The organism is Streptomyces sp. NPDC033845 (assembly GCF_055576225.1).
This window is the reverse complement of the sequence record NZ_JBVIRI010000020.1, coordinates 56,660-111,510: the sequence shown is the minus strand read 5'-3', so window position 1 is coordinate 111,510 and position 54,851 is coordinate 56,660. Positions and strand designations below refer to the sequence as shown.

Annotated in this window: 39 protein-coding genes, 1 pseudogene and 1 riboswitch (1 of these 41 cut by a window edge); of the genes and pseudogenes, 23 read left to right on the top strand and 17 right to left on the bottom strand. The window is 74.2% G+C overall.

The window, feature by feature from the left end:
- Nucleotides 1–144: 144 nt before the first annotated feature.
- The gene (locus ACZ50K_RS30965; RefSeq protein WP_468909104.1) at nt 145–1,485 is read right to left on the bottom strand and encodes a cation:proton antiporter; all 1,341 of its coding nucleotides are present in this window, start codon (nt 1,483–1,485) and stop codon (nt 145–147) included.
- A 225-nt stretch (nt 1,486–1,710) separates the two neighbouring features.
- Here ACZ50K_RS30965 and ACZ50K_RS30960 point away from each other — a divergent pair, with 225 nt between their 5' ends.
- From ACZ50K_RS30960 to ACZ50K_RS30910, 11 genes are all read left to right on the top strand, one after another.
- Nucleotides 1,711–2,859, top strand: a complete 1,149-nt coding sequence (locus ACZ50K_RS30960) for an alpha/beta fold hydrolase (RefSeq protein WP_468909102.1) — start codon at nt 1,711–1,713, stop codon at nt 2,857–2,859.
- Nucleotides 2,856–4,019, top strand: coding sequence for an effector-associated domain 2-containing protein (locus tag ACZ50K_RS30955; RefSeq protein ID WP_468909099.1), 1,164 nt, complete (start codon nt 2,856–2,858; stop codon nt 4,017–4,019). The genes ACZ50K_RS30960 and ACZ50K_RS30955 overlap by 4 nt, the downstream gene beginning before the upstream one ends.
- Before the next feature lie 131 nt (nt 4,020–4,150).
- Nucleotides 4,151–4,366: a hypothetical protein gene (locus ACZ50K_RS30950; RefSeq protein WP_468909097.1), complete on the top strand. Its 216-nt coding sequence runs from the start codon at nt 4,151–4,153 to the stop codon at nt 4,364–4,366.
- A gap of 1 nt (nt 4,367) precedes the next feature.
- Nucleotides 4,368–6,200, top strand: a complete 1,833-nt coding sequence (locus tag ACZ50K_RS30945) for an aKG-HExxH-type peptide beta-hydroxylase (protein WP_468909095.1) — start codon at nt 4,368–4,370, stop codon at nt 6,198–6,200.
- Between the two features lie 90 nt (nt 6,201–6,290).
- Nucleotides 6,291–7,106: a hypothetical protein gene (locus ACZ50K_RS30940; protein WP_468909093.1), complete on the top strand. Its 816-nt coding sequence runs from the start codon at nt 6,291–6,293 to the stop codon at nt 7,104–7,106.
- A gap of 78 nt (nt 7,107–7,184) precedes the next feature.
- Nucleotides 7,185–9,485 carry an immune inhibitor A domain-containing protein gene (locus ACZ50K_RS30935; RefSeq protein ID WP_468909090.1) on the top strand — a complete coding sequence of 767 codons (2,301 nt, stop codon included), beginning with the start codon at nt 7,185–7,187 and terminating at the stop codon, nt 9,483–9,485.
- A gap of 156 nt (nt 9,486–9,641) precedes the next feature.
- The gene (locus ACZ50K_RS30930) at nt 9,642–10,952 is read left to right on the top strand and encodes a hypothetical protein (protein ID WP_468909088.1); all 1,311 of its coding nucleotides are present in this window, start codon (nt 9,642–9,644) and stop codon (nt 10,950–10,952) included.
- Between the two features lie 112 nt (nt 10,953–11,064).
- Nucleotides 11,065–11,535 carry a hypothetical protein gene (locus tag ACZ50K_RS30925; RefSeq protein ID WP_468909086.1) on the top strand — a complete coding sequence of 157 codons (471 nt, stop codon included), beginning with the start codon at nt 11,065–11,067 and terminating at the stop codon, nt 11,533–11,535.
- Between the two features lie 117 nt (nt 11,536–11,652).
- Entirely contained in the window at nt 11,653–12,945 is a 1,293-nt protein-coding gene (gene cbiE / locus ACZ50K_RS30920; RefSeq protein ID WP_468909083.1) for a precorrin-6y C5,15-methyltransferase (decarboxylating) subunit CbiE, read from the top strand.
- 1 nt (nt 12,946) lies between these two features.
- Nucleotides 12,947–13,696, top strand: a complete 750-nt coding sequence (gene cobM / locus ACZ50K_RS30915) for a precorrin-4 C(11)-methyltransferase (protein WP_468909081.1) — start codon at nt 12,947–12,949, stop codon at nt 13,694–13,696.
- Nucleotides 13,686–14,522, top strand: a complete 837-nt coding sequence (locus ACZ50K_RS30910; RefSeq protein ID WP_468909079.1) for a cobalt-precorrin-6A reductase — start codon at nt 13,686–13,688, stop codon at nt 14,520–14,522. Before cobM ends, ACZ50K_RS30910 begins: the two co-directional genes overlap by 11 nt.
- Here ACZ50K_RS30910 and ACZ50K_RS30905 read toward each other — a convergent pair.
- From ACZ50K_RS30905 to ACZ50K_RS30895, 3 genes are read right to left on the bottom strand one after another with little or no spacing between them, the layout of a single operon-like run.
- Nucleotides 14,507–16,015, bottom strand: coding sequence for a precorrin-2 C(20)-methyltransferase (locus tag ACZ50K_RS30905; protein ID WP_468909077.1), 1,509 nt, complete (start codon nt 16,013–16,015; stop codon nt 14,507–14,509). The two genes, ACZ50K_RS30910 and ACZ50K_RS30905, sit on opposite strands and share 16 nt — an antisense overlap.
- On the bottom strand, nt 16,012–16,644 hold the full coding sequence (locus ACZ50K_RS30900; RefSeq protein WP_468909075.1) for a precorrin-8X methylmutase: 633 nt from the start codon (nt 16,642–16,644) through the stop codon (nt 16,012–16,014). The genes ACZ50K_RS30905 and ACZ50K_RS30900 overlap by 4 nt, the downstream gene beginning before the upstream one ends.
- Before the next feature lie 48 nt (nt 16,645–16,692).
- Nucleotides 16,693–18,627, bottom strand: a complete 1,935-nt coding sequence (locus ACZ50K_RS30895; RefSeq protein ID WP_468909111.1) for a nitrite reductase — start codon at nt 18,625–18,627, stop codon at nt 16,693–16,695.
- Nucleotides 18,628–18,760: 133 nt separating this feature from the next.
- Nucleotides 18,761–18,869, top strand: a riboswitch (cobalamin riboswitch).
- A gap of 53 nt (nt 18,870–18,922) precedes the next feature.
- Here ACZ50K_RS30895 and cobN point away from each other — a divergent pair.
- The 4 genes from cobN (at nt 18,923) to ACZ50K_RS30875 (ending at nt 24,053) form a co-directional block, all read left to right on the top strand.
- Nucleotides 18,923–22,549 carry a cobaltochelatase subunit CobN gene (gene cobN, locus ACZ50K_RS30890; protein ID WP_468909073.1) on the top strand — a complete coding sequence of 1,209 codons (3,627 nt, stop codon included), beginning with the start codon at nt 18,923–18,925 and terminating at the stop codon, nt 22,547–22,549.
- 18 nt (nt 22,550–22,567) lie between these two features.
- On the top strand, nt 22,568–23,041 hold the full coding sequence (locus ACZ50K_RS30885; RefSeq protein WP_468909071.1) for a hemerythrin domain-containing protein: 474 nt from the start codon (nt 22,568–22,570) through the stop codon (nt 23,039–23,041).
- Nucleotides 23,042–23,106: 65 nt separating this feature from the next.
- Entirely contained in the window at nt 23,107–23,472 is a 366-nt protein-coding gene (locus ACZ50K_RS30880) for a DUF1304 domain-containing protein (RefSeq protein WP_468909068.1), read from the top strand.
- Entirely contained in the window at nt 23,469–24,053 is a 585-nt protein-coding gene (locus ACZ50K_RS30875) for a TetR/AcrR family transcriptional regulator (protein ID WP_468909066.1), read from the top strand. The genes ACZ50K_RS30880 and ACZ50K_RS30875 overlap by 4 nt, the downstream gene beginning before the upstream one ends.
- Nucleotides 24,054–24,080: 27 nt before the next feature.
- Here ACZ50K_RS30875 and nadE read toward each other — a convergent pair whose 3' ends face one another.
- Nucleotides 24,081–24,911, bottom strand: coding sequence for an ammonia-dependent NAD(+) synthetase (nadE, locus tag ACZ50K_RS30870; protein WP_468909064.1), 831 nt, complete (start codon nt 24,909–24,911; stop codon nt 24,081–24,083).
- Nucleotides 24,912–25,168: 257 nt separating this feature from the next.
- On the opposite strand from nadE, the gene ACZ50K_RS30865 reads away from it, so the two are divergent.
- Together ACZ50K_RS30865 and ACZ50K_RS30860 are read left to right on the top strand one after the other, a co-directional pair.
- The gene (locus ACZ50K_RS30865) at nt 25,169–27,388 is read left to right on the top strand and encodes a terpene synthase family protein (RefSeq protein ID WP_468909062.1); all 2,220 of its coding nucleotides are present in this window, start codon (nt 25,169–25,171) and stop codon (nt 27,386–27,388) included.
- Between the two features lie 117 nt (nt 27,389–27,505).
- Nucleotides 27,506–28,102 carry a DUF6232 family protein gene (locus ACZ50K_RS30860; RefSeq protein ID WP_468909061.1) on the top strand — a complete coding sequence of 199 codons (597 nt, stop codon included), beginning with the start codon at nt 27,506–27,508 and terminating at the stop codon, nt 28,100–28,102.
- Between the two features lie 57 nt (nt 28,103–28,159).
- On the opposite strand, the gene ACZ50K_RS30855 is transcribed toward ACZ50K_RS30860, so the two are convergent.
- The 5 genes from ACZ50K_RS30855 to ACZ50K_RS30835 form a co-directional block, all read right to left on the bottom strand.
- On the bottom strand, nt 28,160–29,311 hold the full coding sequence (locus ACZ50K_RS30855; RefSeq protein ID WP_468909058.1) for an XdhC family protein: 1,152 nt from the start codon (nt 29,309–29,311) through the stop codon (nt 28,160–28,162).
- An 82-nt stretch (nt 29,312–29,393) separates the two neighbouring features.
- The gene (locus ACZ50K_RS30850) at nt 29,394–30,857 is read right to left on the bottom strand and encodes an NCS2 family permease (protein WP_468909055.1); all 1,464 of its coding nucleotides are present in this window, start codon (nt 30,855–30,857) and stop codon (nt 29,394–29,396) included.
- Between the two features lie 268 nt (nt 30,858–31,125).
- Nucleotides 31,126–33,522, bottom strand: a complete 2,397-nt coding sequence (gene pucD / locus ACZ50K_RS30845; protein ID WP_468909053.1) for a xanthine dehydrogenase subunit D — start codon at nt 33,520–33,522, stop codon at nt 31,126–31,128.
- Between the two features lie 2 nt (nt 33,523–33,524).
- Nucleotides 33,525–34,130 carry a (2Fe-2S)-binding protein gene (locus ACZ50K_RS30840; RefSeq protein WP_468909050.1) on the bottom strand — a complete coding sequence of 202 codons (606 nt, stop codon included), beginning with the start codon at nt 34,128–34,130 and terminating at the stop codon, nt 33,525–33,527.
- A 2-nt stretch (nt 34,131–34,132) separates the two neighbouring features.
- A complete protein-coding gene (locus ACZ50K_RS30835; RefSeq protein WP_468909048.1) occupies nt 34,133–35,026 on the bottom strand; it encodes an FAD binding domain-containing protein in 894 nt (297 codons plus the stop codon).
- 253 nt (nt 35,027–35,279) lie between these two features.
- Here ACZ50K_RS30835 and ACZ50K_RS30830 point away from each other — a divergent pair, with 253 nt between their 5' ends.
- Together ACZ50K_RS30830 and ACZ50K_RS30825 are read left to right on the top strand one after the other, a co-directional pair.
- Complete coding sequence (locus ACZ50K_RS30830) at nt 35,280–36,953, top strand: PucR family transcriptional regulator (protein ID WP_468909045.1); 1,674 nt, start codon at nt 35,280–35,282, stop codon at nt 36,951–36,953.
- A gap of 202 nt (nt 36,954–37,155) precedes the next feature.
- The gene (locus ACZ50K_RS30825) at nt 37,156–37,950 is read left to right on the top strand and encodes a hypothetical protein (protein ID WP_468909043.1); all 795 of its coding nucleotides are present in this window, start codon (nt 37,156–37,158) and stop codon (nt 37,948–37,950) included.
- 69 nt (nt 37,951–38,019) lie between these two features.
- Here ACZ50K_RS30825 and ACZ50K_RS30820 read toward each other — a convergent pair whose 3' ends face one another.
- Nucleotides 38,020–38,835, bottom strand: coding sequence for a GntR family transcriptional regulator (locus ACZ50K_RS30820; protein ID WP_468909040.1), 816 nt, complete (start codon nt 38,833–38,835; stop codon nt 38,020–38,022).
- Nucleotides 38,836–38,918: 83 nt separating this feature from the next.
- Here ACZ50K_RS30820 and ACZ50K_RS30815 point away from each other — a divergent pair, with 83 nt between their 5' ends.
- On the top strand, nt 38,919–39,737 hold the full coding sequence (locus tag ACZ50K_RS30815; RefSeq protein ID WP_468909038.1) for an iron-sulfur protein: 819 nt from the start codon (nt 38,919–38,921) through the stop codon (nt 39,735–39,737).
- Between the two features lie 230 nt (nt 39,738–39,967).
- A complete protein-coding gene (locus ACZ50K_RS30810) occupies nt 39,968–41,023 on the top strand; it encodes a DUF2637 domain-containing protein (protein WP_468909035.1) in 1,056 nt (351 codons plus the stop codon).
- Here ACZ50K_RS30810 and ACZ50K_RS30805 read toward each other — a convergent pair.
- The 4 genes and pseudogenes from ACZ50K_RS30805 to ACZ50K_RS30790 all read right to left on the bottom strand — a co-directional run bounded on the left by ACZ50K_RS30805 (nt 40,995) and on the right by ACZ50K_RS30790 (nt 50,369).
- Nucleotides 40,995–41,372, bottom strand: coding sequence for an ATP-binding protein (locus tag ACZ50K_RS30805; protein WP_468909108.1), 378 nt, complete (start codon nt 41,370–41,372; stop codon nt 40,995–40,997). The two genes, ACZ50K_RS30810 and ACZ50K_RS30805, sit on opposite strands and share 29 nt — an antisense overlap.
- A gap of 131 nt (nt 41,373–41,503) precedes the next feature.
- Nucleotides 41,504–43,246 (bottom strand): pyruvate dehydrogenase, encoded by a 1,743-nt coding sequence (locus ACZ50K_RS30800; protein WP_468909032.1) that lies wholly within the window; start codon nt 43,244–43,246, stop codon nt 41,504–41,506.
- Nucleotides 43,247–43,313: 67 nt separating this feature from the next.
- Nucleotides 43,314–44,099, bottom strand: a pseudogene (locus ACZ50K_RS30795) (protein phosphatase 2C domain-containing protein); the annotation flags it as partial.
- A gap of 2,502 nt (nt 44,100–46,601) precedes the next feature.
- Nucleotides 46,602–50,369: a S8 family peptidase gene (locus ACZ50K_RS30790; protein WP_468909029.1), complete on the bottom strand. Its 3,768-nt coding sequence runs from the start codon at nt 50,367–50,369 to the stop codon at nt 46,602–46,604.
- Between the two features lie 235 nt (nt 50,370–50,604).
- Here ACZ50K_RS30790 and ACZ50K_RS30785 point away from each other — a divergent pair, with 235 nt between their 5' ends.
- On the top strand, nt 50,605–51,582 hold the full coding sequence (locus tag ACZ50K_RS30785; protein ID WP_468909026.1) for a helix-turn-helix domain-containing protein: 978 nt from the start codon (nt 50,605–50,607) through the stop codon (nt 51,580–51,582).
- 173 nt (nt 51,583–51,755) lie between these two features.
- Nucleotides 51,756–53,114 carry a DUF2252 domain-containing protein gene (locus ACZ50K_RS30780; RefSeq protein WP_468909023.1) on the top strand — a complete coding sequence of 453 codons (1,359 nt, stop codon included), beginning with the start codon at nt 51,756–51,758 and terminating at the stop codon, nt 53,112–53,114.
- An 82-nt stretch (nt 53,115–53,196) separates the two neighbouring features.
- On the opposite strand, the gene rsgA is transcribed toward ACZ50K_RS30780, so the two are convergent.
- Both rsgA and ACZ50K_RS30770 read right to left on the bottom strand, forming a co-directional pair.
- Complete coding sequence (gene rsgA / locus ACZ50K_RS30775; protein WP_468909020.1) at nt 53,197–54,297, bottom strand: ribosome small subunit-dependent GTPase A; 1,101 nt, start codon at nt 54,295–54,297, stop codon at nt 53,197–53,199.
- A 296-nt stretch (nt 54,298–54,593) separates the two neighbouring features.
- Nucleotides 54,594–54,851: the 3' end of a YihY/virulence factor BrkB family protein gene (locus ACZ50K_RS30770; RefSeq protein WP_468909017.1), read on the bottom strand. It continues 870 nt past the right edge of the window; 258 of the gene's 1,128 nt are visible here — the last part of the coding sequence; the start codon falls outside the window, past its right edge — the gene reads right to left on this strand; its stop codon occupies nt 54,594–54,596.

The window sequence follows — 54,851 nt, the reverse complement described above, 5'->3', positions numbered from 1 at the left end:
CGACTGGATCGACTGGTACAACTACCACCGACCCCACACCGGCATCCACGGCCAAACACCCGCCAGCCGCGTCACCAACCTGCCCGGACAACACATCTAGGGGCCAGGCCGTGTCCGCCGCGGCGGCTGCCCGCCGGGGGACCGCTAGAGCGGCTGTCCGGCGGACGGGAGCGGGCTGCCCGTGGGGTCGGCGGGGCCGGCGGCCGGGGGGATGCCCGCCCCGTGGCCGCCGGTGGGCGGGCGGCGGCGCTCCTCCCGCTCCCGGAGCCGGCCGACCGCGACCAGCAGCGGCTGGGTGAGCACCGTGGTGATCAGGGCCATCAGCACCAGCGCGGTGTACAGCCGGCCGCTCAGCAGACCGGCCTGGAGTCCCGCGTTCAGCACGATCAGCTCGGTCAGGCCGCGGGTGTTGAGCAGTACGCCGACGGTCCGGGCGTCGTGCCGGTCCAGGCCGGAGAGCCGGGCCGCGGCCGTACCGCTGACCACCTTCACGGCGACGGCGAGCAGGGTCAGGGCGACCACGGCGGCGATCCCGGTGGAGTCCAGCCCGCCGATCTCCACGCTCCGGCCGGAGATCACGAAGAAGAACGGCAGCAGGAGCAGTCCGATGTCGTGCAGCGGCCGGAGCAGGTCCGGGTCGAGGGTGCCGCCGCCCTCCCGGGGGGTGACCACTCCGGCGAGCAGCGCGCCGAAGATCACGTGCAGGCCGAGGGACTGGGTGACCCAGGCGGCGGCGAAGGCGAAGCCCACCAGGACGGCCAGCCGGACCGAGGGGTCGACCTGCTGGCGCCACAGCAGCCGGCGGAGCAGGGGCCGGGCGCAGACCAGCATGGTGACCGTGAAGACGACCACCAGCAGCAGGCGCAGCTGCCAGGACATGCCGTCGTGGCCGTCGGACTGGAGCAGGGTGCCGACCAGGACGGTCCAGCCGAGCACGTCGATCAGTCCGGCCGCGGAGACGGCGACGATTCCGGGGACGGTCCCGGCCAGTCCGGTCTCCCGCACTATGGCGGTGAGCACCGGGACGGCGGTGATGGACAGGGCGACGCCGAAGAACAGCACCGAGGAGGCGTTCATCTGCTCGGGTGCGCCGAGTTCGGCCAGTTGTTCGTGGAAGATCAGGGCCGTTCCGCAGCCGACCGCCATGGGGAGCAGGAATGCCGAGAGGGAGACGCTGACCACGGTGCGGGCCCGGCCCTTGAGAATTCCCAGATCGAGCTCGTAGCCGATCCCGAACAGGAAAAGGACGAGGGCGATCTGGGAAAGGCCGCTGAGAACCGGTGTGAGTTGTTCCGGAAAGAGGGTGCGGGCGAGTCCGGGGGAGATTTCCGCGAGGACCGTGGGCCCGAGGGCGATTCCGGCGACCAGTTGTCCGATGATCGCGGGCTGCCGGAGCCTGCGGGCGAGCCAGCCCGCCGAATGCGCGATGATCAGGATCAGGGCGGTGGCACCGACGAGGTGGGTGATCATCACTTCGGAATTCACGCGGTCCCCCTGTGACGACTCCGGTGCCGGGCCCGGGCCACGGCAGGTGCACGACCAAGAACAAGAACGGTTGCGCACCCGGATCAAGGGGCACTGCTCCAGCATACTGCTAAATTGACGGGCCGATATATGACGTGATCGCATCAGGTGTCACGGGGGCGGGGCCGGATGACCACTGCATTGTTCCTGCACGGCACGGGCGTACGAGAGCCCGGATTATCGGAGTTGTCCGCACGATTCGCCGCGGGGCTGCGCGGCCACGCCCCCGGGGTCGAGGTGGCGGCCTTTCCCTGGGGCACCCGGTTCGGGGCCCGGCTCGGGGCCGGCGGGCTGTCCGTGCCGTACGAGGGCGGGCGCGGCCGGGGCGGTCCCGGCGAGGGGCCGGAGCCTGCCGAGGGCACCGAGCCCTGGGCCGTGCTGTACCGGGACCCGTGGTCGGAGCTGGCCCTGGCGGCCGGGGGCCCGCGGACCGGGCCGGGAGCCGAGCTGGCGCCGGGGGCGGTGCTGCCCGCCGAGCGGCCCCGGCGGATGCTCGGGGCGCTGACCGCGCCCGGCGGGGAGCCGGCGGCCGGGCTCGGGCGGATCGCGGAGGCGGCCGGTCTGCCGCCGGCCGGCCTCGTGGGGGCGGTCGTCGCGCTCGCCCGGAGCGGACTGCTCGGCCCGGCCTCGGCCGCCGTCCCCGAGGACCCCGTACTGGCCCGGCTGCTGGCCCGCGCGCTGGTGGCCGACGCGGTGGCCGGGATGCTCGCGGAGGACTCGCCGGTGATTCCGGACGGTGCCGCCCGGGACGGGGCGGTGGACGCGCTGGCCGGTCTGATGGGGGCCCCGCCCACCGGGTCGGAGCGGGGGATCGGCGCGCTGCTGGCCCGCCCGGCCCTGCGGATCGCGACCGGGCAGGCGGTCCGGCGGCGGCGGGCCCTCACCGAGGCCGCCCATCCGGCGGCGGCCGACATCATGCTGTACCTGGCGCGGGGCGGCCCGCTGCGCCGGGCCCTGCGCGAGCGGATAGCGGAGCTGGCCCCGCCGGTGGTGCTGGTCGGCCACAGCCTCGGCGGGATCATCGCCCTGGACACCCTGCTGTCCGGACCGCTGCCGCAGGTGTCCCTGCTGGTGACCGTGGGGTCCCAGGGGCCGTTCCTGTACGAGAGCGGGGCGCTGCCCCATCTCGCGCATCCGGAGCCGCTGCCCGCCCATGTGCCGGAGTGGCTGAATCTCTACGATCCCCGGGATCTGCTCGGCTATGTCGGCGGTCCGCTGTTCCCGGGCCGGGTGACGGACGTGGAGGTGGACAACCGGCAGCCGTTCCCGGCCTCGCACAGCGCCTACTGGACCAACCCGGCGGTCTACCGGGCCGTGGCGGAGCGGCTGCCGTGACCGGGCCCTTCGCCGCCGGGCGGACCTTCGCCCTGGTGGTGGGCATCGAGCGGTACGCCGCCGGGCCCGCCTGGGACCTGCCGGGCCCGGCCCGGGACGCCCTGCGGTTCCGCGACTGGCTGCTGGGCCAGGGGGTGCCGGAGGAGCAGGTGCTGCTCTGTCTGGACCCGCTCACCGATCCGGGGGTCCCGCATCTCCCGGCCGACCACGACACCCTGCGCCGCCTGATCGTGTCCCGACTCCCGTCCCTTCGGGGGGAGATGCTGTGGGTGTGGTGGGGCGGGCACGGGGTGCTGGACCAGGAGGAGCGGCTGCGGCTGTTCTGCGCGGACGCCGGCACCGCCGACAAGCGGAACCTCGATCTGGAGTCGGTCCGCAGGACCCTGGCCAGCGACGCGCTGCCCGGGTTCGCCCGGCAGACCTGGATCGTGGACGCCTGCCAGACCTTCGTGGAGCAGCTGGGGTTCCACCACAGCCTGCCCTCCGAGACGCTGCCGGCCGGACAGCGGGTGCAGGCGCACCAGCAGGCCCTGCTGCTGGGCGCCACCCGTGGTCAGCGGGCCGCCAACGACCCGGTGCGGCGGACCGGTCTCTTCTCCGACGCGGTGCTGGAGGTGCTGGAGGGACGCGAGGGGCCGGCGGGACTGGCGGGGGATCCGGCGGAGGCCGGTCCCTGGCCCGACCCCGAGCAGCTCTTCGCCCGGGTCCGGGACCGGATCAGTGCTCTCCGGACGGAGCGGCGCACCGAACAGCTGCCGGTGCTCTCGCTGTACAGCGGCCAGCGCACCGAACGGCAGGCCGCACCGCCCGCCGCCACGGCCACGGCCACCACCGCCCCCACCGCCGCACCCACGTCCGTACCCCCGACCCGGCCCCCGCTGGAACGGCTGCTCAACGCCCTCCTCGCGTATCCGATGATGGCGGACCCGGACGAGCGGCAGACCCTGGTGGGCGAGCTCGGCACGCCCAGCGTGCTGCGGATGCGCCGCAACTCCAAGCCCCGCACCGACCTCATCGGCATCATCCGCACCCTGAGCGGCCAGCCCGGTGAGCTGTGGCTGCTCTACGACGCGGTGACCCTGCTCGACGAGGACGAGGCCCGGGCGGCGGTGCTGGAAGCGGCCCTCCGGGCGGTCGCCGGACCCCGGTTCACCGGATAGCGGATAATCAACTGGCTTGATCACGTGGGCTTTCCGAGAAGGCCCCGGTTCGTCATCATGGTAGGACTCCGCCATCGCGACGGGACACCTGATCAGGGCGCGTGAACGGGGAACACGAAGGGGGATGCACGTTGCTTGAGCCGGCCAACGCGGACCGACCCGGTTGTTCGGTCCGCCCCGAGCACGTCGAATCCGATCTGGTGGACCTGACCGGAGTGAGCATCGCCGCCCTGCGCGGCATCACCGCCCCCCTGCGCAGCGAGCGGATCCTGGTGGAGGCCAGACGAGCCCACAGCACCGCGATGGGCGGGGGGAACCCGTCGGGTGGCGGCAGCGGGACGGCTTGACATGACCCCGCCGAAGTCGGGTGGGCGGCTCCGTATGCCCAGCGCCTGGTTCGACGAACTCGCCTCCGGCGGAGGCTCGGCGGAAGCGGTCGGATTCCTGGTACGGGCCGAACGCGGCCGCCGGCTGATGCTGCTGGCCGAACTGCTGGACCGGCTGGAGGACCACCCCCCGGCCCTGGGCCCGCTGGGCTCCGCCGCCACCGCCTGGCAGCTGATCGCCGAGGCCGCCGAAGCCCGCCCGGAGGCCGCCGAGGACCTGCTGATGAGCCCTCAGATGGGCTGCTGGACCTCGCACATGCTGCGCCGGCTGCACGGAACGGCGGACGGACCGCCGCTGTGGACGGACGCCGGACACCTCTTCGCCCTCGGCCTGGCCGCCCGCCTCCGGGCCGGCCTGGACGCCGAGGTCCGGGTGCCGCTGCGGGACGGCGGACTGGTGCTGCCCACCCTGGGCCTGGCCCACTTCCACGAAGCCCCCGCCCCGGCCCGCGGTCCCGCCCCGGTGGAGTTCAGCTCGGCCACCGCCCGCTTACGGGACGGCACCCTCCGGCTGACCGCCACCCTCCCCGGCCCCGACGGCACCCCCCGCCCCCGCACGCTGGAGGTCCGTCCCGGGGATCCCGCCGCACAGCCCCACTGGACCCCGGCCCGGACCTTCACCGGCACCCCCACCTGGCTGGACGACCTCGACCCCTACCGCGAGCCGGGCGAACCGGTCCCGCCCCGCCCGCTCGGCCCCCTCGAAACGGCCCACTGGCAGCGGCTGTTCACCGAGGCCACCGCCCTCCTGGGCACGACCGCGAACGCCGGCCCCGGCACCGATGTCGACCCCGGCACCGGCGCCGACACCGGCGGTCCGGGGCGGCTGCGGCCACCGGAGGTCCGCCGGATCGTCCCCTGGAGCGGGGAGCACTCGGCACGGGCCGCCGAGGACTCCGCCATGCTGAGCGCGACCACCCCGGACGCCTTCGGCTCCATGCTGGTCACCCGCCCCGAGGACGGGCTCGCCCTCGCCGAGGCCATGGTCCACGAGTTCCAGCACAGCAAACTCGGCGCCCTGCTGCACCTGTTCCCGCTGCTCGAAGACGACGGCGCCGAGATCCACTACGCCCCCTGGCGCCCCGACCCCCGGCACACCACCGGTCTGCTGCACGGCGCGTACGCCTTCACCGGGGTCGCCGGATTCTGGCGGGACCGGCTGGCCGACCGGACCGCCGATCCCGATCTGGCGGCCTTCCGGTTCGCGCTGCGCCGCCTCCAGACCCGGCTGGCCGTACGCACCCTGCTGACCCGGGCCGAGCTCACCGGCCCGGGGGCCCGGCTGCTGCACGGGCTGGCCGCCACCCTGGACCGGTGGCTCCGCGAACGGCTCGCCCCCGGCCCGACCCTGCGGGCCCGTACGGCCGCCGCCGGGCACCGCGTCGAGTGGCGGCTGCGCAACCTGCGCTGCGCCGAGCCCGAACGGGCCCTGCTGGCCGCCGCCTTCCGCTCGGACTCCGCTCCCCCGCCGGCCTCCGCCCACCCCTCGGTGCCCGCCCCCGGCCCGGCCCGCTGGAGCGATCCGCGCGCCGACCTGCTCGCCGACCCGCCCCGCTCCCCCGGCACCGCCGACGGCCATCTCGCCGCCGGGGACCCCGCCACCGCCCTGGCCCTCTACGCCCGGACCCTCGGCGGCAGCCCCGGCGACCCGCACGCGCTGACCGGATGGCTGCTGGCCCGCGCCCGGCTCTCCCCCGGCCGGCACCGGCTCCCGTACCGGCCGGAGCGCCTGCTGGCACTGGCCCCGGCCGGCCCGGAGGAGCTGGCCCGGGCCGCCGACTGGCTCGCCCGCTGACGCGAACTTTGCCCGTCTTCAAGCGTGTTGGGCACTCCTGAGGGGTAGTCACCGCAACGACGGGGGTCGGGGCGGGACCGTGGGGGGACCATGCGGGCATCGCGGAACGGACATGTCGTCAAGGCGCTCGGTCTACTGCTGACCGGCGTCCTGCTGGCGGCCTGCGGCGGCGGAAGCGGAGACGGGGGCGACGAGAGGGCGGCCGGACCCGCCTCCTCGCAGTCGACCGGCCCGGATCCCGCGGAGTCCGGACCGGGGACCGGGGCCACCGAGCCCCCGGCCGCCGGGCCGACCACGGCGGAACCGCCGACCCCGCCGGCCCCCTCGCCCAGCCCCTCACCGGGTTTCGGCGCGCGGGACTTCACCCGCGGTGCCTGCGTCGGCAGGGACCCCTCCGCCACCGGTTCCGGCGGCTACCAGGAGGTCCCCTGCGCCGACTCCTCCGCGGTGGCCAAGGTGGTGTACCGGGCGAAGGAGTTCGACACGGTCAAGGGAACGCACTGCGACCCCTCCGCCGCGGACGCCGACGTGCTGATCCATCTGACCCGGGACAACCCCGAGAGCTACGAGGAGGAGTTCGCCGAGGTCTGCCTGCGGAACCTGGCCGCCCCCCATCCGGGCGCCCCCGGAGCCGGTGGCGGTCCCAACATCGTCAAGGGCGACTGCCTGCTGGAACGGGAGTACCGGGACCCGAAGAGCATCACCAAACGGGTCAAGGGGGCCTTCGAGACCCCCTGCGCCGGCACCGGCGACGACCGGCCCCAGTACAAGGTGATCGCGGTCGCGACGAAGAGCCTGATCGCCGCCAGGGGGACGAAGCCCGAGAAGTGCCCCGCCGGCACGGAGTACGAGTTCTCGGTGGAGCGGGAGTTCTTCGGGCTCAAGTACTGCGCGGTGACTCTCTGAGGAGAACCTCTGGCCATCACCTGTGACATGTGAAATATTACCTGCGCTCCGGTCCAACTCACCGAGAGGTCCACGACCTTGCGCAGACTCGCTGCGGTGGGTGCGGCGATATCCCTCGCCCTGCTCGCCGCCCCCGCCCTCGCCGCCACGCCCGCACCCGGCCCCGCGGCGCCCTCCCCGGGCGCTCCGGCGGCCGAGCGCTACGCCCCCGCCCCGCCGCCCGCACCGCTGGAGCTCCAGCGGCAGGCCCTGCGCCGGCAGGCGCTGGAAGGGGTGGCGGCCGGCGCCACCCGGGCGGAGGCGGACGGCACGCTCCCCCGCCAGGTCAAGGTGGGCAAGCGGTACGTGGAACTCGCCCAGGAACGCAAGGACAAGGTCTTCGTGATCCTGGCCGAGTTCGGCGACCAGGTGGAGCCCCGGTACGGGGGCACGGCCGGCCCCCGCCACAACACCATCGGCAAGCCCTCCCGCGAGGACAACCACACCCTCTGGCGGAAGGACTTCGACCGCTCCTACTACCAGCGGCAGTTCTTCGGCACCGACCCCGGCGCGGCCACCCTGCGGAACTACTACCGGCTCCAGTCCTCCGGGCGCTACGACATGGAGGGCCATGTCACCGACTGGGTGCGGCTGCCCTTCAACGAGGCCCGCTACGGCACGGACCAGTGCACCGAGTCCGGCCAGTGCCGGACCAACTGGGACATGATCCGGGACGCCACCAACGCCTGGTACCACGCGGAGCGCGGCAAGGGGCGCACCCCGGCGCAGATCAGGGCGCAGCTCGCCGAGTACGACGTCTGGGACCGCTACGACGCCGACCGGGACGGGAACTTCGACGAGCCGGACGGCTATCTGGACCATCTGATGGTGGTGCACGCCGGCAAGGACCAGACCTGGGGCGGCGGCGCCCAGGGCACCGACGCGGTCTGGGCGCACCGCTGGTTCGCGTACTGGAACCAGGCGGGGACGGCCGGGCCCGAGGGGAACAAGGCGGGCGGCACCCCGGTCGGCGAGTCCGGGATCTGGGCCGGGGACTATCTGACGGCCGGCGAGAACAGCGGGATCGGGCTGTTCGCGCACGAGTTCGGACACGATCTGGGTCTGCCGGACCTGTACAGCTCGGACGGGGACAACAGCGTCAACTACTGGTCGCTGATGTCGGCCGGCTCGTACCTGGGCAAGGGGCGGAACACCACCGGGGACTTCCCCGGCGATCTGGACCCGTGGTCCAAGCTGCAGTTGGGCTGGCTGGAGTACACCGAGGCCGACGCGGGCCGGAAGACCCGGGCGGTGCTGGGCGTCTCCGGATACAACACGGAGGATCCGCAGGCGCTGCTGGTGCACCTGCCGCCCTCGGTGACCCGCACCGAGCTGACCGATCCGTTCGAGGGCGGCAGCCAGTGGTGGAGCGGCACCGGTGACTTCATGGACAACACCCTGTCCCGGACGGTGGATCTGTCCGGGGTGGCGGCCGGCGGGCCGGCCCGGCTGGACGCCCGGGTCTGGTTCGACATCGAGCAGGACTTCGACTTCCTGACCGTGGAGGCTTCCGTCGACGGCGGGGCGAACTGGGCGGCGCTGCCCGGTACGGCCGGCGGGGCGCCGATCCCGGCGAAGGGGATCAGCGGCAGTTCGGCGGGCTGGACGGAGCTGTCCGTACCGCTGGACGCGTTCGCCGGACGGTCGGTGCAGCTGCGGCTGCGGGTCACCTCCGACAGCAACACCCACGGCCGCGGGGTCACCTTCGACGACCTGCGGATCACGGCCGGGCCGGAGGGCCGGGAGCTGCTGCGGGACGGCGCCGAGCAGGGCGCGAACGGCTGGACGGCCGTCAAGTGGTCCCGTACGCAGGGCCGTACCGGTGTCGCCGAGCATCCGCGGGCGTATCTGGTGGAGAACCGGCGGTACACCGGTTACGGCAGCTATCTGCGGACCGGCCCGTACAACTTCGGGTTCGGGACCGACCGGGTGGAGTTCTACCCGTACCAGCAGGGAGTGCTGGTGTGGCTGTGGGACACCGCGTACAGCGACAACACCACCAAGGCGCACCCGGGTTCGGGGATGCTGCTGCCGGTGGACGCCCGGCCGGAGCCGCTGCGGTACGCGGACGGGAGCCTGCTGAACGCCCGGGCGCAGACCTTCGACGCGACGTTCTCGCTGCGGGCCAGTGACGAGATCGTGCTGCACAAGGCGGGGGTGCCGGTGCTGATACCGGCGCGGGCCGCGGTGCCGGTGTTCGACGACCGGACCGGCTCCTACTGGAATCCGGAACTGCCGCAGGTGGGCGTGAAGGTGCCGGACACCGGCACCCGGATCGCGGTGGTGAAGGAGGCGGCCGGCGGTGCGCTGACCACCGTGCAGGTCAGTCCCTCACGCTGACCGGCCGCCGGTGCGGGTGGGCCGTCCCGTCCCAGGGCGGCCCACCCGCGTCCGATCGCCGATTTTGCCTGCGCTTCAACTCACGTTCGCTTCGCGTTCGATTCATGTGATGATCTCCAGGTGCGGGACCCAGAGGGGGTCCCCGGGGGAGACAACATGGCCATCACGGACGCCAACGGCGTCGACCTGTCCGGCGTCACCGGCAAGCTCGTCCAGAGCGTGGACCTGGTGAAGAACCCGGCGCCGCAGGCGCTGGCGACGGACACCGTCAACGGACACCTCTTCGTCCTCCAGGTGGAGAGCTCGGCCACGGCCGCGGCCGGCCACCTCTATCTGAACCGCATCAACCGGCGGACCGGCGCGGTCACCGGCTCCATGCAGCTCAAGGGGTTCGGCCACGGCCTGGCCCTGGGCGCCCAGCCGGTCGGCGCCGACACCTACCTGTGGACCGAGGTCGGTCCGCTCACCACCGGCACCTTCGCCTTCGGCACCAACGTCACCCGGTTCAAGTTCGTCGACGGCCAGGTCCTCGACGCGGCGGCCGTCCCGCAGTCCCGGAAGTTCGCCCCGGCGGGCAGCACCGGCGGCACCGGCCCCTCGACGGACCCGGTGAACGGCCTGCTCACCATCATGTACTCCAAGGCGGGCAAGCGGCACTTCACCCGCTACGGCACCGCGGCGGCCGCGGCCGGGGACTGGACCGAGGTGGGCACCACCTTCGTCATGCCGAGCAGCGAGGACCTCACTCCCGCGGTGCCCTCGCCGTTCCCGCTGGAGCCCAAGCTCACCCACCAGGGGTTCACCGTCCTCGGCGACGTCCTCTACACCTACCAGTGGGCGCAGTTCGACACGAGCCAGCCGAACGTCCCGAGCGAGTTCCCGGGCATCACCTTCCTGTCCTCCTACGACTGGACGACCGGGCAGCGCATCGACCGGCAGATCGTCACGGCCGCCGACGGGCTGAAGCGGCGCGAACCGGAGGGCCTGGGCATCGAGACCGACCCGGCGACCGGGGAGAACCGCCTGCTGTTCGGGTTCAGCGACACCGTGGCCGGCACCACCGGTTCCCGGAACGTCACGGTGGGCTGGTACCCGACCCGGCCGGCCGTCGAGGGGGTCAAGGTGCTGTCGGACTGGGAGGACCTGGTCCTGGCGCCCGGGGTCACCGCGGACCCGGAGCCCCCGCGCGGCCGGCTGGTCGCCCTGGCCGGGACCACCTACCTCCAGCTGCGCGGCACCGCCGCCATCTCGCCCGGGCTGACCGCGGACGGCCGGTTCGCCACGCTCCCGCACCGGCTGCGTCCCAGCCGGACCCTGCGCGACAACGCCCCGCGCAACATCGACTCCGGCCGGTGCGTCTGCCGGGTCGAGACGGCCGCGCACGGGGAGCTGTGGGCGTTCGGCGCCTACCCGGACAACACCATCGACTGGGTCGGCCTCGACGGCGTCTCCATCGCATGGCGCTGACCCCGGCCCCCGCCGAAGCCCTTCCTACCGGCCCGAACGGTCCTACCGGTCCTACCGGTCCGACCGCAGCACGCCCGACTTCCCGCCCCGCCCGATCCGGAGGATCGACCCCGTGACCCAGCACACCACCAGCCGCCGCACCCTGCTCGCCGCCGCCCTCGCGGCCCCGGCCGCCGCCGTCGCCGTACCGCTGGCCGCCGCCTCCCCGGCCGCCGCCGCGGCTCCGGCGGACGGCTGTCAGACCGTCGTCGACTGGACCGACGTCGCCCTGGCCGCCGGCATCACCGCCGAGGCCGGCTCCCCGCTCCAGGCCCGGATCATCCGGATCGCCGGGACCGAGTTCCTCCAGCTGCGCGGCACCCTGCTGTGCGACCTGTCGGCCGACACCCCCCTCGGGACGCTGCCCGCCGCGGTCCGGCCGCCCAAGCGGACCCGCGGCACCAGCCCCCGCAACAACAGCCAGGGCATCAACTCCTGCCGGATCGAGCTCAACACCGAGGGACAGATCAAGGTGTTCGGCCCGCTCCCGACCAACAAGATCACCTGGATCCAGCTGGACGACTTCTCCGCCGTCATCCGCTGACACCCGGACCCCGGACCCCGGACCCCGGGGCCGCCCCGGCGGGGCGGCCCCGGCGGTGCCGGGTAGAGTGCGGAGCCATTCCCTTACCCCCTCCGCACCGCCCCGAGGAACCGCGCAGTGAGCTCCGCAGCACCCCCCATCCCCGTGACGGTCGTCGGTATCGGAGCGGACGGCTGGGCCGGGCTCACCGAGCCCGCCCGGGCCGCGCTCGCCGAAGCCGAGGTCCTGATCGGCGGGGCCCGCCAGCTCCGCCTGCTGCCCGCCCCCGCCTGCGAGGGCCTGCGGGTGTCCTGGCCCAGCCCGCTGCGGCCGGCGGTCCCCCGGCTGCTGGCCGAGCACGCCGGCCGCCGGATCGCCGTCCTCGCCAGCGGGGACCCGATGTTCCACGGGATCGGGCGGGCCCTCGCCGAGGAGCTGGGCCCGGACCGGCTCCGGTTCCACCCGCACCCCTCCTCGGTCTCCCTCGCCTGCGCCCGGCTGGGCTGGCCGGTGGAGGACACCGAGGTGGTGACCGTGGTGGGCCGTCCGGTGGACCGGCTGGCGGCCGCCCTGCACGAGGGCCGGCGGGTGCTGGTGCTCAGCGAGGGCGCCGCCAGCCCGTCCCGGATCGCCGCCCTGCTCGTCGAGCGGGGGTTCGGCCCCAGTCGGCTGCGCGTGCTGGAACAGCTGGGCTCCGCCGAGGAGCGGACGTACGGGGGCACCGCCGCCGGCTGGGACCACGAGCCCGGCGCCGCCCTGAACGTGGTCGCCGTGGACTGCCGACGGGATCCGGCCGCGCTGCGGCTGGGCGCCGTCCCCGGCCTGCCCGACACGGCCTACGAGCACGACGGGCAGCTGACCAAACGGCACGTCCGGGCCGCCACCCTGGCGGCGCTGGCCCCCGCCCCCGGCGAACTGCTGTGGGACGTGGGCGGCGGATCCGGCTCCATCGGCATCGAATGGACCCGCAGCCACCCCTCCTGCCGGGCGGTCGCCGTGGAGCGCTCCGCCGAGCGGGCCGGCCGGATCGTCCGGAACGCCGCCGCGCTCGGTGTCCCCGCCCCGGCCCTGACGGTGGTCACCGGTGCGGCCCCCGGCGCCCTCGCCGGACTCCCGGTCCCCGACGCGGTGTTCATCGGCGGCGGACTGACCGCCCCCGGACTGCTGGACGCGGTCTGGACGGCCCTGCCGGCCGGCGGCCGGCTCGTCGCCAACACCGTCACCCTGGAGTCCGAGGCCCTGCTCGGCAGCTGGCACCGGTCGCACGGCGGGGACCTGGTCAAACTGGCGGTCTCGCACGCCGTGCCGGTGGGCGGGTTCACCGGCTGGCGCCAGTCGATGCCGGTCACCCAGTGGTCGGTGACCAAACCGGCCCCCGCCGCCCCGGCCGGCCCCCCGGCCGCCACCGCCCCGGAAGGAATCGAGAGCTGACATGACCGTGTACTTCATCGGAGCGGGCCCCGGCGCCGCCGACCTGATCACGGTCCGCGGGGCCCGCCGGCTGGCCGCCAGCCCGGTCTGCCTCTACGCGGGCAGCCTGGTGCCCCGCGAGCTGCTGGCCGAGTGCCCGGAGGGCGCCCGCCTGGTCGACACCTCCCGGCTCGACCTGGACCAGATCCTCGCCGAACTGGTCGCCGCCCACGCAGCCGGACTGGACGTGGCCCGCCTGCACTCCGGGGACCCGTCCGTGTTCAGCGCGGTCGCCGAGCAGATGCGGCGGCTGGACGCGGCCGGGATCCCCTACGAAGTGGTGCCCGGGGTACCGGCGTTCGCGGCGGCCGCCGCCGCGCTCAAGCGGGAACTGACCGTCCCCACCGTCGGCCAGACCGTGATCCTCACCCGGATCGCCCAGCAGGCCACCCCGATGCCGGAGGGCGAGGACCTGGCCACCCTGGGCCGCAGCCGGGCCCTGCTGGTCCTGCACCTCGCCACCCGGTACGCGGACCGGGTGGTGGCCGAACTCCTCCCCCACTACGGGGCCGACTGCCCGGCCGCCGTGGTGGCGATGGCCTCCCGGCCGGACGAACTGGTGCTGCGCGGCACCCTGGCCGACATCGCCGGCCAGGTGAAGGAGGCCGGACTGGTCCGCACCGCGGTCATCATGGTGGGCCGGACCCTGGGCGCCGAACAGTTCCGGGACAGCCACCTGTACTCGCCGGAGCGCGACCGGCATGCCTGCTGAGCCCGGGCCGCCCGGCCCGGGCGGCCCGGCGCACGTGCTGGTCCTCGGCGGCACCACCGAGGCCCGCGGCCTGGCCGAGGCCCTGGCCGCCGGTCGCGGCACCGGCCCGGGCGCGGGCCCGGTGCGGGTGACCACCTCGCTGGCCGGGCGGGTGGCCGACCCGGTGCTGCCGCCCGGGGAGACCCGGATCGGCGGGTTCGGCGGGGCCGAGGGCCTCGCCGCCTGGATCCGGGAGCACCGGGTGACCCGGCTGGTCGACGCCACCCACCCGTTCGCGGAACGGATGAGCTTCCACGCGGCCGCCGCGGCCGCCGCCACCGGGGTGCCCCTGCTGGCCCTGCGCCGCCCGGCCTGGAGCCCCGTACCGGGGGACCGCTGGCACCGGGTCCCCTCCCTCGCGGCCGCCGCCCGGCTGCTGCCGGGGCTCGGCTCGCGGGTGTTCCTCACCACCGGCCGGACCGGACTGGCCGCCTTCGCCGGCCTGGACGGACCCCGGTTCGTGGTCCGCTCGGTGGACGCACCCGTACCCCCGCTGCCGGCCCGCACCGAAATCCTCCTGGACCGGGGCCCGTTCACCCTGGAAGGGGAACGGGAGCTGCTGCGCGCGCACCGGATCGACCTGCTGGTCACCAAGGACAGCGGCGGCTCCGCCACCGCGCCCAAACTGACCGCGGCCCGGGAGGCCGGCATCCCCGTACTGATCGTGGACCGGCCGCCGGTCCCGGCCGGGGTGCCGCTCGCGGAGACCGTCGCCGAGGCCCTCGCCCTGCTGGCGGGGGCGGCTCCGGACGCGGGGGCACCCCTCGGCGGTCAGTCCTCCGGATAGCGCCTGGGGGTCCAGGCGATCCGGCTGCCGTCGCCCCGTTCGGTGACCCGGGTCTGCGAGGAGCCGACCAGCAGGATCGTCCGCATGTCCACCTCGGACGGCTCCAGCGTCCCCAGCGTGAGCACCCGCACCGACTGCTCCGGTCCGCCCACGTCCCGGGCCACCACCACCGGGGTGTCGGCCCCGCGCAGTTCGGCCAGCAGGTCCCGGGCCTTCGCCACCTGCCAGGTCCGGCTGCGGGAACCGGGGTTGTAGAGGGCCAGCACCAGATCGGCGGCCGAGGCGGCCCGCAGCCGCTCCGCGATGACCTCCCAGGGCTTGAGCCGGTCCGAGAGGGAGAGGGTGGCGTAGTCGTGGCCCAGCGGGGCACCGGCCGCGGCGGCCGCCGCGTTCGCGGCGGTGACCCCCGGCAGCACCCGTACCGGCACGTCCCGGTAGTCCTCCTGGGAGGCCACCTCCAGGACGGCGGTGGCCATCGCGAACACCCCCGGATCGCCGCCGGACACCACGGCGACCCGCTGCCCGCGGCGGGCCAGGTCCAGGGCGAACTCGGCGCGTTCGGACTCGACCTTGTTGTCGGAGCCGTGCCGGACCTGGCCGGGCCGGACCGGCAGCCGGTCCAGATAGGTGGTGTAGCCGACCAGGGTGTCCGCGTCGGCCAGCGCCCGCTTGGTCTCCGGGGTCAGCCACAGCGGTCCGGCCGGTCCGGTGCCGACCACGGCGACCTCGCCGGGGCCCTGCGGGCGGCCGCCCGGGTTGCCGATCCGGCTGGGGACCACGGCCACCGCGAAGTACGGCACCGAGTCCGGGTCGGTGTCGGCCAGCACACCGGTGCGCTCGCCGGCCATGGTGGCCCGCTCCACATAGCGGGCCTCGGGCAGCCGGCCGGAGGCCTCCATGGCCCGCCGGACGGCCGGGAAGGTGCGGCCGAGCTTCATCACCACGGCCGAGTCGGTGGCCGCGAGCCGGGCGGTGAGCTCCTCCTCCGGGAGGGTGCCCGGCAGGATGGTCAGCACCTCCTCGCCCTCCACCAGCGGGGTCTGCAGCCGGGCCGCGGCGGCGCTCACCGAGGTCACCCCGGGGATCACCTCGGTCCGGTAGCGGTCGGCGAGCCGCTTGTGCATGTGCATGTACGAGCCGTAGAACAGCGGGTCGCCCTCGGCCAGCACGGCCACGGTCCGGCCGGCGTCCAGATGCGCGGCCAGCCGGGCGGCGGAGGCCTCGTAGAACTCCTCCATGGCGCCCTGGTAGCCGCCCGGGTGGTCGGTGGTCTCGGTGGTGACCGGGTAGACCAGGGGTTCCTCGATGTGGTCGGCGCGCAGATGGCCGGCGGCGATCGAGCGGGCGATGGAACGGCCGTGGCGGGCACTGTGGTACGCCACCACATCGGCCTCGGCGATCACCTGGACGGCGCGCAGGGTCATCAGGTTCGGGTCACCGGGGCCGAGCCCGACCCCGTACAGCCGGCCGGGGGTGAGGTCTGCGGTGCTCATTCTTCCTCGCTCGCGATCGCGTTGACGGCCGCGGCCGCGATGGCGCTGCCGCCGCGCCGGCCCCGGACGATCAAGTGGTCCAGGGCGGAGGGGTGTTCGGCGAGCGCGTCCTTGGACTCGGCGGCCCCGATGAACCCGACCGGCACGCCGATCACGGCGGCGGGGCGGGGGGCGCCCTCCTCGATCATCTCCAGCAGCCGGAACAGGGCGGTGGGCGCGTTCCCCACGGCCACCACGGAACCCTCCAACAGGCCCCGGTCACGCCAGAGTTCGAGGGCGGCGGCGCTGCGGGTGGTGCCCATCTTGGCGGCGAGTCCCGGGACGGCCGGATCGGAGAGGGTGCACAGCACCTCGTTGTCGGCGGGCAGCCGCTTGCGGGTGACCCCGCTGGCGACCATCTGCACGTCGCAGAGGATCGGGGCCCCGGCCCGCAGGGCGGCGCGGGCCCGCAGCACGACCTCGTCCGTGTAGCCGAGGTCCCGGGGCAGGTCGGTCATCCCACAGGCGTGGATCATGCGGACGGCGACCTGGGCGACCGAGGCGGGCAGCCCGGAGAGGTCCGCCTCGGCGCGGATCGTGGCAAAGGACTGCCGGTATATCGCGGCGCCGTCCTTCTCGTACTCGAACACTCTGTACTCGCTACTCGCTCAGCTGATGTGGACGGGGGTCAGGGGGTGTTACGGGGACTGCGGGTTCGGCGGGCCCTGGGCCGGGGCCGGGTCGGGCCATGGTCCGGGCGCGGGGACGGCGGTGCCGGGCTGGCCGGCGGGGGCCGGGGCGGCAGTGGGCCCGTGCCCGGGATCGGGCTCCGGCTCGGGCCCGTGCCCGGGCCCGGGGCAGACGCCGACGGCGGCCACGGCCGAAGGCCCGGTACTGGGCGCGGCGCCCACGGCAGGGACAGGGCCGGCCCCGGACTCCAGGCCGACGGCGGCGGGCCCCAGGTCCGGTCCGGGGGCCCGGACGGACGCGAGGAGGGCCGCGAGGTCGGCGGCCGGGACACCGGACCGGGCGAGGCCTCCGGGCGCGGTGACGGCGTAGCCGTCGGGGGCCGCGGTCAGATCCACCCAGGCGGTCCCGCGCGGATGCCCGCACCGGCGCTCGCACCCGGAGAGGTGCACGGGCAGCGGTTCCGCCCCTGCGGAGGCGGCCGGGGCGGCGGTGTCTTCGGCGGCGGCGGGGGTGCCGGTGCTTTCGGCGGCGGCCGGGGCGGCGGTCCCGGCGGCGGGCAGTGGGGCGCGGGCGGCGGCGTTCCGGCCGGGCGGCCGGACACCGGCCTCGCCCCCGGACGGCCCGACCGCCGCCGTGGCGGCGGCGGCCCCGAGGACAGCGGCCTGGGAGGTGGTTGCGGGAACGGCGGCGGCCGGGACGGCGGTCAGGGCGTCGGTGCGGACGTCGGCGTGGGACTTGGCGCAGCCGGGGCGGCCGACGCAGGCGGTGACGCGTTCCCGGGGGTCGCCGGGCGCGGTGATCAGCCCGGCTCCGGCCAGGGTGTCGCGGGCCCCGGCGGCGGCTTCGGGGGTGAGCCCGGACAGCACCAGCCGGCGCCACGGGGTGGTCCGCAGCGGTTCGGCCGGGCCGGCCGACCGGGCCAGCGCGGCCAGGGTGCGGAGCTGCCCGGCGCCGAGCCGGCCCAGCGGGACCCCGGCCACCAGGGCGGCCCGGCCGCCGGGTCCGCGGACCAGGCCCGGCCGGGGTCCGGTGGCGGACGGCCGGCCGGTGGGGGTGGTGCCGCCCTGGACCGGGCGCACCGCGGGCACGCCTTCGGCGGTGAGCAGGGCGGCGAGCGGGTCGGCGGCCAGCGCGTGCTCCGGGGGGAGTTCGCGGATCTGCCAGGCCCGGGTCCCGGCCGCCCGCGCGGCCGCCAGGAAGGCCCGGGCCACCAGCAGCGCGGCCCGCGGCGCGTCGGCCCACCCGACCTCCACCCCGCAGCCGCCGGCCCCGCCCACCAGCACCCGGGCCCGCGCCCCGGCAGGGGCGTCGGCGCCCGTACCGGGCCGTGCGCCCGGACCGGCACCCGGAGCCGCGCCCCGGCCCGCGCCCCGGCCCGGCCCGGCGGCGACGGCCGGAGCCGGGGCGGGGGCCGGGGCGGGCAGCAGCAGGATGTCCGGGGCCAGGGCGGCCACGTCGGTGCGGCCGTCGTCGCAGGCGAAGAGGAAGCGGCCGGACAGGGCGGCGGCCCAGTCGGCGGCGCAGAGCAGCCGGTCGAGGGCGCCGATCCAGGGGCGGACGTCGGGGCGTCCCGAGCGGTCCAGCCCGGACAGCGGGGAGGCCACCACATTGCGCACCCGCTCATGCGAGGGGGCGGGCAACAGCCCTGCCCCCGCGAGGAGTTCGCCGAGTTCGCCGCCGCAGCCGGCGCCCAGGCCGCGGAGCTGGACATTGCCGCGCGAGGTGAGGTCGAGGTGCCCGTCGCCGAGCCGGTCCGCCGCGTCCGCCAGCACCTCGGCGGCGGCCGGTCCGAGGATCCCGCCGGGCAGCCGGACCCGCGCCAGATACCCGTCGTCCGCCGCGTGCAGCCGCAGCGCACCCGGGCAGGCGTCGCCGCGGTCCCGCTGGACGGGCTCGTCCCGGGGCGGCGCGGCGTACTCGGAGGGCGGCATGGCGGCGAGCATACCCACCGCCCCGCGGCGGCTCCCTCCCCCCGCCGCCCGGGCGGCAGGTTCGCGGCCCCCTCCAGGAGCCCCCCTCCCGGAGTCACCCGGTCGGCCCCTAGGATGGCTGGTCAGCGGGCCGATCGGCCCGTCATCGCCGAGGACGGCGACATGGGAGGAAGCCCGGTGCGATTCCGGCGCGGTCCCGCCACTGTGAGTCCGGTGGCAGCCGGTGACGGCTGCGCCGGGTGAGTCAGGAACTCCCGCCGTCCGCACTGCCCGGGGCGCGGAAACCCCGAGGAAGGCCTGCCGCCGCATGATCCTGCTGTTGTCGACCTCCGACACCGATCTGCTCAGCGCCCGTGCCGCCGCGGACGGACCGGTCCCGTACCGGTTCGCGAACCCCTCCCGGCTCCCCCTCGACGATCTGCCCGCGCTGCTCGACGGCGTCGAGCTGGTCGTGGTCCGGCTGCTCGGCGGGCTGCGCGCCTGGCAGGACGGCCTGGACCTGCTGCTGGCCGCCGGCCAGAGCCGTCCGGTGGTCGTGCTGACCGGTGAACAGGCCCCGGACGCCCAGCTGATGGAAGCCTCGACGGTGCCGATCGGCATCGCCGCCGAGGCGCACGCCTATCTGGCGCACGGCGGCCCCGCCAACCTGGAGCAGCTGGCCCGGTTCCTCTCCGACACCGTGCTGCTCACCGGTCACGGCTTCGAGCCGCCGGCCACCGCCCCGACCTGGGGGCACCTGGAGCGGAACCCGGTCCGCCCGTACGGTCCGAAGATCGCGGTGCTCTACTACCGCGCCCACCAGATGAGCGGCAACACGGCCTTCGTGCACGCCCTGTGCGACGCGGTGGTGGAGGCCGGCGGCACGCCGATCCCGCTGTTCGTGTCCTCGCTGCGCACCCCCGAGCCGGAGCTGCTGCGGGAGCTCGAAGGCGCCGACGCCATCGTGACCACGGTGCTGGCGGCCGGCGGCACCCGCCCGGCCGAGGCCTCGGCGGGCGGGGACGACGAGTCCTGGGACGCGGGGGCGCTCGCCGCGCTCGACGTGCCGATCCTCCAGGCGCTGTGCCTGACCTCCTCCCGGGCCGCCTGGGAGGAGAGCGACGAGGGCCTGACCCCGCTGGACTCCGCCGGGCAGGTCGCGGTGCCGGAGTTCGACGGCCGGCTGATCACGGTGCCGTTCTCCTTCAAGGAGATCGACGCGGACGGGCTGCCCGCCTATGTCGCGGACCCCGAGCGGGCCGCCCGGGTGGCCGGGACCGCCGTCCGGCACGCCCGGCTGCGGCACACCCCGAACGCCGAGAAGAAGATCGCCCTGGTGCTGTCGGCCTACCCGACGAAGCACTCCCGGATCGGCAACGCGGTCGGTCTGGACACCCCGGCCTCGGCGGTGGCCCTGCTGCGCCGGCTGATCGAGGAGGGCTACGACTTCGGCCCCGCCGAGGAGATCCCCGGCCTGGTGTCGGGCGACGGCGACGAGCTGATCCGCGCCCTGATCGAGGCCGGCGGCCACGACCAGGAGTGGCTGACCGAGGAGCAGCTGGCCCGCAACCCGGTCCGGATCCCGGCCGCGGACTACCGCCGCTGGTACGGGCGGCTGCCCGCCGACCTCCGCGAGGGCGTGGAGCGGCACTGGGGTCCGGCGCCGGGCGAGATGTTCCTGGACCGGTCCCGGGTGGGTGACGGCGGCGACCCGGACGGGGACATCGTGCTGGCGGCGCTGCGCCGCGGGAACCTGCTGATCCTGATCCAGCCGCCGCGCGGCTTCGGGGAGAACCCGATCGCGATCTACCACGACCCGGACCTGCCGCCCTCGCACCACTACCTGGCCGCCTACCGGTGGATCCAGGCCTCCGCCGAGGACGCCGGTTTCGGCGCCGACGCGATGATCCACCTGGGCAAGCACGGCAACCTGGAGTGGCTGCCCGGCAAGAACGCCGGCCTGTCGGCGTCCTGCGCCCCGGACGCGGCGCTCGGCGACCTGCCGCTGGTGTACCCGTTCCTGGTGAACGACCCGGGCGAGGGCACCCAGGCCAAGCGCCGGGTGCACGCCACCCTGGTGGACCACCTGGTGCCGCCGATGGCGCGGGCCGACTCGTACGGGGACATCGCGCGGCTGGAGCAGCACCTCGACGAGTACGCGCAGATCTCCTCGATGGACCCGGCGAAGCTGCCGGCGATCCGGGCGCAGATCTGGACGCTGATCCAGGCGGCGAAGCTGCACCACGACCTGGGGCTGGAGGAGCGCCCGGACGACGACGGGTTCGACGACTTCCTGCTGCACGTCGACGGCTGGCTGTGCGAGGTCAAGGACGCGCAGATCCGGGACGGCCTGCATGTGCTGGGCGGTGCCCCGGCCGGTCCGGAGCGGGTGAACCTGGTGCTGGCGATCCTGCGGGCCCGTCAGATCTGGGGCGGGGCCACGGCCCTGCCGGGTCTGCGCGAGGCGCTCGGCCTGGACGAGTCGGCGGCCACCCGCACCACCGCGGACGCGGCGGAGGAGCGGGCCCGGGAGCTGGTCCAGGCGATGGAGGACGCCGGCTGGGACCCGGCCGCGGTGGCCGGTGTCGCCGAGGGGCACGGGTCGGCGGTCGCGGACGTGCTGGAGTTCGCGGCCCGTGAGGTGGTGCCGCGGCTGGCCGCGACCACCGACGAGCTGACGCATGCGGTGCACGCCCTGAACGGCGGTTTCGTGCCGGCCGGGCCGTCCGGTTCGCCGCTGCGCGGGCTGGTCAACGTGCTGCCGACGGGCCGCAACTTCTATTCGGTGGACCCCAAGGCGGTGCCCTCGCGGCTGGCCTGGGAGACCGGCCAGGCGCTCGCCGAGTCGCTGCTGACCCGCTACCGCACCGACAACGGCGACTGGCCGGCCTCGGTCGGGCTGTCCCTGTGGGGGACCAGCGCGATGCGCACGGCGGGCGACGACATCGCCGAGGCGATGGCCCTGCTGGGCGTCCGCCCGGTGTGGGACGAGGCCTCCCGCCGGGTGACCGGTCTGGAGCCGATCCCGCTCGACGAGCTGGGCCGGCCCCGCATCGACGTGACCCTGCGCATCTCGGGCTTCTTCCGGGACGCGTTCCCGCACGTGATCGGGCTGCTGGACGACGCGGTGCGGCTGGCGGCCTCGCTGGAGGAGCCGGCCGAGGACAACTTCGTCCGGGCGCACGCCCAGGCCGATCTGGCCGAGCACGGGGACGAGCGGCGGGCCACCACCCGGATCTTCGGCTCCCGGCCGGGGACCTACGGGGCGGGCATCCTGCAGCTGATCGACAGCCGGGACTGGCGGACCGACGCCGACCTCGCCGAGGTGTACACGGTGTGGGGCGGGTACGCGTACGGCCGCGGGCTGGACGGCCGGTCGGCCCGCGCGGAGATGGAGACGGCGTACAAGCGGATCACGGTGGCGGCGAAGAACACCGACACCCGTGAGCACGACATCGCGGACTCCGACGACTACTTCCAGTACCACGGCGGCATGGTGGCGACGGTGCGGGCGCTGCGGGGCACCGCCCCGGAGGCGTACATCGGGGACTCCACCCGGCCGGAGACGGTCCGCACCCGGACCCTGGTCGAGGAGACCTCGCGGGTGTTCCGGGCCCGGGTGGTCAACCCGAAGTGGATCGAGGCGATGCGCCGCCACGGCTACAAGGGCGCCTTCGAGCTGGCGGCGACGGTGGACTACCTGTTCGGCTACGACGCCACCACGGGCGTGGTCGCGGACTGGATGTACGACAAGCTGACCGAGACGTACGTGCTGGACCCGGAGAACCAGGCCTTCCTGCGCGAGGCCAACCCGTGGGCGCTGCACGGCATCGCGGAGCGGCTGCTGGAGGCGGAGTCCCGCGGCCTGTGGGAGAAGCCGGACCCACAGGTGCTGGAGTCCCTGCGGCAGGTCTATCTGGACACGGAGGGCCGCCTGGAGGGCGAGGCGGACTAGCGGCTCCACACTGGCGGCATGTGCCACTACTGCGGATGCCGCCAGATCCCGCTGATCAGGGAGTTCATCGCCGAGCACGAGGCGGTGACCGATGCGGCGGGCGATGCCCTGCGGGCCCTGGACCGGAGCGATCCGGCCGGGGCCCGCGTTTTCGTGGACCGGATGCGGTCCGAGCTGCTGTCCCACTGGCGGGGGGAGGAGGACGGGCTGTTCCTGGTGATGGGCGGGGACCCGGAGTACGCGGAGTACATCGCGGCGCTGGTCGCCGAGCACCGGGAGCTGGCGGCGTTCCTGGAGCGGGTGGACCCGGCGGATCCGGCGGACGCGGCGGAGCTGCGGGAGGCGGTCGCGGAACTGCACCGGCACATCGCCAAGGAGGAGGACGGGCTGTTCCCGGCCTCGCTGACGGCGCTGGCCGGGGACGAGTGGGACCGGTCGATCGAGGCGTGGCGGGCGGCCCATCCGGGCCGGGTGCCGGGTCCCGCCGGTTGACTTCCTGGACAGGTGTCCAGCTATTCTGAACACCTGTCCATCTTCCCTGAGACGAGGGTGCCCCCATGCACACCGCCGCACAGATCCTGGTCGGCCTGGTGGCCGCGCTGCACGTCTACATCCTGGTGCTGGAGATGTTCCTGTGGGAGCGCGCCCCGGGCCGGTCCCTCTCCGGGTTCGACGCGGGGATGGCGAAGGCCACCGCGCCGCTCGCCGCCAACCAGGGCCTCTACAACGGTTTCCTCGCGGCCGGCCTGCTCTGGGGCCTGATCGCCGACGACCCCACCGGCTACCGGGTGCGGATCTTCTTCCTGGGCTGCGTGGTGGTCGCCGGGGTGTACGGCGGGATCACCGCCAACCGCCGGATCCTGCTCGCCCAGGCCCTGCCCGGGGCACTGGCCCTGGCGGCGGTGCTGGCGGCCGGCCGGTGACGGCCCCGGCACCGCGGCCGCCCGGACCCGAGGACCCGCGGACGGCCCGGACCCGGGAGGCGCTGCGCCGGGCCCTGCTCGCGGAATGCGCCGAACGGCCCCTGGCGTCGGTCTCGGTGGCGGCCCTGGCCCGCCGGGCGGGAGTCGGCCGGGCCACCTTCTACGTCCACTACCCCGGGCTGGAGGCCCTGGCCGTGGACGCCTGCGCCGAAGTCGTCCGGGAGGCGGTGGACGCCCTGCACGCCTGGCGCGGCCTGCCCGACCCGGCGGCCCCGCCCGCCGCGCTCACCGCGTTCTTCGAGGGGCTCGCCCCGCACGCCGGGCTCTACCGGGAGCTGCTGCCCCCCGGCGGCGGCGGACCGCTCGGCCTGGTCCTCCACCGCGACCTGCGGGAACGCAGCGTCACCGAACGCCGGCTGGCCGGCGCCCCGGAACCCGAGCTGGTCGGCTCGGCGGTGGCCGCCGCCTTCGCCGGACTGCTGGCCGACTGGCTGCACGGGCTGGTGGAGGGCGGCCCGGACCGGATCGCCGGCCAGGTGTGGCGGCTGCTGATCTCCCTCCACCGCACCCCGCTGGCCTGAACCGCCGGGCCGGGCGCGGCCGGGGTGCTACGGGGCGATCGGCAGCTGCCGCTTGTGGGCGGTGGCCCGGTAGCGGCGGGCGATGGTCTCGAAGGCCCGCGCGTCCACCGGCTTGCCCTCCAGGAAGTCGTCGATGTCGTCGTAGGTGACGCCCAGCGCGTCCTCGTCGGCCTTGCCCGGGTCCAGGGTCTCCAGGTCGGCGGTCGGCACCTTCCAGACCAGCTCGGCCGGCGCCCCCAGGGCGTCCGCCACCGCGCGCACCCGGCGCTTGGTCAGCCCGGTGAGCGGCACCAGGTCGGCGGCCCCGTCACCGAACTTGGTGAAGAACCCGGAGACCGCCTCGGCCGCGTGGTCGGTGCCGACCACCAGCCCGTCGGCCGCCCCGGCCACCGCGTACTGGGCGATCATGCGCTGCCGGGCCTTGATGTTGCCCTGCACGAAGTCCTGGTGGTGGGCGTCCTTGAAGGTCACACCGGCGGCCAGCGCCGCCTCCAGCGCCGCGTCGCTGGCGGGCCGGACGTCCACCGTCAGCACCCGGTCCGCCCGGATGAAGGACAGCGCCAGCTGCGCGTCGTGCTCGTCGGCCTGGATCCCGTACGGCAGCCGCATCGCGAGGAACTCGGCCTGCCCGCCGGCCTCCCGGACCCGCTCCACGGCCAGCTGGCACAGCCGGCCGGCGGTGGTGGAGTCCACTCCCCCGCTGATCCCCAGCACCAGCGACCGCAGCCCGGCCGAGGTGATCCGCTCGGCGAGGAAGGCCACCCGGCGCTCGATCTCCAGCGCGGCGTCGAAGGTCTCGGCGACCTCCAGTTCCCGGGCGATCTGCTGCTGCAGGGCGATGGACGCCGGCTCGCTCACGGCTGCTCCTTCAGGTACGGGTGCGGGGTGCGCGAGGGGCCGCGCTGTCCCGCCCACCCTAATCCAGCCACTCCCGCACCCGGCCCGGCCGCCGCCTTATCCGGCCGCGCCGCAGCCCGCCGGGAAACCGCCCGACCATCACCTGAAGAAGTGAACTCCCCCTTACCGCAAGGGAATCGGGGGTAGTGCCCTGCTGATCTCATGCGGGGGCCCGCCGACCGGGCCCCCGCACCGACAGCAGAAAGGCCCGGCCCACCGTGACGCAGCCGTTCCAATTGCCGGATTTCTACGTGCCCTATCCGGCACGACTGAACCCCCACCTGGAGCCCGCCCGGATCCACACCAAGGCGTGGGCCCGCGAGCTCGGGATGCTGGAGGGATCGGGCGTCTGGGACGAGAGCGACCTCGACGCGCACGACTACGCCCTGCTCTGCTCCTACACCCACCCCGACTGCGACGGCGACGCCCTGGACCTGGTCACCGACTGGTACGTGTGGGTGTTCTTCTTCGACGACCACTTCCTGGAGATGTTCAAACGCTCCCAGGACCGGGAGGGCGCCCGGGACTACCTGGAGCGGCTCGCCGCCTTCATGCCCATGGACCTGGCGGACGGGTTCCCCGAGGCCACCAACCCGGTCGAGGCGGGACTGGCCGACCTGTGGGCCCGGACCGTGCCGGCCATGTCCCTGGACTGGCGGGAACGGTTCTCCGAGAGCACCCGCAACCTCCTCAACGAGTCCATGTGGGAGCTCGCCAACATCAACATCGGGCGGATCGCCAACCCGCTCGAATACATCGAGATGCGCCGCAAGGTCGGCGGGGCGCCCTGGTCGGCCGGCCTGATCGAGTACGTCTCCGCCGAGGTCCCGGCCCGGATCGCGCACTCCCGCCCGCTGGGCGTGCTGCGCGACTCCTTCTCCGACGCCGTACACATCAGGAACGACATCTTCTCCTACCAGCGGGAGGTCGCCGACGAGGGCGAGCTCTCCAACGCCGTCCTGGTGCTGGAGACCTTCCTCGAATGCTCCACCCAGGAGGCCGCCGAGGCCTCCAACGACCTGCTGACCTCCCGGCTCCAGCAGTTCGAGCACACCGCGCTCACCGAGATCCCCCAGCTGATCGCCGACCACGCGCTCGCCCCGGCCGAGGCCGCCGCGATCCTCGCCTACACCAAGGGCCTCCAGGACTGGCAGTCCGGCGGCCACGAATGGCACATGGTCTCCAGCCGCTACATGAACAAGGAGGCCCGCGCCACCGCCCCGCTCACCCTGCCGTTCCTGCCGGCCGGACTGGGCACCACCGCGCTGGACGTCCGCTCGGTGTTCGCGCCCCGCGCGGCGGAGCTCCGCCGCCGGTCCTTCACCCACGTACCGTTCGAGAAGACCGGCCCCTCGGTGATCCCCGAGATCCACCTGCCGTTCCCCCTGAGCCTCAGCCCGCACCACGGCCACGCCCGGGAGGAGTCGGTCGCCTGGGCCCGCCGGATGGGCCTGCTGGACGCCCAGCCCGGGGACCCGGCCTCCGCGATCTGGAGCGAGGAGCGGCTGCGCGGCTTCGACTTCGCGCTGTGCTCGGCCGGCATCGACCCCGACGCCACCCCGGAACAGCTGCTGCTCAACGCCTGCTGGCTGACCTGGGGGACGTACGGGGACGACTACTACCCGGTGGCCTTCGCCCAGCCGAAGAACCTGGCCGCGGCCAAGGCCACCACCGCCCGGCTGATCGCCCTGCTCACGGTGGACCACGCCGCGCAGCCCGCCCCTGCGACCGCGCTGGAGCGCTCGCTGGCCGACCTCTGGGTGCGGACCACCGCCCCGATGGCCGCCGAGCACCGCGAGGAGTTCCGCACCTGCCTGGTGAACATGCTGGAGAGCTGGGTGTGGGAGGTCGACAACTCGATCGCCAACCGGATCCCGGACCCGGTGGACTACGCGGAGATGCGCCGGCACACCTTCGGCAGCGAACTCACCATGTACCTGTGCCGGCTGGGGCTCGCGGGCCGCGGCATCCCGGAGGAGATCTACTCCTCGGGGGTGATGCGGTCCCTCCAGAACGCGGCCATGGACACCGCCTGCCTGATGAACGACATCTTCTCCTACCAGAAGGAGATCGAGGTGGAGGGCGAGGTGCACAACCACGTCCTGGTCACCCGGAACTTCTTCGACATCGGCTACCCGGAGGCCCTGCGCATCTGCCACTCGCTGATGACCCGGCGCACCGAGGAGTTCGAGCACATCGTCGCCACCCAGCTGCCGGTGCTCTACGAGGACTGGAAGCTGGACCGGGAGGCCCGGGCCGGCCTCGACGCCTACGTCGGGGAGCTCCGGGACTGGCTGGCCGGCATCCTCAACTGGCACCGCGAGTGCCGCCGCTACCGCGAGGAGGACCTGCACCGGCCGCCCGCCGTCCCGGCCTTCCTGCACCCGGAGTTCGGCCGGTCCGCCCTGCGCATCGCGTACGCGGGCCGCAGCATCTAGGCGGCACACCCCGGATCCCGCCGGGCCCCTTGCCCGCGGCCCCGCCGGGCCTGGATCCTGACACTCCGTCGCGGGCCGGGGGGGCACGCGCGATCAGGGGCGGGGGGCGGGGCCGAGATGGCGACCGGGCGTGGGGCGGACGGGCGGGACCGGGGGACGTTCCGGATGGAGGAGGGGGAGCGGCGGGCCTGGCCCCGCCTCCGGCAGGAGACCGTGGAGGTCCGGGTGAGCCGGCGGATCCTCTGGGTGGGCCCGGAGGCCTATCCGCTCCAGCAGATCGCCCGCGCCCGGGTCGTCCGGCTGGTCCCCCGCCGGGGGGCGATCCTCGGGCGCTGGCTGCGGCAGCTCCTCGTCTTCCTGTTCTTCTGGGTGGTGGTGCTGGCCGTGCTGGACCACCCGTCGATGGGCGAGCACGCCGGGCTGCGCGGGCCGCTCTTCGCGATGACGCTGCTGACCGCCTGCGTCATCACGGCCCGGCGGCTGAGCCCGCTGCTGACCCCGACGCACCACGCGCTCGTCGTGGAGACCTCGGGGCAGCAGCACACCGCCCTGGTCGGGCGCGATCCCGAGGTGATGCGGGACCTGGTGGCCCGGGTGATGGACGCCGTCGGCGATCCGGAGACCGAGTTCGGCCTGTCCGTGGAACGGGTCCGGCTCGGGCACGGCGGCGGCCCGGTGCCGGACCGGGACGGCGGGAAGCCGGAGCGCCGCTGAGTGGCGCCGCACGGCTCGGCGCCGGCGGTCCGGCCGGCGGCCGGCTCACGGCTGCCTTCAGGCGACGACCCCGATGCGGCCGGCCAGGCCGTCGCCGCCGTCGTGGTGGATCGGGATGCGGGCGCCGGTCAGGGCGGCGCCGGTGCCGCCGCGGCGGTTCGCGACGATCTCGGCGGCGATGGACAGCGCGGTCTCCTCCGGGGAACGGGCGCCGAGGTCCAGGCCGATCGGGGAGCGCAGCCGCGCCAGCTCCAGCTCGGTGACCCCGACCTCGCGGAGCCGCTTGTTGCGGTCCTCGTGGGTGCGGCGGGAGCCCATGGCCCCGACGTAGGCCACCGGGAGCTTCAGCGCGAGTTCGAGGAGCGGCACGTCGAACTTGGCGTCGTGGGTCAGCACGCAGAGCACGGTCCGGCCGTCCACCTCGGTGGACTCCAGGTACCGGTGCGGCCAGTCGACCACGATCTCGTCGGCCTCGGGGAAGCGGGCCTTGGTGGCGAACACCGGCCGGGCGTCGCAGAGGGTGACGTGGTAGCCGAGGAACTTGCCGATCCGCACCAGGGCGGAGGCGAAGTCGATGGCACCGAAGACGATCATCCGGGGGGCCGGGACGCTCGATTCGACGAGGACCTTGAGCGGCTCTCCGCACAGGCGGCCGTCGGCGCCGATCTCCAGCACGCCGGTCCGGCCGGCGTCCAGCATGGCGCGGGCCTCTTCGGCGATGGTGCGGTCCAGCTCGGGGTGTCCGCCGAAACCGCCCTCGTGGGGGCCTTCGGAGCGGACCAGTACGGCACGGCCGGTCAGCTCGGCCGGGCCGGCCGCTATCCGGGCCACGGCGGCGGGCTCGCCGGCCGCGGCGGCGGCCAGGGCGGACTCGAAGACCTTCCGCTCCGGGGAGCCGGCCAGTACCGGGGTGATCAGGATGTCGATGATCCCGCCGCAGGTCAGGCCCACGGCGAAAGCATCGTCGTCGCTGTAGCCGAAGCGCTCCAGGACGGTCTCGCCGTCCTCGATCGCCTGCTGGCACAGCTCGTACACCGCACCTTCCACGCATCCGCCGGAAACCGAGCCGATGGCCGTTCCCTCGCCGTCCACGGCGAGGGCCGCCCCGGGCTGCCTCGGTGCGCTTCCTCCCACGGCCACCACGGTGGCCACGGCGAAGTCACGTCCCTGCTCGACCCACCGGTTCAGCTCTTCGGCGATGTCCAGCATTGCGGCCTCCTGGCGAGGTTAGGGCTTCCAGTATGGGATACGTGGAAGGTGCGGGTTTGTCCGGCTTTCAAAGCCGCCCGGGTCAGCTGACCCCGAGCCAGCCCTCGATCGGGTGGAGCGCGAAGAAGACCAGGAAGATGCCGGTCAGCGCCCACATGAAGCCACCGATCTCACGGCTCTTGCCCTGAGCGATCTTGATGGCGACGTAGGAGATCACACCGGCGGCGACACCGGCCGTGATCGAGTACGTGAAGGGCATGATCACGACGGTCAGGAAGACCGGGATCGCGGTCGCGCTGTCGGCCCAGTCCACGTGGCGGGCGTTCTGCATCATCATCGCGCCGATGACCACCAGGGCGGCGGAGGCGACCTCACCCGGGACGATCTGCGTGATCGGGGTGAAGAAGAGGCAGGCGGCGAAGAAGAGGCCGGTGACCACGGAGGCGAGACCGGTACGGGCACCCTCGCCGACGCCGGTGGCGGACTCGACGAACACGGTCTGGCCGGAGCCGCCCGCGACACCGCCGACGACACCGCCGGCACCGTCGATGAACAGCGCCTTGGACAGGCCGGGCATCCGGCCCTGGTCGTCGGCGAGCTTGGCCTCGGTGCCGACGCCGATGATGGTGGCCATCGCGTCGAAGAAGCCGGCCAGCACCAGGGTGAAGACGATCATGCCGACGGTCATGTAGCCGACGTCGCCCCAGCCACCGAAGCTGACGTCACCGAAGAGCGAGAAGTCGGGGAGCGAGACGGCGGACCCGGAGAGCTCCGGCGGGCCGTTCTTCCAGGCCTTCGGGTCGATGTTCGCGACGGCGTTGACGATCGCGGCGATGACCGTGCCGCCGACGATGCCGATCAGGATCGCGCCGGGGACCTTGCGGGCCTGGAGCATGAAGATGGCGATCAGGGTGACGCAGAAGAGCAGGACGGGCCAGCCGGAGAGCTCACCGACGGCGCCGAGCTGGACCGGGGGACCGAACTCCGGGCCCTTGCCCACGAAACCGGCCTTGAAGAAGCCGATCAGGGCGACGAAGAGGCCGATGCCCATGGTGATGGCGTGCTTGATCGCGAGGGGGATCGCATTCATGATCATCTCGCGGAGACCGGTGACCACCAGGAGACAGATCACCACACCGTAGACCACGCACATGCCCATGGCCTGCGGCCAGGTCATCTGCGGGGCCACCTGGGAGGCGAGCACACCGGAGACGGAGAGGCCGGCGGCGAGGGCCAGCGGGACCTTGCCGACGAAGCCCATCAGAAGGGTGGTCACGGCCGCGGCGAAGGCGGTCGCCGTGATCAGGGCCTTCTGGCTCATCGTGTCGCCGGCGACGTCCTTGCCGGAGAGCAGCAGGGGGTTCAGCAGGAGGATGTAGGCCATGGCCATGAAGGTCGTGATACCGCCACGAACTTCGTTGCCGACCTTGGACCCTCGGTGGGTGATGTGAAAGTAACGGTCGAGCCAAGACTTGCCGGCCTCGGGACGCGAGCCTTCGGCTGCGTCTTCCGCGCTGGTCTTGGGCTCCACTGACGACTGGGTCATGGTGCCTAACTCCCAAGGTTCAAAGGGGCACCCGCTTGGGGATTGGAGATGCGGGATTTGGGATGGTGCGTTGGCTGCACGACCCGGGGTGACGGCCCGAGGCGACGCGAATGTCTACTGCGTGAACTGCGGGTACTGCGGTACTGCGGGCGGTGCGTGGTACTGCGGGGGTGAGAACCGCGAGCGGTGCGGTACTTCTCGTACTCCGGGCGGCGCGACGGTGAAGTGTGACGTTCCCGCGTCGCACCGCCCGGAGAGTCTGCGATCCCTAGAGGGTGCCGGTGAGGGCCTCGGGGCGGATCGGGGTCTTGTTCAGCTCCAGACCGGTCGCCTGCCGGATCGCCGCGAGGACGGCCGGGGTGGACGACAGGGTCGGGGCCTCGCCCAGACCGCGAAGGCCGTAGGGGGCGTTCGGGTCGGCGAGCTCCAGGACGTCGACCGGGATGGTCGGGGTGTCGAGGATGGTCGGGATCAGGTAGTCCGTGAAGGAGGGGTTGCGCACCTTCGCGGTCTTCGGGTCCACGATGATCTCCTCCATGATCGCCACGCCGAGGCCCTGGGTGGTGCCACCCTGGATCTGGCCGACCACGGAGAGCATGTTCAGCGCCTTGCCGACGTCCTGGGCGGTGGCCAGCTCGACGACCTTGACCAGGCCGAGCTCGGTGTCCACCTCGACCACCGCGCGGTGCGCGGCGAAGGTGTACTGGACGTGGCCGTCGCCCTGGCCGGTCTTCAGGTCGAAGGCGACCGTCGGGCGGTGGCGGAACTCCAGCTCCAGGTCGATCGCCTCGTCGCCGAGGATGTCGGCGATGTCCGCGAGGACCTCGCCGCCGTCGGTGACGACCTTGCCGCCCTCCAGGAGGAGCTCGGCGTGCGCCCAGGCCGGGTGGTAGGAGCCGTTCTTGCGGCGGCCCATCTCCAGCAGCGCCTCGCGGACGTTCTCACAGGTGTTCTTCACGGCGCCACCGGTCATGTACGTCTGCCGGGAGGCGGACGTGGAACCGGCGGAGCCGACCTGCGTGTCGGCGGGGTGGATGGTCACCTGCGTGACGCCCAGCTCGGTACGGGCGATCTGGGCGTGCACGGTGACACCGCCCTGGCCGACCTCCGCCATGGCCGTGTGGACCATCGCGACGGCCTCGCCGTTGATGACCTCCAGGCGGACCCGGGCGGTGGAGTAGTCGTCGAAGCCCTCGGAGAAGCCGACGTTCTTGATGCCGACCGCGTAGCCGACGCCGCGGACGACGCCCTCGCCGTGGGTGGTGTTGGAGAGGCCGCCGGGCAGCGCGCGGACGTCCGCGCCCTCGCCGGCGGTCTCCCACTGGCGCTCCGGCGGCAGCGGGCGGGCCTTGACCCGGCGCAGCAGCTCGGCGACCGGCGCCGGGGAGTCCACGACCTGGCCGGTGGGCATGATGGTGCCCATCTCCATGGCGTTCAGCTGTCGGAACTCGACCGGGTCCATGCCCAGCTTCGCCGCGAGCTTGTCCATCTGGGCCTCGTACGCGAAGCAGGCCTGGACGGCGCCGAAGCCGCGCATCGCGCCGCAGGGCGGGTTGTTCGTGTAGAGGGCGATGGCCTCGATATCCACGTCGTCGATGACGTACGGGCCGACCGAGAGCGAGGAGGCGTTGCCGACGACCGCCGGGGAGGCCGAGGCGTAGGCGCCGCCGTCCAGGACGATCTTGCACTTCATGTGCGTGATCTTGCCGTCCTTGGTGGCGCCGTGCTCGTACCAGAGCTTCGCCGGGTGGCGGTGCACGTGCCCGAAGAAGGACTCGAACCGGTTGTAGACGATCTTGACCGGCTTGTTGGTGGCGAGCGCCAGCAGGCAGGCGTGGATCTGCATCGAGATGTCCTCGCGGCCACCGAAGGCACCGCCGACGCCCGAGAGCGTCATGCGGACCTTCTCCGGCGGGAGGCCCAGGACCGGGGCGATCTGCTGGAGGTCCGAGTGCAGCCACTGGGTGGCCACGTACAGGTCGACGCCGCCGTCCTCGGAGGGCACGGCCAGGCCGGACTCCGGGCCGAGGAAGGCCTGGTCCTGCATGCCGAAGGTGTACTCGCCCTCGACGATCACGTCGGCCCGCTTGCGGGCCTCCTCCACGTTGCCGCGGATGATCGGCTGGCGGTGCACGATGTTCGGGTGCGGGACGTGACCGGAGTGGTGGTCGTCGCGGCCCTCGTGGATCAGCGGCGCGTCGGCGGCGAGGGCGGAGGCCTCGTCGGTGACCAGCGGCAGCTCACGGTAGTCGATCTTGATCTTGGCGGCCGCGCGGCGGGCGGTCTCCGGGTGGTCGGCGGCCACCAGGGCCACCGGCTCGCCGTGGTGCCGGACCCGGCCGTTGGCCAGGACCGGGGTGTCCTGGATCTCCAGGCCGTAGTTCTTCATCTCGGCCGGCAGGTCGTCGTACGTCAGCACCGAGTACACGCCGGGCATGGCGAGGGCCTCGGAGATGTCGATGGAGACGATCTCGGCGTGGGCGACGGTGCTGCGCAGGGTCTGGCCCCACAGCATGTCCTCGTGCCACATGTCCGAGGAGTAGGCGAACTCGCCGGTCACCTTGAGGGTGCCGTCGGGGCGGAGCGTGGACTCGCCGATGCCGCCCTTGTTGTGCTTCTGGGTGACGTTCGTCGGCGTACCCACGGTGCGGGTGTTCTGAGCCATGATCAGACCGCCTCTCCCTGACGGGCGGCCGCCAGGCGGACCGCGTCGAGGATCTTCTCGTAACCCGTGCAGCGGCAGAGGTTGCCGGACAGGGCCTCACGGATGTCCTGGTCGGACGGGTCCGAGTTCTGCTCCAGGAGCGCGTCCGCCTGGACGAGCAGACCCGGGGTGCAGAAACCGCACTGGACGGCGCCGGCGTCGATGAACGCCTGCTGGATGCCGGAGAGCTCGACGCCCTCACCGGTCTGCGAGTCGCCCGGCTTGGCAGCCCAGCGCTTCGCCTCGTCGGTGGAGACGCCCTTGGAGCCGCAGCCGCCGCCGGTGCCGCAGGCACCGCCGTGGCCGTGCTCCTCGCGCTGCTTGGCGAAGTCCGCCAGGCCCTCGACGGTCACGACGTCGCGGCCCTCGACCTGACCGGCCGCGACCAGACAGGAACAGACCGGCACGCCGTCGAGGCGGACCGTGCAGGAACCGCACTCGCCCTGCTCGCAGGCGTTCTTCGAACCCGGCAGGCCGAGGCGCTCACGCAGCACGTAGAGGAGGGACTCGCCCTCCCAGACGTCGTCCGCTTCCTGCTGACGGCCGTTGACAGTGAAATTGACGCGCATGGTTACGCAGCCCCTTCAAGCGAGCGGCCGTTGCTGCCGCGGTACTGCTCCCACGTCCAGACGAGCTGGCGGCGAGCCATGATGCCTACCGCGTGGCGGCGGTACTTCGCCGTGCCGCGGACGTCGTCGATCGGGTTGGCCGCGCCGGAGGCGAGCTCACCGAACTGCTTGGCGATCGACGGGGTGATGACCTTGCCGGACTCCCAGAAGCCGCCCTCTTCGAGCGCGGCGTTCAGGAACTCCTCGGCGGCCTTCGCCCGGATCGGGGTCGGCGCGGCCGACCCGATGCCGGTGCGGACCGTCCGGGTGTCGGGGTGCAGGGCGAGGCCGAAGGCGCACACCGCGATGACCATCGCGTTGCGGGAGCCGACCTTGGAGTACTGCTGCGGGCCCGTGGCGTTCTTGATGTGGACCGTCTTGATGAGCTCGTCGGCGGCGAGCGCGTTGCGCTTGACGCCGGTGTAGAACTCGTCGATCGGGATCAGGCGCGAACCGCGGACCGACTCGACCTCGACCTCGGCGCCGGCGGCGAGGAGGGCGGGGTGGGAGTCACCGGCCGGCGAGGCGCAACCGAGGTTGCCGCCGACGCCGCCGCGGTTGCGGATCTGCGGGGACGCGACCGTGTGCGAGGCGAGCGCGAGACCCGGCAGCGTGCCGCGCAGGTTCTCCATGATCTGGGTGTACGGGACGGAGGCGCCCAGCTTGGTGACCTCCTCGCCGACCTCCCACTCCCGCAGCAGTTCGATGCGGTTGAGGTCCAGGAGGTATTCCGGACGGCGGTGATCGAAATTGATCTCGACCATGATGTCGGTGCCACCCGCAATCGGCACAGCTGTGGGGTACTCGGCCTTAGCGGCGAGCGCCTCCTCCCAGCTGGCGGGGCGAAGGAAGTCCATGTGCGGCTCTCTTCTTCTTAATCGGGTCGTTCACTTCAAGCCAGGAGGCCGAAGGGCCCTCGACTGGTCGTTCACGTGCTGTTAACGCGGTGTGGAGTCAGTACACAAGCCGCGCGTCCCCCGGGTGCAGTCACCGAAACCATGAAGGAGTTGGCTGGCGACCTCCCTCGTCTTGTAGATTCGTATGAAAGGCAGGATGCGATGACCTGCCCGATTTCCAACGGCAACATCGAGACAGATCGGCGGCGACATCATGCGGCTGCGCGCACTGCTGGAAACCGAGGCGCTGGGGCTGCGGCTGCTGGGCGGCGAGGAAGAACTCGACCGTACGGTCCGCGGGGTCATGACCACGGACCTGAGGGATCCCAGCCGATACCTCTCCGGAGGGGAACTTGTCCTGACAGGACTCGCCTGGAGACGAAATTCGGCCGATTCGGAGCCGTTCGTACGAATCCTGGCCAGCGCCGGGGTGGCCGGGCTGGCGGCCGGCGAGGCCGAGCTCGGATCCATCCCGGACGACCTGGTTTCGGCCTGTCTGCGAAACCGGCTCCCGCTCTTCGTCGTGAACGAGGACGTTGCATTCGCCACGATCACCGAGTACGTGGTGCGCCAGGTCTCCGGCGAGCGGGCCGGCGACCTGGCGGCCGTGGTGGACCGCCACCGGCGGCTGATGACCTCGGGCCCGGCGGGCGGCGGACCGGATGTCGTACTGGATCTGCTCACCACGGACCTCGATCTGCGGGCCTGGGTGCTCTCCCCCACCGGCCGGCAGATCGCCGGGGCCGGGGAACCGCTCGCCCCGGGTGTCTGCGCGGCCCTGGCCAGCGAGCACCTGGCCGCCGTACGGACCGGCCGACGGGGGCCGCACCGGATCTCCATCCAGGGTATGACCTACTCCCTGTTCCCGATCAGAGGCGTCAACCGCGCGTCCGGCCCCGGCGGCCGGGACGTCCGCGAGACGGTCCTGTCGGACTGGCTGCTGGCCGTGGAGGCCGACGCGGGCGACTGGCCCGCCGAACGGCTGGACCTGCTCCAGGGCGTCACCCAGCTGATCGCCGTGGAACGCGACCGGCGGGACGCGGCCCGGACCGTGCGCCGCCGCCTGGCCCAGGAGGTCCTGGAGCTGGTCCAGACGGGCGCCGCGCCCGCCGAGATCGCCGCCCGCCTGCGGGTGGCGGCCCCGGTGCTGCTGCCCGGACTGGGCAGCGCCCCGCACTGGCAGGTCGTGGTGGCCCGGGTGGACTGGGACGGCGGGGACATCGCCGGCGGCCCGGTCGCCCAGTCCCTGCTGGAGGAGATCCTGGTCGACCCCTCGGTGTCCGGCCCGGAGCCCTCCGACCGGATCGCGGTGGCGCACGCCGGGGACGAGGCCATCGCCCTGGTCCCGCTGCCCGCCCTGTCCGCAGACCCGGAGGAGAAGGGCCCGGAGAGCGCCCTGCACGCGGACGCGCTGCTCACGGCCGTACGGGAGCCCCTCGCCGCCGGTCTGGCCGACGACGGACGGCTCACCCTGGGCGTCAGCGCCGCCGTGCACTCCGCGGAGGGCCTGCGCGGGGCGCTGGAGGAGGCCCGGCACGCCCGCCGGGTCGCGGCCGCCCGCCCCGGCCGGGTCTGCGCGGCCGGCCACCACGAGCTGGCCTCGCACGTGCTGCTGCTGCCGTTCGTCCCGGACGACGTCCGGCGGGCCTTCACCGCCCGGCTGCTGGACCCGCTGCGCGACTACGACCGGCGCCACCGGGCGGAGCTGATCCCCACCCTGGAGGCCTTCCTGGACTGCGACGGCTCCTGGACCCGCTGCGCCACCCGGCTGCACCTGCACGTCAACACGCTGCGCTACCGCGTCGGGCGGATCGAGCAGTTGACGGCGCGCGACCTCTCCCGGCTGGAGGACAAGCTCGACTTCTTCCTGGCACTGCGGATGAGCTGAGGCGATGCACGGGGGCGGGCCCGGCCCGCCCCCCGCACCCGCCTGATGCGCTGTCGGAACTTTGTGAAAGAGTTCACCCGACCCCTTGGCCGATCACGCGAATCCGTGCTGTCATTTCGCCCCAGGGCTCAATACGGTTCCGCACTGTCATTTCGCCCGGTGGCTCAATGACGTGCTGCTTCGGTTCCTTGGGGAGGGCAATGTGGCGGACACCGCCATGTCGGGTGCCGGAACTACCGGAGGGGACGACCCCCTCCAGCGGGCGATATGGCGGCTGCGCTCGCGCGGCTGTTGGACGGACGCGGCAGCGCTGCTGACACCGCACGTCGAGGACACCGACACGGCCGCCGCGGCCGGACCGGCCGTCCAGCGGACCGCGCTGCTGGTGGAGCGCTGCCTGTTCACCGGGCAGGGCTGGGCCGAGGCGGAGGACGCCCTGCGGACCGCCGAGGCCGTCGCCCGGGACGACGACGCCCGGGGCGCGGCGGCCTGCGAACGCGGCCAGCTGGCGTACGCCGCCACCGTGCTGGGCGTACGGGACCGGGCCGACGAGGCGCGGTCCGCGCTGGGCCGCGCGGCCGCCCTGCTCTCGCCGGGCTCCCGGACCCGCCCGCTGCTGGACTTCCGGCGGGGGCTGGTGGCCGAGCACCTGGCCGACGCCCCGCAGTCCGCCCGGCCCGCCTACCGGCGGGCCCATGCCGGTGCGGTGGCGAACGGCGACACCCTGCTGCTGTCCTTCACCTGGCGGCACCTGGCCGGGCTGGCGCTGCGCGACGGGGAGCTGGCGGAGGCCCGGCGGGGGTTCACGGAGTCCCTGCGGATCCGCGAGGAACTGGGCTTCCTGGTGGGCACCGCCCCGGCACTGGCCGCGCTCGCCGAGGCCGAGCCGGAGCCCGAGGCCACCCGGCTGCGCGCGGAGGCCCGCCGCCTGTTCCACCTGCTCGGCGGCATCCCGACCTGGCTGGCCGACCAGCTGCACCCGTCCCCGGCGGTCTAGGGAGTCCCTGGGGGCCGGCCGCGCCCGGCGGGCTGCGGGAAATCACCCGTCCGGCGGAGTGCGCGGGGGTCAGTGGGCGCCGGCGAAGTGCTCGCGGACCAGGGTCTCGGCCACCGGGAGGTCCCCGGCGGCCAGCGCCTCCAGCAGGGCCGCGTGCTCGGCCGCGTCCGCCAGCAGGTCCGCCCGGCGGACCCGGACGGCGCCCGGCAGCGGCCACTGGGACCGCCGGTGGAGCTCGTCGGCGACCAGCACCAGCTGCTCGTTGCCGGACAGGGCCAGCACCGCCCGGTGGAAGGCGCGGTCGGCCTCCGCGTAGCGCGGGAGCTCGCCCGAGGCGGCGGCCTCGCCGGTGGCGGCGGCGGCCGGGCGTAGCGCCTCCCACTCCTCGGACGGCACGGTACGGGCCAGCCGGAGCATCACCGGGACCTCCAGCAGGGCCCGTACCTCGGCCAGCTCGGCCAGCTCGCGGGCGGTCCGGCCGATGACCCGGAAGCCCCGGTTGGGCAGGCATTCCACGGCCCCTTCCAGGGCCAGCTGCTGCATCGCCTCCCGGACCGGGGTGGCGGAGACCCCGAAGCGCTCGGCCAGGGCCGGACCGGAGTAGATCTGGCCGGGGACCAGTTCCCCGGCCACCAGGGCGGTGCGGAGCGCGTCGAGGACCTGGCCGCGGACCGAGTGGCGCACCACCTTCTGGCGGGGCAGCCCGCCGCCGGTCCCGCCCGGGGCCGGGTCTGGAGCCGCCGCGTCCGGATCTGGATCCGAAGCCGTATCCGGAGCCGTGTCCTGCACTCGGTCCTCCTGGGTGGGCTTGATCCGGGCTTGTTCTGGGGTTGGTCCGGACTTGGTCTGGGCTTTTCCCGAGGGTAACCGACGAGTTCCGGCCAAGGCCTGGGGGATTCGGACCGAATCAGGTAAGGTAAGGCTTACCTGTTAACGATCGCGTGATTCGGTGGTCCGCTTTGACCGTCATGGCCGCACGTCCGTACGCGACCGCCCCGGCCGGCTCTCCGGTGGCGGCTTCGTACGCCCGCCTGGCCTCGGTCTACCCGGACCTGAAGGTGACCGAACTCGCCGCGCACGACCCTTCCCCTCGCGGTGTGGGGTGGGTCGGCGCGGACGAGCTGGCGGCCGGCGGTGCGGCCGTGGACACCTTCCTCGCCTGGGACGAGGACCAGGTCCTCCGGGACTACGGCACTCCCGGGCGCCCCGACGTGGTGGCCGGATTCGGCCTCCACCGGTACGCCTGGCCCGCCTGCCTGCTGTTCACGGTGCCCTGGTTCCTGGAGCGCCGGGTCCCCCGGCTGCCGCCCGGCCGGGTCTCCCACCACCGGACCCTGGGCCGGATGGCCGTCCGGGTGGAGGAGTTCGCCTGCCTGCCCGACGACCCGGCCGCGGACCTGCCGGGCGCCCGGGTGGTGGCCGACGAGGCCGCGCTACGCGCCGACCTGCTGGCCGCGGTGGCCGAGCACCTGGAACCCGTACGCGCCGGCTTCGCCGCCCGCACCCGGCGCGGCCGCCGGGCCCTCTGGGGAATGCTCACCGACGACGTGGTCGAGGGCCTCTGGTACCTCGGCGGCCTGTTCGGCGAGGAGGACCGCGCGGTGGCCGAACTGGGCCTCCTGCTGCCCGGCCCGGTCGCCCCGTACACCGGCCCCAGCGGCTTCCGCCCCCCGTCCGGCGAGGACCCCTCCCCCGACCGCACCCGCATCAGCTGCTGCTTCTTCTACACCATCCGCCCCGACGCCCCCTGCGCCTCCTGCCCCCGCACCTGCACCCGGGACAGCTGAGCCGGGCGAACCCGCCGCGCTCGGGCCAATCCTCCCTGACGGGTGACTCTGGTCGAACACAACTCCTCTCACTGGCAAGGGAGTTCGAGTCACAACCGCCTATCCGGAGGGCCCCGCACCCCGTGGGAGTCCTCTTGCCCCGAAACCCGCGTGCCGTCCTCGGGCGATCGGCCACTATGGCGCCCGGAAAGCCGCTCACACGACGCGAGTCTTCAGGCAAGGGACATCGGATGAGACTGACCGACATATCGCTGGACTGGGTGCTGCCCGGCAGCCTGCTGATCCTCGGCGTACTGGCGGCGGTCGCGGTGCTCGCCAGGGGCAAGCGGGACGGTGAGAAGGCCGCCGCCGAGGACAGCTGGGAGCGCAGCGAGGAGCGCCGGCGCCGCAAGGAGGCCATCTACGGAACCGCCTCCTACGGACTGCTGTTCTGCTGCGCGGCGGTCGCCGCGGCACTCTCCTTCCACGGGCTCGTCGGCTTCGGCCGGCAGAACCTCAACCTGGACGGCGGCTGGGAGTACCTGGTCCCCTTCGGCCTCGACGGCGCCGCCATGTTCTGCTCGGTGCTCGCCGTCCGCGAGGCCAGCCACGGGGACGCCGCCCTCGGATCCCGGCTGCTGGTCTGGATGTTCGCGGGCGCGGCCGCCTGGTTCAACTGGGTGCACGCCCCGCGCGGGCTGGGCCACGACGGGGCCCCGCAGTTCTTCGCCGGGATGTCGCTCTCCGCGGCCGTCCTGTTCGACCGGGCGCTCAAGCAGACCCGTCGGGCCGCGCTCCGCGAACAGGGCCTGGTACCGCGCCCGTTGCCGCAGATCCGGATCGTCCGCTGGCTCCGGGCACCCCGGGAGACCTTCGGCGCCTGGTCGCTGATGCTGCTGGAGGGGGTCCGCACCCTCGACGAGGCGGTGGACGAGGTGCGGGAGGACAAGCGGGAGAAGGAGCAGGAGCGGGTGCGCCGCCGCGAGCACCAGCGGCGGGAACGCGCCCACATCAGGGCCCTGGGCCGGCAGCACCGGGCCTTCGGCCTGCCCCGGGCCCGCGGCCGCCAGGTCGAGGCACCGGGACTCGCCCCGGGATCGGGCTCCGCGCCGGTCGGCGCGGAGCCCGCCATACCCGAGCCGGGACAGCTGCCCGTACGCCGGCGCCCCTCCCTGCAGGCCGTGCAGGGAACCGAGAACGGTGAGGCCCGGACCGTGGACCTCACCGCCGAGGACGACACCCAGACCCTTCCCCGACTCGACTCCCTGGAGCGCAAACTCAAAGACCTGGAACAGCAGTTCGGCTGAAACCGATCTCGAACCACACCACCTTGCCGGCGGCCGCCGGATCCACACCCCAGTCATCGGCGAGGGCCTGCACCAGCATGAGCCCCCGGCCGTGCGTACCGTCGTCGGCGATCGGTACGTACGGCCGGGGCCGTCGTGCGGTGCCGTCCCGGACCTCCACCCGTAACCGGGTGTCGGCGAACCGGACGCTCACTTCCGCTCCCTGGTCCGTGTGGACCAGCGCATTGGTCACCAGTTCCGTGGTCAGCAGTTCCGCGATGTCCGCGGTCTCCGCCCGGCACTTGTTCCGGAGCATCTCCCGCAGTCCTCTGCGGACTTCGCCCACCGCCTTCAGATCCGCCCGGCGCACCGCCCAGGTGATCTCGGTCCTCGCCCCGACCCGCACGGCGATGTACCTCCCGTATGCGCTCGCTCCTTCGAACTGGCCTACGGGATGCTTCCCGCCGGACGGAAACGCACTCCTCCGCGCCTGTAACGGAGTTACGGACGCGGCACGTTGCGCAGGTTGGATCGAGCCATCTGGACCATCCTGCCGACCCCGCCGTCGAGCACGATCTTGCTGGCGGACAGTGCGAATCCGGTCACCATCTCCGCGCTGATCTTCGGCGGGATGGACAGCGCGTTGGGGTCGGTCACCACATCGACCAGAGCAGGTCCGGGGTGCCGGAACGCGTCCTTCAGAGCCTGTCTGAGCTGCTTGGGCTTCTCCACCCGGACCCCGTACGCGCCCGCCGCGCGGGCAATGGCCGCGAAATCCGGGTTCCGGTTCGTCGTTCCGTACGAAGGAAGGCCGGAAACCAACATTTCCAGCTCGACCATGCCGAGCGAGGAGTTGTTGAAGAGGACCACTTTGACGGGCAGGTCGTACTGCACCAGGGTGAGGAAATCTCCCATCAGCATGGAGAAGCCGCCGTCACCGGACATCGACACCACTTGACGGCCCCGGTCGGTGAACTGGGCGCCGATGGCCTGCGGCAGGGCGTTGGCCATCGAGCCGTGGCTGAAGGAGCCGATGATGCGGCGTCTGCCGTTCGGCGAAAGATAGCGCGCCGCCCAGACATTGCACATCCCCGTGTCCACGGTGAACACCGCGTCGTCGGCCGCCAGTTCGTCGAGCACCGAGGCCACGTACTCGGGGTGGATCGGGGTGTGCTTCTCCACCTTGCGGGTGTAGGCCTTCACCACCCCCTCCAGGGCGTCCGCGTGCTTCCTCAGCATCCGGTCCAGGAACCTGCGGTCGGTCTTGGCCCGCACCCGGGTGTTCAGGGCGCGCAGGGTCTCCCGTACGTCACCCCAGACGCCCAGCTCCAACTGGCAGCGCCGGCCCAGGTGTTCCGGACGGATGTCCACCTGGACGATCTTCACGTCATCGGGCAGGAAGGCGTTGTACGGGAAGTCGGTGCCCAGCAGGACCAGCAGGTCGCACTCGTGGGTGGCCTCGTAGGCGGCCCCGTAGCCGAGCAGACCGCTCATGCCCACGTCGTACGGATTGTCGTACTGGATCCACTCCTTGCCGCGCAACGCGTGGCCGACGGGCGCCTTGACCCGCTCGGCGAACTCCATCACCTCGGCGTGCGCGCCCGCCGTGCCGCTGCCGCAGAACAGGGTGACCTTGTCGGACTCGTCGATCAGCCGGACCAGCTTCTCGATCTCCCCCTCCCCCGGGCGGACCGCCGGCCGGGCCGTGACGAGCGGATGCTCCGCCGCCCGCTCCGGGGCGGGCTGGGAGGCCACGTCCCCGGGCAGGGCCACCACACCGACCCCGCCGCGGCCGATGGCGTGCTGGAGCGCGGTCCGCAGCAGTCGGGGCATCTGGCGGGGGTTGGAGATCAGCTCGCTGTAGTGGCTGCACTCGGCGAACAGCCGGTCCGGGTGGGTCTCCTGGAAGTAGCCGAGCCCGATCTCACCGGACGGGATGTGCGAGGCGAGGGCGAGCACCGGGGCCATCGAGCGATGGGCGTCGTAGAGGCCGTTGATCAGATGCAGGTTGCCGGGGCCGCAGGAACCGGCGCAGACCGCCAGCCGGCCGGTGATCTGGGCCTCGGCACCGGCCGCGAAGGCGGCCGTCTCCTCGTGCCGGACCTGGATCCAGTCGATGCCGTCGGTCCGGCGGATCGCGTCGACGACCGGGTTCAGGCTGTCGCCCACCACCCCGTACATCCGGCGGACCCCGGCCCGCACCAGGATCTCCACGAACTGCTCCGCCACGTTCTGCTTGGCCATGGGAGGGGGCGCCCTTTCGCTCGCGCTGGCTGGCTGTCCGCCTCCCATCAACCCATGTGCGGTCCGGTTACGCCTCCCAGAGCGCGGCGGCCGTACGGTCGTCCGCGTAGCCCTTGAGGCGGAGCTGCGCGTCGGCGAGGAAGGCCGCCAGCCCGGGCGGCTCGGCGCCGGACCAGCGGGCGGCCAGCTCGGCGGGCAGCACCGCCTCCTCGCGCATCGGCTCGGCCAGCCCGGCCGTGCAGAGCAGCAGGGTGTCGCCGGGGCGGGCCAGGCTGGCACGGAAACGGAACCTGGCGCCTGTGGCACCTGTGGCACCTGTGGCACCTGTGCTGTTCAGGGGGCCGGGGGCGGGCCCGGGCCCCGGCTGCTCCTCCAGGTCCTGCCACTCGCCCGCGCGGAGCCGGAACAACCCGCCCGGACCGCAGCCGAAGCCGACCCGGATCCGGCACTCGGGGTCCAGGGGCAGCAGCAGACAGCGGAGCCCGGCCGTGTACTCGGACTCGTCGAAGCCGAGCTCGGCGGCGCGGGCGCGGAGGCGGCCGTAGCCGCGGTCGGTGAGCCGCTGGAGTCCGGAGCGGAGGGCGTCGCGACGGCCGGCCCGGATATCGGCGCCGAGCCGCTCCTGGCTGCGGCCGACGGCCGCGCCCACCCAGCGGCACAGCTCGGCCGCGGCCTCCCGGGCCCCCTCCGCGGCCCGGTCCCCGCCGGCCACGGCCACCAGCAGCAGCGAGTCCTCGCCGGTGCCGAACCGGGCGGTGAGCAGGAAGTCCCGGCGGGCCTCGCCCCGGAACCGCGCGGAATCCCCGCGGACGGACCCGGCCCGGAGCACGGTCCCGCCATAGCGGGCCCCGTCCAGCACCGTATCGGGCACCAGCCCGTCCAACCCCTCCGGATCGGCCACCGGCAACGCCCCGGGCTCGGCCGCATACGTCGGCGCCCGATCCCCCAGATACCCCACCTCGGGCCGCGCCCCGTCCCCCTGACCACCCGGCCGGGCCCCGGGGGCGGGCGGGGCCGTGTGGGCCGGGGCCGGTGCGGTGCCCGGCGCGGGGCCCGGCGCGGGCGCGGGACGGGCGGCGGCCTCGCGGCCAGTGCCGGCCCCGGGGCCCGGTGCGGGCCCCTGCCCCGACCCGGCTCCGGCCCCGGTGCCCGGTGCGGGCGCGGGGGCGTCGGCCGCCGCATGGCCAGGGGCGGGCGTATCCCGTGGACCGGGCCCCTGGCCTGGTCCGGGCACGTTGCCCGGTGCGGAGGTGGTGCCCGCTGCGGGCCCGGCGCCGGATACGGACGCGAGGCCATCGTCGGCCGCGTAGCCCGGTCCGGGCTCCAGCCCGGGCCCGCCTCCGGGCCCGTCCCCGGAGCCTGATGCGCCGCCCGGTGCGGGCGCGGGGCCCGGTGCGGGCGCAAGGCCGGATGCGGGCGCGGGCCCGGTGCCCGATACGGGGGCGGGGCCGTCGGCCGCCGCGTGGCCGGGGGCGGGCGTATCCCGTGGACCGGGCCACGGACCGGAGCCGGGCGTAAGGCCCGATGCGGGGGTGGGGCCCGGGTCGGCCGCATAGTCGGGTGCGGGCGCGGGTCCCGATGCCCGCGCAGGACGGAGTGTGGGCGCGTCGCCGCGTGCGGACGCGGTGCCCGCTGCCGGCCCGCTGCCCGCTGCCGGCCCGAGGCGGCCCGTGCGTCCCGCACCGGCGCCCCGGTCGTTGCCCGATACGGGCTCGGGGTCGGACCTGTGGCCCGGTTCGGCCGCGTGCGCGGATCCGGGCCCCTGGCCGAAGCCGGGCCCGATGCCCGCTACGGGCACGTGGCCCGGCGCCGATGCCGGACCCGGTACGGGCGCGGGACCGGCTCCGGCCGCGTAGCCCGATCCGGGCGTATGCCCCGGACCGGCCCCTCGGCCGAGCCCGGGCTCGGGGTCCGATGCGGGCAGGGTGCCCGGCGCGGGCCCGGGGGCAGCGGCCGATGTGGAGCCCGGTGCGGGCGCATGCCCGGGTCCGGACAGTTGGCCGGACCCGGGGGCCGGTCCGGGGGCGGTGGGGGTCGGAGGGGAGGTCGGGGCGGAGTCCGGTGTGGGGCGGAGTCCGGTGGTGGGAGCCGGGTGGGGGGTCGGGGTGGTGTCGTACGGCGGGGTGGTCCGGGGGTCGGGGGTGCCGGTGCGGCCGGTGGGGTGACTCCCGCCTCGGGCGGGTGGGCCGGGGCGGGTCGGCGACGGCGGCTCGGGGGCGGGGGCGGAGCCGATCTCGTCGGGCCAGTCGACCGGTTCCAGGTCCTCCGGCTGGGCCGGCGGCACCGTGAGGTCGCCGAGGACGAAGCTGGTCGCCCCGGGGGCCGGGCGGTCGGGCAGCGGAGGCACCACCTGGGCGCGCGGATCCACCGTGCCGACCCCGCCGTCGCCGGCGCCGTCGCGAGCACCTGGCACGGCGGGCGCGGCCCCGGCCGGGACGTCCGGTGGCGGCGGGGCGGCCGAGGCGTCACGGGGTGCCGGCACCAGGCCCGCCGCGGAGGGCGGGTGAGTCGGGGGTTCCGCCACCGGAACAGGAGCCGGAGCCGGGGCCGGAGTTGAGGCCGGAGTTGAGGTTCGGGGGGCGAGGATGGCCGTGGCCTGGAGGTAGCGGGAGTCCAGGGTGTCGGGCGGGACGGTGGCCGGCTCGGCGGGCTCGGCCGTGCGGGGGCCCGGGAGGCCGGGCGCGGCGGTCCGGGCGGGCGGCTGTCCGGAGCCCACCCCCTCACCCAAGGCCTCGGCCGGCCCGGGACGACCATTCGGGGCCCCGGCGGCCCTGAGGGCCCCCGGGCCCCCGGCCGAGCCCGCCGACGGGGCGTCCTGCCCCGGCGGCCAACCGGTGGCCGTTCCCCGGCTCTCGGCCTGAGCCGGGCTCATGCCCGCGCCCCCGCCCCCGTCCTCGGACGGCTCCGTACCCACCGGCCCGCCCCGGGCCCCGGCCCAAGGGTCGGAGCTGGCGCCCCACTCAGGCGGGTATCCCCCGCCCGGCCCGGAAGCCGAACCGTCCGTGACGCCGGGTGCCGTGGACGGGTCCGTACCCACCCGCCCGCCAGGGGCTCCGGGCGGCGGATCGCCCGCCGACCCGCCCCTGGCCCCGGCCGGAGCCTCGTCTCGGCCCGGTGGTGAATCCGGGCCCGGTGCGGGGGCCGTGCCGTCCGGCCGGCCGGGGGGCTCGTACAGACGCTGCCACCAGTCCTGTGGGTCCGCGTCGCCCTGCTGACTCATGTTCACAGTCTCGACGGGATCGGGGCGGGGAAGGGGTGGAATGCCGGAATCCCGGTAAAAAGCGGTCCCGGCGGGCCGCCGCCCGCCGGGACCTTCACCGCCCGACCCCCCACGGATCGGGCGGGTCCGCCAGGATCAGCGGACGTCGTACGCGCGTCCGACCGTCTGGGTGACGGACGCGCCCTTCGCGTCGGTGAGCTCCACCTTCAGCGAAACCTGCTTGCCGGAGGCACCGGCGTGGTCGAGGACCGCGGTCCAGTGGCCGGCGCGTTCGGTGGTCCTCGCCTGGGTCCAGTGCTCGCCGTCGTAGGAGTACGAGAGCTTCGCGGACTTCAGGGCGCCCGGCGTGTAGCCGGCGTGCCCGGTGGTGCCGAGGCCGAGGGTGACGGCGGCCGTGGCGGGGACCGTCTTCAGGCCGTCCTCGGGGAGGGTGATGGCCGGGAAGAGGATCGGGAGCGGCTGCGAGTACACCGACTTGTCCTCCTTGGAGCGGAAGGTCCAGCTGGTGCGGACGCCCTGGGACCGCTGCCAGACCCGGGCCGGGGAGCCGATCTTCTCGATGGTCTGGGTGAGTTCGTAGCTGCCGTCCTCGGCCGGTACCTCGAACACCCCGGACGGGTAGCCGCTTTCGCCGATCTGCTCGCCGTCGCGGCGCAGCGTGAGTCCGCCGATGTCGCCGAAGCTGCCGGGCTGGGCGTAGTGGCCGCTGTCGCCCCACATGGCGGCGGCGAAGCCGATCAGGTTGCCCTGGCGTTCGGCGGCCAGGACGGGCCGGCCGGCCGTGTCGCGGGGGGCGACGGGGGCGATGACCCCGTCGTACCAGCTCTCGGTGCGGGTGCTGCCCTGGGTGTAGGTGCGCTGGCGGTCGGTCATGAACTCGCCCCAGGGGAAGCTGCTGGAGAGCATGTGGTCCCAGGCGGTGGTGCCGGCGGTGTAGTACTCGGTGCGGGTGCCGGGGGTGGCGACGGTCTCCAGGGAGCCGAAGAACACGGCGTGGCCCATGGGGCGGTAGGCGCCGACCAGGTCGACGTAGTCGGCGGCGGTGCCCATGGCCCGGTAGGTGGAGCGTACGGTGCCCAGGTCGCGGTCGCGGACCCGGTAGAGGCGGTCGGAGCGGATCTGGCCGGTCTCCGTCTGCTCCAGGTTGTAGACGTACGGGCTGCGGGCGGTGGCCTTCCAGGAGAGCGTGACCTTGCCGCCGGCCAGTCGGCCGAGCAGTGTCTTCGCCTCGGTGCGGTCGATGGTGAGGGCGGGCAGGGCGCCGCCCGTGTAGCCGGTGGAGCCGGTCCAGCGGCCGGGGGCCTCGCGGTGGGCGAGGAGTGCCTTGGCGCCGGCCTCCTTCGCGGCCTGGGCCTGCTGGTGGAGGGCGCCGGATCCGTCGGTGCGGACCAGGACCACGGCGCCTTCGGCGCCGGCGGCGGCGAGTTCCTCGGGGGTGCCGGTGCCGGCGTTGACCAGGCGGGCGCTGCCGGTGCCGTCGAGGTTGTCGCTGGCGGTGGAGGCGGTGATCGGGTGGAGGGCGGGTCCGCCGGACGGCTTCAGTTCGGAGATGAGCGGGGCTCCGGCCCGCCAGTAGCTGCCGAACTCGAACTCGCCGTCGGAGGCGCGGCCTTCGACGGAGGCGTAGTAGCCGCGGATGGTGCGGCCGCCCTGGGCGGTGCCGGCGTGCAGCCAGACGTCGTCCCAGCTGCGGGCGAAGGACAGGGTGGTGCCGCGGGCTTCGACGGGCCGGTCGGCGGCGATGTCCAGCCGGCCGGCGCGGCGGGCGTCGAGGACCACGGTGGTGTCCTCGCGGACCTCGACCTGGGGGCGGCCCAGGTAGGTGAGGGAGTCGGTGAGTTCGGCGCCCTCGCCGGGGTCGGGGGTGCCGACGAAGGCGGAGAGGAAGTAGGCGCCGGGGCGGACCCGGTAGAGCTGGTCGGCGGCGCCCTCGTTGAAGCGGCGTTCGCCGGTGGAGTCGTCGGTGCCGATGACGTCCAGGGAGGACGGGCCGCCGGCGGGCTTGCCGGCCCGGTCGATCAGTTTGACCCGGAGGGTGACGGTGCGGGGCTCCACGTAGAGGGAGAAGGGGGTGGAGACGCGGATGCCGCCGGGGCCGGTGGCGAGGATCCGGCCGGTGACGTCCCCGTACTGGGCGCGGTCGATCCGGGCGGCCGGGTCGAGGGCGAGCGGGACGTGCGCGGTGGCGCCGGCCGGGACGGTGACGGTGCGCCGGTCCAGTCGGGCGACGGTGGAGCGGATGGTGGAGCCGTCGTTGCCGGTGACCTCGGGGACGGACAGGGCGAGGGTGACGGGGGTGCGGCCGGTGTTGGTGTACGGGACCTGGACGGTGGTGCGGTCGCTGCGGTCCTGCGGCCAGTGGAAGGTGCCGCCCTGGACGGCGGGGGCGCTGGTGACGGTGGTGCCGATGGCGGCCTTCACGTCGAGCCGGCCGGCGCCGGTCTCCCGGACGTCGCCGGGGACGGCGGGGTTCGCGGAGCCGACGAGTGCGGCCTTGAGCCGGGCGCCGGTCCAGTCGGGGTGGCGCTGCTTGAGGATGGCGGCGGCTCCCGCGACGTGCGGGGTGGCCATCGAGGTGCCGGACATGCCCTGGTAGGCGTACACCCCGCGGCCGCCCGCGGCGGCGGCCGAGATGCCGACGCCGGGGGCGGCGATCTCGGGCTTGAGGGTGTGCTCGGGTCCGGCCGGGCCGCGGCTGGAGAAGGAGGCGGTGCTGTCGTCGCGGTCCACGGCTCCGACGGTGAGGGCGGAGGGGGCGCAGCCGGGCGAGGAGACGGTGTTGTTGCCGGGGCCGGAGTTTCCGGCGGCGATCACGAACAGGGTGCCGCGGGCGGAGAGTTGTTCGGTGGCGGCGGCGAGGGGGTCCTGGCAGTCGGTGCGGGAGGGGTCGCCGAGGCTCATGGAGACCACGTCGGCCTTGTTGTCGACGGCCCATTCCATGCCGGCGATGATCCAGGAGTCCAGGCCGTATCCCTGGTCGTTGAGGACCTTGCCGGAGAGGAGTTCGGCGCCGGGGGCGACGCCCTTCTTCGCTCCGCCGCTGGCGGCGCCGGAGCCGCCGACGGTGGAGATGGTGTGGGTGCCGTGGCCCTGGCGGTCGGTGTCGGTGTCGGAGTCGGTGAAGTTCTCCGATCCGCTGACCCGGCCCTTGAGGTCGGGGTGTTCGAGGTCGGTGCCGGTGTCGAGGACGGCGACCCTGGTGCCCTTGCCGTCGTATCCGGCGGCCCAGGCGGCGGGGGCGCCGATCTGCTTGGTGGAGCGTTCCAGGTTGGCCTGGACGCGGCCGTCCAGCCAGAGCTTGCGGATGCCGCCGGCCGGGGCGGCGGTGCGGGTGCGGGGGCCGGTGGCGTCGGTCCAGAACTCGGCGGCGCGCTCCTTGTCGGCGGAGAGGGCCACGGCGCCGATGGAGTCGAGGACGAGGGCGCGTTCGGCGCCGCGCGGGGCGGCGGGGACGCTGCGGGCGAGGGCTGCGGGGTTCTCGTAGACGGCGATCAGCGGGATCTTCCGGGCGTGGGCGTCGTCGTAGCCCTGCCGGATGAGTCCGGTGACGTTGAAGAGTTCGTGGTCGGCCAGTCCGGCGGCGAGGGCCTTGACCGCGCCTTCCGGGTAGACGTAGAGGTCCTTGCCGGACTGCCGGGTCTGGACGAGGGGCTGGGAGCCGTCCTCGCGGGGCATGGCGGTGGCCGCGGTGCGGCCGGCGGCGTCGGTGGAGACCAGGATCCGGTCACCGGTGACCAGGGTGACGGTGACCGGTGCGGTGGGCGTTCTCGCCGCGGCCGCGCTGCCGGTCAGTGGTCGCTTTCCGGTGGCGTCGCTCGGCTGTGCCGACGACGGGCCGACGGCGGTGACGGCCAGGACGGCGGCGGTGGCCGCCCCGAGTGCCGTACGCGATATCGGGCGCATCGCTCTCCCCAGGTGAATTCCGGCCAACTACGGCATCGGGCGGCAAAGTTGCCGCGTCTGCGAGCTCCGGCCGGTGAACGGTGGTGCTGCGGTGGCGTCACCTTGGCAGAGTGCCGGGGAGTGCGGTGATGATGTCCGCGGCGGGTTTGCGCCGTGGCCGTTTCCCGCCAGTCGGTGGGGTCAGAGTGATGGCAGTGGCTGAAGTGACGGAAGTGATGGAAGCGAGGTGGTCGGGTTGCTGGGTGCGATAGGTCTGGACGAGGGCCAGGAGTCGGCGTACCGGGTGCTGGTGGCGCTGGGCGCGGCGGAGGTGCCCGATCTGGCCCACCGGCTGACCCTGCCGGTGCCGCAGACCGAACGGGCCCTGCGGCACCTGGAGCGGCAGGGACTGGCGGCCCAGTCCTCGGCCCGGCCGGGCCGCTGGGTGGCCGCCCCGCCGGGAGTGGCCCTGGGGGCGCTGCTCACCCAGCAGCGGCACGAGCTGGAGCAGGCGGAACTGGCGGCCGCCCTGCTGGCGGAGGAGTACCGGGCGGAGGCCGCCGAACCCGCCGTCCACGACCTGGTCGAGGTGGTCACCGGGGCCAGCGCGGTGGCGCACCGGTTCGTCCAGCTCCAGCTGGGCGCGGTGGAGGAGGTGTGCGCGCTGGTCACCGGCCGGCCGCAGGTGGTCACCGGGACGGAGAACGACGCGGAGGACCGGGCGGCCGGCCGCGGGGTCGCCTACCGGGTGGTGATCGAACGGGAGGTGCTGACCGACCCCCGTGGGCTGCGGGAGGCCCAGGGGGCGCTGGCCCGCGGGGAGCAGGTCCGGGTGGTCCCCCGGGTCCCGACCAAGCTGGTGATCGCCGACCGCAGTCTGGCCATGGTGCCGTTGACCGGGCGGCAGGCGGATCCGGCGGCGCTGGTGGTGCACGCCTCCGGTCTGCTGGAGTCCCTGCTGGGCCTGTTCGAGGCGGTCTGGCGGGAGGCGCTGCCGCTGCGGCTGGGGACCGGCGGGGCGGTCCAGGAGGCCGGTGGCGGCCCGGACGAGACGGATCTGGAGATCCTCTCGCTGCTGCTGGCCGGGATGACGGACGCGAGCGCGGCGAAGCAGCTGGACCTGGGCCTGCGGACGGTGCAGCGGCGGGTGAAGGGGCTGATGGAGCTGGCCGGGGTGACCACCCGGCTCCAGTTGGGCTGGCACGCCTACGAACGGGGCTGGGTCGCCCGCTGACGGGCCCGGCCACGGGTCCGCCCACAGGTCCGCCGACGAGTCCGCCGACGGGGTCCCGCCGGCCGTCGCGCGAACGGCCCCGCGAACGCCCCGTGCGAGGTGCGCGGGGCGGTCGGCGCACCCAGGCTGGGGGGAAGCGTCCGGGAGGAAGCGTCGAGCGAGGAGGGCCGTCGATGAGCAGTCCGGTGCTGTGGAGCACTCCGGTCGCCCGGGCGGCACACGGCCGGGCGGCCCGCAAACGCGCCCCCCGGTCCGGGCACCGCGAGTGGACCGCCCCCGCCGACCGCCCCGACCCCGTCGACGTACTGCGCCGGCAGGCCGCCGACCGGGTGCCCGAGCTGCTGCCGATCCGCTACGGGCGGATGGCCGCCTCCCCGTTCGCCTTCCTGCGGGGCTCGGCGGCGGTGATGGCGGCGGACCTGGCGGGCCCGCCGGACACCGGGCTGACCGTCCAGCTGTGCGGGGACGCCCATCTGATGAACTTCGGGGTGTTCGGCTCGGCGGAGCGGTCCCTGGTCTTCGACCTGAACGACTTCGACGAGACCCTGCCGGGCCCCTTCGAGTGGGACGTGAAGCGGCTGGCCGCCAGTGTGGCGGTGGCGGCCCTGGAGCAGGGGCACGGGGAGGACCGCGCCTGGCGGGCCGCGCTGGCCGCCGCGGAGGGCTACCGGGTGGCCGTACGCCGGCTGGCCGGCTACGGGGAGCTCGCCGTCTGGTACGAGCGCACCGACACCGACACGGTGCTCCCGCTGATCCGGCGGCCCCGGCTGCGCCGCCGGGTGGAGCGGAACCTGGCCCGGGCCCGGCGCCGCACCAGCCTCCAGGCCCTGGACAAGCTGACCGAGATGCGGGACGGCCGCCCCCGGATCGTGTCCGACCCGCCGCTGCTGGAGCGGATCGGCGGGACGGAGGCCGATGCCGTGGACACCGTCTTCGCGGAGTACCGGGCCACCCTTCCGGAGGAACGGCGACTGCTGCTGGACCGCTACCGGTACGTGGACGCGGCCCGCAAGGTCGTCGGGGTCGGCAGCGTCGGCACCCGCTGCTACATCGTGCTGCTGACCGGCCGGGACGAGCGGGACCCGCTGTTCCTCCAGATCAAGGAGGCCGGGCCCTCAGTGCTGGAGAACCACCTCCCGGCCAGCCGGTTCGGCCACCACGGCCACCGGGTGGTCGCCGGGCAGCGGCTCACCCAGGCGGCCGGGGACATCTTCCTCGGCTGGATGACCGGACCGGCCGGCCGCAGGTTCTACGGCCGGCAGTTCCGCGACATGAAGGGCGCCGCGGACGTGCCCACCATGACCCCGGGCATGCTGCGCCGCTACGCCGCCCTGTGCGGGACCGCGCTGGCCCGGGCGCACGCCCGCTCCGGGGACCGCATCGCCATCGCCGCCTATCTGGGCAGGTCGGAGACCTTCGCCCGGGCCGTGGCCGACGGCGCCCTCGGCTACGGCGCCCGGACCGCCGCGGACCACGCCCTGCTCGGCGCCGCCATCGCGGCCGGCACCGTCGAGGCGACCCCGGACCTGTGAGGCCCGGGGCGCCCCGCGGCGGCCCGCGCACCCCGGTGGCCCGGGCGGGGCCGGATGCCCGGGGCGCCCCGGGCCCCGGCCGTCAGATGCGGTCGCCGCGCTTGGCCGCGTAGTTGGCGCGGCCCTCGGCCCCCTTCAGCCGCCAGTCCCGGCGGATCTCCGCCCGGAGCCGGGCGTCGGTCTTGGCCACGATCCGCTGGTTCTCGCGGAGCAGCTTGCGGTAGCTGTCCAGCCGCCGCTCCGGCAGCTCGCCGCGGTCCAGCGCCTCCCGGACCGCGCAGCCGGGCTCCGACTCGTGCGCGCAGTCCAGGAACCGGCACTCCCGCGCGTACTCCTCGATCTCAGAGAAGACCTGGCCGACGCCGGACTCCGCGTCGTAGAGGCCCACCCCGCGCAGACCGGGGGTGTCGATGAGCACCCCGCCCGCCGGCAGGACCAGCAGGTTGCGGGTGGTGGTGGTGTGGCGGCCCTTGCCGTCGACCTCGCGGGTCTCCTGGACCTCCATCACCTCCGCGCCGAGCAGCGCGTTCGCCAGCGTGGACTTGCCCGCGCCGGAGATGCCCAGCAGCACGCTGGTGCCCCCGGACACCACGGCGCCCAGCACGTCCATGCCCTCGCCGGTCCGCGAGGACACGGCGAGCACCTGGACCCCGGGGGCCGTGGTCTCCACGTCCTGGACGAGATGGGCGAGGGTGACCGGGTCCGGGACCAGGTCGGCCTTGGTCAGCACCACCAGGGGCTGCGCCCCGGACTCCCAGGCCAGGGCCAGGAAGCGCTCGATCCGGCCGAGGTCGAGCTCGACCGCCAGGGAGACCGCGACGATGGCGTGGTCCACGTTGGCGGCCAGGATCTGCCCGTCGGACCGCTTGGAGGAGGTGGAGCGGACGAAGGAGGTCCGGCGCGGCAGGTACGTCCGGACGTAGCGGGGGTCGCCGGCTCCGGCCGGGTCCACCGCGGCCCAGTCACCGGTGCAGATGACCCGGAGCGGGTCGTGCGGGGTGACGAAGGCGGTGTCGGCGCGGACGGTGCCGTCCGCGGTGATCACGTCGCACTGGCCGCGGTCGACGCGGACCACCCGTCCGGGGACCAGGCCCTTCGCGGCGTGCGGAAGGAACTCCTCGGCCCAGTGGGCGTCCCAGCCGTAGGGGGTCAGGGCGTGCGAGGAGAGGGAGGGGAGAGACAAGGGGAACCCTTCACAAGGGTGGCCCCGGCACCGCGTGCGCCCTCGGCGCGCGCGGGAGGAAGTGTGAGTGTCAGCCGGTGACCACGGGGATGAGAGTGATGGCCTTCTGAATGCGGGCAACGCCCTGCTCGACGGCAGTCATCAATGCACTCACCTCCGTTTTCCCGTGGGGTCGCCGTGCGCGTCACGGCGACCGCCCCACGGTAGACCGGGGGCCCGGGCCGGCGCCACCCGATTTACGGGTGCGCGGGCGCCGGGCCCCGGCCGCCCCGCGGGCGGCCCCGGTGCGGGCGGTCTCAGTGCGGGTGGCGCTCCTTGCGGAGGCGGGCCGTGTAGTCCTCGGGGGGCAGGAACTTGGACCAGCGCTCGGGGAACTCCGAGGGCATCCCGAAGTCCTCGTCGTCCTCCGACTCCCCCTCGGCCAGCGCCCGCCAGGCCGCCGCCCGGGCCACCAGCTGGGCCGCCTCGGCCTCCCGGATCCGCTCGTTGACCTCACGGGCGGCCGCGGTGGCCACCGAGGGCCACACCCGGTCGATGGCCGCGTTCACGGCCGC

Bases quoted from the DNA above. Each gene is read 5' to 3' on its own strand.
- ACZ50K_RS30945 (WP_468909095.1), top strand. From the start codon at position 4,368: ATGACCCCGCCGAAGTCGGGTGGGCGGCTCCGTATGCCCAGCGCCTGG.
- ACZ50K_RS30940 (WP_468909093.1), top strand. From the start codon at position 6,291: ATGCGGGCATCGCGGAACGGACATGTCGTCAAGGCGCTCGGTCTACTG.
- ACZ50K_RS30930 (WP_468909088.1), top strand. From the start codon at position 9,642: ATGGCCATCACGGACGCCAACGGCGTCGACCTGTCCGGCGTCACCGGC.
- cobM (WP_468909081.1), top strand. From the start codon at position 12,947: ATGACCGTGTACTTCATCGGAGCGGGCCCCGGCGCCGCCGACCTGATC.
- ACZ50K_RS30910 (WP_468909079.1), top strand. From the start codon at position 13,686: ATGCCTGCTGAGCCCGGGCCGCCCGGCCCGGGCGGCCCGGCGCACGTG.
- ACZ50K_RS30905 (WP_468909077.1), bottom strand. From the start codon at position 16,015: ATGAGCACCGCAGACCTCACCCCCGGCCGGCTGTACGGGGTCGGGCTC.
- ACZ50K_RS30895 (WP_468909111.1), bottom strand. From the start codon at position 18,627: ATGCTCGCCGCCATGCCGCCCTCCGAGTACGCCGCGCCGCCCCGGGAC.
- cobN (WP_468909073.1), top strand. From the start codon at position 18,923: ATGATCCTGCTGTTGTCGACCTCCGACACCGATCTGCTCAGCGCCCGT.
- ACZ50K_RS30885 (WP_468909071.1), top strand. From the start codon at position 22,568: ATGTGCCACTACTGCGGATGCCGCCAGATCCCGCTGATCAGGGAGTTC.
- ACZ50K_RS30880 (WP_468909068.1), top strand. From the start codon at position 23,107: ATGCACACCGCCGCACAGATCCTGGTCGGCCTGGTGGCCGCGCTGCAC.
- ACZ50K_RS30860 (WP_468909061.1), top strand. From the start codon at position 27,506: ATGGCGACCGGGCGTGGGGCGGACGGGCGGGACCGGGGGACGTTCCGG.
- ACZ50K_RS30855 (WP_468909058.1), bottom strand. From the start codon at position 29,311: ATGCTGGACATCGCCGAAGAGCTGAACCGGTGGGTCGAGCAGGGACGT.
- ACZ50K_RS30850 (WP_468909055.1), bottom strand. From the start codon at position 30,857: ATGACCCAGTCGTCAGTGGAGCCCAAGACCAGCGCGGAAGACGCAGCC.
- pucD (WP_468909053.1), bottom strand. From the start codon at position 33,522: ATGGCTCAGAACACCCGCACCGTGGGTACGCCGACGAACGTCACCCAG.
- ACZ50K_RS30840 (WP_468909050.1), bottom strand. From the start codon at position 34,130: ATGCGCGTCAATTTCACTGTCAACGGCCGTCAGCAGGAAGCGGACGAC.
- ACZ50K_RS30835 (WP_468909048.1), bottom strand. From the start codon at position 35,026: ATGGACTTCCTTCGCCCCGCCAGCTGGGAGGAGGCGCTCGCCGCTAAG.
- ACZ50K_RS30830 (WP_468909045.1), top strand. From the start codon at position 35,280: ATGCGGCTGCGCGCACTGCTGGAAACCGAGGCGCTGGGGCTGCGGCTG.
- ACZ50K_RS30815 (WP_468909038.1), top strand. From the start codon at position 38,919: ATGGCCGCACGTCCGTACGCGACCGCCCCGGCCGGCTCTCCGGTGGCG.
- ACZ50K_RS30810 (WP_468909035.1), top strand. From the start codon at position 39,968: ATGAGACTGACCGACATATCGCTGGACTGGGTGCTGCCCGGCAGCCTG.
- ACZ50K_RS30800 (WP_468909032.1), bottom strand. From the start codon at position 43,246: ATGGCCAAGCAGAACGTGGCGGAGCAGTTCGTGGAGATCCTGGTGCGG.
- ACZ50K_RS30790 (WP_468909029.1), bottom strand. From the start codon at position 50,369: ATGCGCCCGATATCGCGTACGGCACTCGGGGCGGCCACCGCCGCCGTC.
- ACZ50K_RS30780 (WP_468909023.1), top strand. From the start codon at position 51,756: ATGAGCAGTCCGGTGCTGTGGAGCACTCCGGTCGCCCGGGCGGCACAC.